The sequence below is a fragment of the Mycobacterium sp. ML4 genome, from assembly GCF_054515735.1.
The window spans coordinates 1-50,124 of record NZ_JBTNSY010000035.1; the positions used below are offsets into that span (position 1 = coordinate 1).

General features: G+C 64.9%; 73 protein-coding genes and 1 pseudogene. 6 read left to right on the forward strand and 68 right to left on the reverse strand.

Features of this window, described 5'->3' with window-relative positions:
- The first annotated feature begins 76 nt into the window (after positions 1-76).
- Together ACX9NE_RS26690 and ACX9NE_RS26695 are read left to right on the forward strand one after the other, a co-directional pair.
- Entirely contained in the window at positions 77-997 is a 921-nt protein-coding gene (locus ACX9NE_RS26690) for a tyrosine-type recombinase/integrase (protein WP_459370868.1), read from the forward strand.
- Positions 998-1,023: 26 nt separating this feature from the next.
- Positions 1,024-1,677, forward strand: a complete 654-nt coding sequence (locus tag ACX9NE_RS26695; RefSeq protein WP_459370869.1) for a DUF732 domain-containing protein — start codon at positions 1,024-1,026, stop codon at positions 1,675-1,677.
- 113 nt (positions 1,678-1,790) lie between these two features.
- Here the strand turns inward: ACX9NE_RS26695 and ACX9NE_RS26700 are convergent, their stop codons facing one another.
- From ACX9NE_RS26700 to ACX9NE_RS26715, 4 genes are read right to left on the reverse strand one after another with little or no spacing between them, the layout of a single operon-like run.
- The gene (locus ACX9NE_RS26700; RefSeq protein ID WP_459370870.1) at positions 1,791-2,078 is read right to left on the reverse strand and encodes a DUF7427 family protein; all 288 of its coding nucleotides are present in this window, start codon (positions 2,076-2,078) and stop codon (positions 1,791-1,793) included.
- Between the two features lie 6 nt (positions 2,079-2,084).
- Positions 2,085-2,453, reverse strand: a complete 369-nt coding sequence (locus ACX9NE_RS26705) for a hypothetical protein (RefSeq protein WP_459370871.1) — start codon at positions 2,451-2,453, stop codon at positions 2,085-2,087.
- Positions 2,450-2,884, reverse strand: a complete 435-nt coding sequence (locus tag ACX9NE_RS26710) for a hypothetical protein (protein WP_459370872.1) — start codon at positions 2,882-2,884, stop codon at positions 2,450-2,452. The genes ACX9NE_RS26705 and ACX9NE_RS26710 overlap by 4 nt, the downstream gene beginning before the upstream one ends.
- Positions 2,881-4,377 carry a glycoside hydrolase family 19 protein gene (locus ACX9NE_RS26715; protein WP_459370873.1) on the reverse strand — a complete coding sequence of 499 codons (1,497 nt, stop codon included), beginning with the start codon at positions 4,375-4,377 and terminating at the stop codon, positions 2,881-2,883. The genes ACX9NE_RS26710 and ACX9NE_RS26715 overlap by 4 nt, the downstream gene beginning before the upstream one ends.
- A 36-nt stretch (positions 4,378-4,413) precedes the next feature.
- Between ACX9NE_RS26715 and ACX9NE_RS26720 the strand changes: the two genes are divergently transcribed.
- Positions 4,414-4,950: an NUMOD4 motif-containing HNH endonuclease gene (locus ACX9NE_RS26720; protein ID WP_459370874.1), complete on the forward strand. Its 537-nt coding sequence runs from the start codon at positions 4,414-4,416 to the stop codon at positions 4,948-4,950.
- Here ACX9NE_RS26720 and ACX9NE_RS26725 read toward each other — a convergent pair.
- The 46 genes from ACX9NE_RS26725 to ACX9NE_RS26950 form a co-directional block, all read right to left on the reverse strand.
- Positions 4,947-5,075, reverse strand: a complete 129-nt coding sequence (locus tag ACX9NE_RS26725; RefSeq protein ID WP_459370875.1) for a hypothetical protein — start codon at positions 5,073-5,075, stop codon at positions 4,947-4,949. The genes ACX9NE_RS26720 and ACX9NE_RS26725 overlap by 4 nt on opposite strands.
- 195 nt (positions 5,076-5,270) lie before the next feature.
- Entirely contained in the window at positions 5,271-5,948 is a 678-nt protein-coding gene (locus ACX9NE_RS26730; RefSeq protein ID WP_459370876.1) for a hypothetical protein, read from the reverse strand.
- Between the two features lie 11 nt (positions 5,949-5,959).
- Positions 5,960-8,092 carry a DUF7257 domain-containing protein gene (locus ACX9NE_RS26735; protein ID WP_459370877.1) on the reverse strand — a complete coding sequence of 711 codons (2,133 nt, stop codon included), beginning with the start codon at positions 8,090-8,092 and terminating at the stop codon, positions 5,960-5,962.
- On the reverse strand, positions 8,092-8,940 hold the full coding sequence (locus tag ACX9NE_RS26740) for a hypothetical protein (RefSeq protein ID WP_459370878.1): 849 nt from the start codon (positions 8,938-8,940) through the stop codon (positions 8,092-8,094). Before ACX9NE_RS26740 ends, ACX9NE_RS26735 begins: the two co-directional genes overlap by 1 nt.
- A gap of 15 nt (positions 8,941-8,955) precedes the next feature.
- Positions 8,956-10,683, reverse strand: a complete 1,728-nt coding sequence (locus tag ACX9NE_RS26745) for a hypothetical protein (RefSeq protein WP_459370879.1) — start codon at positions 10,681-10,683, stop codon at positions 8,956-8,958.
- 59 nt (positions 10,684-10,742) lie between these two features.
- Positions 10,743-12,434 carry a DUF7257 domain-containing protein gene (locus tag ACX9NE_RS26750; RefSeq protein ID WP_459370880.1) on the reverse strand — a complete coding sequence of 564 codons (1,692 nt, stop codon included), beginning with the start codon at positions 12,432-12,434 and terminating at the stop codon, positions 10,743-10,745.
- Complete coding sequence (locus ACX9NE_RS26755) at positions 12,431-16,288, reverse strand: transglycosylase family protein (RefSeq protein ID WP_459370881.1); 3,858 nt, start codon at positions 16,286-16,288, stop codon at positions 12,431-12,433. Before ACX9NE_RS26755 ends, ACX9NE_RS26750 begins: the two co-directional genes overlap by 4 nt.
- 2 nt (positions 16,289-16,290) lie before the next feature.
- On the reverse strand, positions 16,291-16,659 hold the full coding sequence (locus tag ACX9NE_RS26760) for a hypothetical protein (RefSeq protein ID WP_459377744.1): 369 nt from the start codon (positions 16,657-16,659) through the stop codon (positions 16,291-16,293).
- Between the two features lie 49 nt (positions 16,660-16,708).
- A complete protein-coding gene (locus ACX9NE_RS26765) occupies positions 16,709-17,290 on the reverse strand; it encodes a hypothetical protein (RefSeq protein WP_459370883.1) in 582 nt (193 codons plus the stop codon).
- Positions 17,291-17,399: 109 nt separating this feature from the next.
- On the reverse strand, positions 17,400-18,458 hold the full coding sequence (locus ACX9NE_RS26770) for a hypothetical protein (protein ID WP_459370884.1): 1,059 nt from the start codon (positions 18,456-18,458) through the stop codon (positions 17,400-17,402).
- 109 nt (positions 18,459-18,567) lie between these two features.
- Positions 18,568-19,023 carry a hypothetical protein gene (locus tag ACX9NE_RS26775; RefSeq protein WP_459370885.1) on the reverse strand — a complete coding sequence of 152 codons (456 nt, stop codon included), beginning with the start codon at positions 19,021-19,023 and terminating at the stop codon, positions 18,568-18,570.
- Positions 19,020-19,325: a hypothetical protein gene (locus ACX9NE_RS26780; protein WP_459370886.1), complete on the reverse strand. Its 306-nt coding sequence runs from the start codon at positions 19,323-19,325 to the stop codon at positions 19,020-19,022. Before ACX9NE_RS26780 ends, ACX9NE_RS26775 begins: the two co-directional genes overlap by 4 nt.
- A complete protein-coding gene (locus tag ACX9NE_RS26785; protein ID WP_459370887.1) occupies positions 19,325-19,735 on the reverse strand; it encodes a hypothetical protein in 411 nt (136 codons plus the stop codon). The genes ACX9NE_RS26780 and ACX9NE_RS26785 overlap by 1 nt, the downstream gene beginning before the upstream one ends.
- The gene (locus ACX9NE_RS26790) at positions 19,735-20,103 is read right to left on the reverse strand and encodes a hypothetical protein (RefSeq protein ID WP_459370888.1); all 369 of its coding nucleotides are present in this window, start codon (positions 20,101-20,103) and stop codon (positions 19,735-19,737) included. The genes ACX9NE_RS26785 and ACX9NE_RS26790 overlap by 1 nt, the downstream gene beginning before the upstream one ends.
- Before the next feature lie 15 nt (positions 20,104-20,118).
- Positions 20,119-20,358, reverse strand: a complete 240-nt coding sequence (locus ACX9NE_RS26795) for a hypothetical protein (RefSeq protein ID WP_459370889.1) — start codon at positions 20,356-20,358, stop codon at positions 20,119-20,121.
- Complete coding sequence (locus ACX9NE_RS26800; RefSeq protein ID WP_459370890.1) at positions 20,358-20,684, reverse strand: hypothetical protein; 327 nt, start codon at positions 20,682-20,684, stop codon at positions 20,358-20,360. Before ACX9NE_RS26800 ends, ACX9NE_RS26795 begins: the two co-directional genes overlap by 1 nt.
- Positions 20,681-21,625, reverse strand: coding sequence for a phage major capsid protein (locus ACX9NE_RS26805; protein WP_459370891.1), 945 nt, complete (start codon positions 21,623-21,625; stop codon positions 20,681-20,683). The genes ACX9NE_RS26800 and ACX9NE_RS26805 overlap by 4 nt, the downstream gene beginning before the upstream one ends.
- 35 nt (positions 21,626-21,660) lie before the next feature.
- Entirely contained in the window at positions 21,661-22,029 is a 369-nt protein-coding gene (locus tag ACX9NE_RS26810; protein WP_459370892.1) for a capsid cement protein, read from the reverse strand.
- Positions 22,030-22,031: 2 nt separating this feature from the next.
- Positions 22,032-23,255, reverse strand: coding sequence for a head maturation protease, ClpP-related (locus ACX9NE_RS26815; protein WP_459370894.1), 1,224 nt, complete (start codon positions 23,253-23,255; stop codon positions 22,032-22,034).
- Positions 23,246-24,658, reverse strand: a complete 1,413-nt coding sequence (locus ACX9NE_RS26820; protein WP_459370895.1) for a phage portal protein family protein — start codon at positions 24,656-24,658, stop codon at positions 23,246-23,248. The genes ACX9NE_RS26815 and ACX9NE_RS26820 overlap by 10 nt, the downstream gene beginning before the upstream one ends.
- A 21-nt stretch (positions 24,659-24,679) precedes the next feature.
- Positions 24,680-26,008: a terminase gene (locus tag ACX9NE_RS26825; RefSeq protein ID WP_459370896.1), complete on the reverse strand. Its 1,329-nt coding sequence runs from the start codon at positions 26,006-26,008 to the stop codon at positions 24,680-24,682.
- Between the two features lie 304 nt (positions 26,009-26,312).
- Positions 26,313-26,603 carry a hypothetical protein gene (locus ACX9NE_RS26830; RefSeq protein ID WP_459370897.1) on the reverse strand — a complete coding sequence of 97 codons (291 nt, stop codon included), beginning with the start codon at positions 26,601-26,603 and terminating at the stop codon, positions 26,313-26,315.
- Between the two features lie 795 nt (positions 26,604-27,398).
- Positions 27,399-27,665 carry a hypothetical protein gene (locus tag ACX9NE_RS26835; protein WP_459370898.1) on the reverse strand — a complete coding sequence of 89 codons (267 nt, stop codon included), beginning with the start codon at positions 27,663-27,665 and terminating at the stop codon, positions 27,399-27,401.
- The gene (locus ACX9NE_RS26840; RefSeq protein ID WP_459370899.1) at positions 27,653-27,964 is read right to left on the reverse strand and encodes a phage tail assembly protein; all 312 of its coding nucleotides are present in this window, start codon (positions 27,962-27,964) and stop codon (positions 27,653-27,655) included. The genes ACX9NE_RS26835 and ACX9NE_RS26840 overlap by 13 nt, the downstream gene beginning before the upstream one ends.
- Positions 27,961-28,275: a hypothetical protein gene (locus ACX9NE_RS26845; protein WP_459370900.1), complete on the reverse strand. Its 315-nt coding sequence runs from the start codon at positions 28,273-28,275 to the stop codon at positions 27,961-27,963. The genes ACX9NE_RS26840 and ACX9NE_RS26845 overlap by 4 nt, the downstream gene beginning before the upstream one ends.
- Positions 28,275-28,865 (reverse strand): hypothetical protein, encoded by a 591-nt coding sequence (locus ACX9NE_RS26850; RefSeq protein WP_459370901.1) that lies wholly within the window; start codon positions 28,863-28,865, stop codon positions 28,275-28,277. The genes ACX9NE_RS26845 and ACX9NE_RS26850 overlap by 1 nt, the downstream gene beginning before the upstream one ends.
- Before the next feature lie 443 nt (positions 28,866-29,308).
- Positions 29,309-29,689 (reverse strand): hypothetical protein, encoded by a 381-nt coding sequence (locus ACX9NE_RS26855; protein WP_459370902.1) that lies wholly within the window; start codon positions 29,687-29,689, stop codon positions 29,309-29,311.
- Positions 29,690-29,729: 40 nt separating this feature from the next.
- A complete protein-coding gene (locus ACX9NE_RS26860; protein ID WP_459370903.1) occupies positions 29,730-30,572 on the reverse strand; it encodes a DNA-methyltransferase in 843 nt (280 codons plus the stop codon).
- Positions 30,573-30,788: 216 nt separating this feature from the next.
- Positions 30,789-31,829 (reverse strand): hypothetical protein, encoded by a 1,041-nt coding sequence (locus ACX9NE_RS26865; RefSeq protein WP_459370904.1) that lies wholly within the window; start codon positions 31,827-31,829, stop codon positions 30,789-30,791.
- Positions 31,830-31,866: 37 nt separating this feature from the next.
- Complete coding sequence (locus ACX9NE_RS26870) at positions 31,867-32,115, reverse strand: hypothetical protein (RefSeq protein ID WP_459370905.1); 249 nt, start codon at positions 32,113-32,115, stop codon at positions 31,867-31,869.
- A gap of 195 nt (positions 32,116-32,310) precedes the next feature.
- On the reverse strand, positions 32,311-32,934 hold the full coding sequence (locus ACX9NE_RS26875) for a hypothetical protein (RefSeq protein WP_459370906.1): 624 nt from the start codon (positions 32,932-32,934) through the stop codon (positions 32,311-32,313).
- Positions 32,935-33,121: 187 nt separating this feature from the next.
- The gene (locus tag ACX9NE_RS26880) at positions 33,122-33,388 is read right to left on the reverse strand and encodes a hypothetical protein (RefSeq protein WP_459370907.1); all 267 of its coding nucleotides are present in this window, start codon (positions 33,386-33,388) and stop codon (positions 33,122-33,124) included.
- 148 nt (positions 33,389-33,536) lie between these two features.
- Complete coding sequence (locus ACX9NE_RS26885; protein ID WP_459370908.1) at positions 33,537-33,869, reverse strand: hypothetical protein; 333 nt, start codon at positions 33,867-33,869, stop codon at positions 33,537-33,539.
- Positions 33,866-34,204, reverse strand: coding sequence for an FDXHR family putative zinc-binding protein (locus ACX9NE_RS26890; protein ID WP_459370909.1), 339 nt, complete (start codon positions 34,202-34,204; stop codon positions 33,866-33,868). The genes ACX9NE_RS26885 and ACX9NE_RS26890 overlap by 4 nt, the downstream gene beginning before the upstream one ends.
- Complete coding sequence (locus ACX9NE_RS26895) at positions 34,201-34,416, reverse strand: hypothetical protein (RefSeq protein ID WP_459370910.1); 216 nt, start codon at positions 34,414-34,416, stop codon at positions 34,201-34,203. The genes ACX9NE_RS26890 and ACX9NE_RS26895 overlap by 4 nt, the downstream gene beginning before the upstream one ends.
- Positions 34,417-34,643: 227 nt before the next feature.
- Positions 34,644-35,012 carry a hypothetical protein gene (locus ACX9NE_RS26900; RefSeq protein ID WP_459370911.1) on the reverse strand — a complete coding sequence of 123 codons (369 nt, stop codon included), beginning with the start codon at positions 35,010-35,012 and terminating at the stop codon, positions 34,644-34,646.
- Between the two features lie 160 nt (positions 35,013-35,172).
- Positions 35,173-35,853 carry a DNA-methyltransferase gene (locus ACX9NE_RS26905; protein WP_459370912.1) on the reverse strand — a complete coding sequence of 227 codons (681 nt, stop codon included), beginning with the start codon at positions 35,851-35,853 and terminating at the stop codon, positions 35,173-35,175.
- Complete coding sequence (locus ACX9NE_RS26910) at positions 35,846-36,202, reverse strand: DUF4326 domain-containing protein (RefSeq protein ID WP_459370913.1); 357 nt, start codon at positions 36,200-36,202, stop codon at positions 35,846-35,848. The genes ACX9NE_RS26905 and ACX9NE_RS26910 overlap by 8 nt, the downstream gene beginning before the upstream one ends.
- On the reverse strand, positions 36,195-36,830 hold the full coding sequence (locus ACX9NE_RS26915) for a hypothetical protein (protein ID WP_459370914.1): 636 nt from the start codon (positions 36,828-36,830) through the stop codon (positions 36,195-36,197). The genes ACX9NE_RS26910 and ACX9NE_RS26915 overlap by 8 nt, the downstream gene beginning before the upstream one ends.
- A complete protein-coding gene (locus ACX9NE_RS26920) occupies positions 36,823-37,020 on the reverse strand; it encodes a plasmid mobilization protein (RefSeq protein ID WP_459370915.1) in 198 nt (65 codons plus the stop codon). Before ACX9NE_RS26920 ends, ACX9NE_RS26915 begins: the two co-directional genes overlap by 8 nt.
- The gene (locus ACX9NE_RS26925; RefSeq protein WP_459370916.1) at positions 37,013-37,222 is read right to left on the reverse strand and encodes a hypothetical protein; all 210 of its coding nucleotides are present in this window, start codon (positions 37,220-37,222) and stop codon (positions 37,013-37,015) included. The genes ACX9NE_RS26920 and ACX9NE_RS26925 overlap by 8 nt, the downstream gene beginning before the upstream one ends.
- Positions 37,215-37,667, reverse strand: a complete 453-nt coding sequence (locus ACX9NE_RS26930) for a hypothetical protein (RefSeq protein WP_459370918.1) — start codon at positions 37,665-37,667, stop codon at positions 37,215-37,217. The genes ACX9NE_RS26925 and ACX9NE_RS26930 overlap by 8 nt, the downstream gene beginning before the upstream one ends.
- The gene (locus ACX9NE_RS26935) at positions 37,660-38,064 is read right to left on the reverse strand and encodes a hypothetical protein (protein WP_459370919.1); all 405 of its coding nucleotides are present in this window, start codon (positions 38,062-38,064) and stop codon (positions 37,660-37,662) included. Before ACX9NE_RS26935 ends, ACX9NE_RS26930 begins: the two co-directional genes overlap by 8 nt.
- Positions 38,057-38,434, reverse strand: coding sequence for a hypothetical protein (locus ACX9NE_RS26940; protein WP_459370920.1), 378 nt, complete (start codon positions 38,432-38,434; stop codon positions 38,057-38,059). The genes ACX9NE_RS26935 and ACX9NE_RS26940 overlap by 8 nt, the downstream gene beginning before the upstream one ends.
- Positions 38,427-38,903: a hypothetical protein gene (locus tag ACX9NE_RS26945; RefSeq protein ID WP_459370921.1), complete on the reverse strand. Its 477-nt coding sequence runs from the start codon at positions 38,901-38,903 to the stop codon at positions 38,427-38,429. The genes ACX9NE_RS26940 and ACX9NE_RS26945 overlap by 8 nt, the downstream gene beginning before the upstream one ends.
- Positions 38,896-39,048, reverse strand: a complete 153-nt coding sequence (locus ACX9NE_RS26950; RefSeq protein WP_459370922.1) for a coiled-coil domain-containing protein — start codon at positions 39,046-39,048, stop codon at positions 38,896-38,898. Before ACX9NE_RS26950 ends, ACX9NE_RS26945 begins: the two co-directional genes overlap by 8 nt.
- Positions 39,049-39,095: 47 nt before the next feature.
- Between ACX9NE_RS26950 and ACX9NE_RS26955 the strand changes: the two genes are divergently transcribed.
- Entirely contained in the window at positions 39,096-39,317 is a 222-nt protein-coding gene (locus tag ACX9NE_RS26955) for a hypothetical protein (protein ID WP_459370923.1), read from the forward strand.
- A 119-nt stretch (positions 39,318-39,436) separates the two neighbouring features.
- Here the strand turns inward: ACX9NE_RS26955 and ACX9NE_RS26960 are convergent, their stop codons facing one another.
- From ACX9NE_RS26960 to ACX9NE_RS27040, 17 genes are all read right to left on the reverse strand, one after another.
- Entirely contained in the window at positions 39,437-40,165 is a 729-nt protein-coding gene (locus ACX9NE_RS26960) for a DNA cytosine methyltransferase (RefSeq protein ID WP_459370924.1), read from the reverse strand.
- Positions 40,166-40,495: 330 nt separating this feature from the next.
- The gene (locus tag ACX9NE_RS26965; RefSeq protein WP_459370925.1) at positions 40,496-40,924 is read right to left on the reverse strand and encodes a hypothetical protein; all 429 of its coding nucleotides are present in this window, start codon (positions 40,922-40,924) and stop codon (positions 40,496-40,498) included.
- A 5-nt stretch (positions 40,925-40,929) separates the two neighbouring features.
- A complete protein-coding gene (locus ACX9NE_RS26970) occupies positions 40,930-41,151 on the reverse strand; it encodes a hypothetical protein (protein WP_459370926.1) in 222 nt (73 codons plus the stop codon).
- The gene (locus ACX9NE_RS26975; protein ID WP_459370927.1) at positions 41,151-41,534 is read right to left on the reverse strand and encodes a hypothetical protein; all 384 of its coding nucleotides are present in this window, start codon (positions 41,532-41,534) and stop codon (positions 41,151-41,153) included. The genes ACX9NE_RS26970 and ACX9NE_RS26975 overlap by 1 nt, the downstream gene beginning before the upstream one ends.
- Before the next feature lie 26 nt (positions 41,535-41,560).
- Entirely contained in the window at positions 41,561-42,649 is a 1,089-nt protein-coding gene (locus ACX9NE_RS26980) for a recombinase RecT (protein ID WP_459370928.1), read from the reverse strand.
- Complete coding sequence (locus ACX9NE_RS26985; RefSeq protein WP_459370929.1) at positions 42,646-43,533, reverse strand: PD-(D/E)XK nuclease-like domain-containing protein; 888 nt, start codon at positions 43,531-43,533, stop codon at positions 42,646-42,648. The genes ACX9NE_RS26980 and ACX9NE_RS26985 overlap by 4 nt, the downstream gene beginning before the upstream one ends.
- The gene (gene mip1 / locus ACX9NE_RS26990; RefSeq protein ID WP_459370930.1) at positions 43,526-43,663 is read right to left on the reverse strand and encodes a microaggregate invasion protein 1; all 138 of its coding nucleotides are present in this window, start codon (positions 43,661-43,663) and stop codon (positions 43,526-43,528) included. The genes ACX9NE_RS26985 and mip1 overlap by 8 nt, the downstream gene beginning before the upstream one ends.
- A 578-nt stretch (positions 43,664-44,241) precedes the next feature.
- Positions 44,242-45,072, reverse strand: a complete 831-nt coding sequence (locus ACX9NE_RS26995) for a DUF7666 domain-containing protein (protein WP_459377745.1) — start codon at positions 45,070-45,072, stop codon at positions 44,242-44,244.
- A gap of 117 nt (positions 45,073-45,189) precedes the next feature.
- A complete protein-coding gene (locus ACX9NE_RS27000) occupies positions 45,190-45,438 on the reverse strand; it encodes a DUF3310 domain-containing protein (RefSeq protein WP_459370855.1) in 249 nt (82 codons plus the stop codon).
- Positions 45,435-45,707 carry a hypothetical protein gene (locus ACX9NE_RS27005; RefSeq protein ID WP_459370856.1) on the reverse strand — a complete coding sequence of 91 codons (273 nt, stop codon included), beginning with the start codon at positions 45,705-45,707 and terminating at the stop codon, positions 45,435-45,437. The genes ACX9NE_RS27000 and ACX9NE_RS27005 overlap by 4 nt, the downstream gene beginning before the upstream one ends.
- A gap of 98 nt (positions 45,708-45,805) precedes the next feature.
- Positions 45,806-46,498, reverse strand: a complete 693-nt coding sequence (locus ACX9NE_RS27010; protein ID WP_459370857.1) for a hypothetical protein — start codon at positions 46,496-46,498, stop codon at positions 45,806-45,808.
- A 154-nt stretch (positions 46,499-46,652) separates the two neighbouring features.
- Entirely contained in the window at positions 46,653-46,832 is a 180-nt protein-coding gene (locus ACX9NE_RS27015) for a hypothetical protein (protein ID WP_459370858.1), read from the reverse strand.
- Entirely contained in the window at positions 46,829-47,056 is a 228-nt protein-coding gene (locus ACX9NE_RS27020; RefSeq protein ID WP_459370859.1) for a hypothetical protein, read from the reverse strand. The genes ACX9NE_RS27015 and ACX9NE_RS27020 overlap by 4 nt, the downstream gene beginning before the upstream one ends.
- On the reverse strand, positions 47,053-47,319 hold the full coding sequence (locus tag ACX9NE_RS27025; protein WP_459370860.1) for a glutaredoxin domain-containing protein: 267 nt from the start codon (positions 47,317-47,319) through the stop codon (positions 47,053-47,055). Before ACX9NE_RS27025 ends, ACX9NE_RS27020 begins: the two co-directional genes overlap by 4 nt.
- Positions 47,316-47,522: a hypothetical protein gene (locus ACX9NE_RS27030; RefSeq protein WP_459370862.1), complete on the reverse strand. Its 207-nt coding sequence runs from the start codon at positions 47,520-47,522 to the stop codon at positions 47,316-47,318. The genes ACX9NE_RS27025 and ACX9NE_RS27030 overlap by 4 nt, the downstream gene beginning before the upstream one ends.
- Positions 47,519-48,265: a hypothetical protein gene (locus ACX9NE_RS27035; RefSeq protein ID WP_459370863.1), complete on the reverse strand. Its 747-nt coding sequence runs from the start codon at positions 48,263-48,265 to the stop codon at positions 47,519-47,521. The genes ACX9NE_RS27030 and ACX9NE_RS27035 overlap by 4 nt, the downstream gene beginning before the upstream one ends.
- Positions 48,262-49,056 (reverse strand): phage antirepressor KilAC domain-containing protein, encoded by a 795-nt coding sequence (locus tag ACX9NE_RS27040; RefSeq protein ID WP_459370864.1) that lies wholly within the window; start codon positions 49,054-49,056, stop codon positions 48,262-48,264. The genes ACX9NE_RS27035 and ACX9NE_RS27040 overlap by 4 nt, the downstream gene beginning before the upstream one ends.
- A gap of 98 nt (positions 49,057-49,154) precedes the next feature.
- Between ACX9NE_RS27040 and ACX9NE_RS27045 the strand changes: the two genes are divergently transcribed.
- A complete protein-coding gene (locus ACX9NE_RS27045; RefSeq protein WP_459370865.1) occupies positions 49,155-49,481 on the forward strand; it encodes a hypothetical protein in 327 nt (108 codons plus the stop codon).
- Between the two features lie 47 nt (positions 49,482-49,528).
- Here the strand turns inward: ACX9NE_RS27045 and ACX9NE_RS27050 are convergent, their stop codons facing one another.
- Positions 49,529-49,750, reverse strand: a complete 222-nt coding sequence (locus ACX9NE_RS27050; RefSeq protein WP_459370866.1) for a helix-turn-helix transcriptional regulator — start codon at positions 49,748-49,750, stop codon at positions 49,529-49,531.
- Positions 49,751-49,874: 124 nt separating this feature from the next.
- On the opposite strand from ACX9NE_RS27050, the pseudogene ACX9NE_RS27055 reads away from it, so the two are divergent.
- Positions 49,875-50,124 (forward strand): annotated as a pseudogene (locus ACX9NE_RS27055) (hypothetical protein); the annotation flags it as partial.

Here is a 50,124-nt window from a genome sequence, read left to right on the forward strand (position 1 = left end):
AACCGGTAGGTGAGCTTACCGACATGCCGCACGCTGCGTGAAATTTCTATGAGCCAGCTAACCATATGGTCACAAAATGTCGAACATTCTGGCTTTTGCTAGATCGGTAGAGATGATGTTCGCTATGAGGAATCAGGTACCCCTACTGCCGAAGCAGTGGGAAGACGCTATCAACGGGTGGGCGGTCTGGCTTCGGGTGGCCGGTCGGCGCGAGGGGACGATCAAGTTGCGCCGAGACCACTTGCGCAGTATAGCCCGCCGGTCCCATACCAACGGTCCAAGCGAACTCACCATCAACATGATCATCGGTCTGTGCAGCGCCCAGCAATGGTCAAATGAGCACCGCAAAGGCGTGCGCGCCAGCCTGATCAGCTTCTACCAGTGGGCGATACTCAACGGCGTCTGTGAGTCGAACCCAGCGGAGCTACTGCCCTCCGTGCCGCCACCAACGCCCCGGCCACGGCCTGCGCCCGATGATGTTTGGGACGAGCTGCTCGCGGCAGCTGGCCCCCGCGAGAGGCTTATGGCCCGACTCGCCGGCGAGGCCGGAATGCGGCGAGCCGAGGTAGCCGTGTGTCACTCAAGTGATTTGCTGCATGATGGTAACGGCTGGTCTATTCTTGTCCACGGCAAAGGCGGCAGGCAGCGCGTCGTGCCGCTGATAGCCGACCTTGCCGCCGAGATCCGCAACTACTGCACCCGCCACGACTACCTGTTTCCCGGCCAGATCGACGGACATATCAGCCCCGGTTGGGTTGGGACGGTGATCTCCAACCTGATGCCGGATGGGTGGACCATGCACAAGCTGCGGCACAGATTCGCCACCCGGGGTTACGCGGGCACGCGCGATATCGTCGCCGTCAAAGAAGCGCTTGGCCACGCGTCAGTCGCCACGACACAGCGGTACACGGCAGTGTCGACCCAGGAGGTCCGCTCGGTGGCCGAGGCGGCGGCAAGCTACCGGAAACGCAAGCCAGAACTGATACCTTCCCACTAGTCGGCCAGCGGGTCTACCATGCCCACATGGCCGAGGTGGTCGACGAGACTGCGGCGGTAGAGGCTGTCGAGACCTCGGTGGTGCTGGATGATCTTGCGCCGACCCAGGCGGCCGAGCTGGCCTGGTCATCCGAACAGCCGGAGCTAGGCGACCTGACCCCCGTTCCGCCGGTGCCGCTTCCAGTGGAGCCGGCACCGTGGCGCGCGGTCTGCCGCAATGCCCTGGCCGTGTTCTCTGCCTGCGTGGCGGTCGCCGGGGCGGTGACGTTGGTGGATCGGCAGTGGTTCGCGGAGCTGACAGAAGTCGTGGTGGTTCCGACGGGGCCGACCGCCGCGCCCAGTTCGGTCACCGCAGCGCCCACGGAGGCCGTCGCCCAGCCAGAGACGTGGACGCTGCCGCCGGTCCCGCCTGCCGAGCACCTAGTGCCGCCAGTGCCCAGCGGACCCAGCGCGGACGCGAAGTACCTGGCCCAGGTACAGCAAGCGGGGGTAACAATCACGGACGTGCAATGGGCGATATCAAGCGGCCACTTGGTCTGCAAAGACATGGCGCGAGGTTCCAATTCTGAGAGCGAGGCCGCGTCTGTGATGCGAGATATCCCAGGAATGCCCCACTTCCAGGCTCTCATGATTGTATTCGCGGCAATCTCCTCGTACTGCCCCGAGTACCTCGGGCGGTAAAGGGGACACCGCACCTTCCCAGGAAACGCCAAAACCGCCCCCGCCTGACCTCGGAGCGGGGGAGGTCAGGCGGGGGCGGTGTAGGTTTACGGGGCGAATTTCTCACCCGTTTACTATTCGCGCAGGTCAGTGCGGGGTTGCCACGCCTGTCTAGTGCGGGGTAGACGCCGCGCCGCCCAGAACTTCTGCGCCAGCAGGTCGTAGCGGTAGGGCACGACGTCGGCCAGGTGCCCGATGACCACCGCGCCGGCGGCCAGGATGACCACGCGCCCGGCGACCGGCCAGCGCGCGGTGACCCGGCGGCACTCGTCGGTGATCAGCATCCCGTCGCGTAGGTGCTCGGCCTCGTAGGTGATCAGGTCTGCCAGCATGGCCAGGATCTGGCGCTGCGCGGTGTTCACCGGAGGTCACGCCCCGCGCCGTTCCAGGTGCTTGAGGCGTTGTTCCAGCGTGCGGGCTAGGTCGACGCGAGACTCACGCTCTTCGCGGATCTCCCCACGTATCCCGCCGATGTCCTTGCGAATGCCCGCGATATCCTCGCGCTGGTCAGAGAGCATCGACTTGACCTGCCCTACGGTCGCGGCGAGGTTCGAGCCGCCGTTGGTGACCTGTTCCTCGATCTTCGCCACCTTCGCCTGGGTGGCCGCGCTCTTGCGCCCCTCTGCCCAGACCTTGATGATCAGCGTCCCCCAGCCGCCGACGACACCGACGACGGCCAGGGCGACGGCGGGCCAGGTGTTGACGGCCTGGGAGACGGACTCGGCGAGGGCGATCATCGGGGGCCGCCGAGGCCCTGCGCTATCTCCATCGCCTGCTGCGCGAGCGGGCCGAGCGGTTGCCGCCACGCCTCTTGCGGAACTTGGTTGAGCACGTTCGTGATCGCGGGCACCGGCAACAGCGTGCCGAGGTCCCCGACAGCGGCCTTGACGCGCTCGATCGACTCGACAGCCTGCGTGGTCAGCTTCTCGTGGGCTTCGGCGGTCTTGGTCACCACGTCTTGCACGGAGGCGACCGCCTTGTCATTCGGGGCGGTCTTGCCGGACGGCGCCAGCAGCGCACCGGCACCCATCACCCCGGCGAGCAGCATGGAGACGAGCTGGCCGGTGCTCAGGGTGGCCCAGTCGCCGCTCTCTCCGGCACCTGCGGCCAGCGCGGGCCCGAGGAACGCCAGGACGAACCGCACGGGCATGGGGACGTTGAACTTCACTGGGGGGCTCCGTTCGCTGCGATGAAGGCTTTGAGCATGTCGGGGTTGTCGCGCTCGAGTTCGGTCATGAACTGGCGCGCTCGAGCAACGACGTACGGGTCGGTCGTAGCGCCGCGGCCGGTGGCGACGAGTGCGATGCGGGCCAGCTCGCGGAAGTCACCCAGCCGGGCTGCGTCCTCAACGTAGCGGGGGTGTTCCATGCCGTCGAGGTTGCGGACCTGCTCCCAGAGCTTCCACCGTGGCCCCTCGCCGGGAGTGGCGTAGATGGACTGCGACGGGTACTTGCGGTCCACGTAGGTCTCCCATAGTTCGCGGATCATGCGTTCGGCGTCTGCGGACAAATCGTCACCACCTATCAAGGTCAGGAGCTGCTCGCCCAAAGCGAGGGCGCGGTTGTATCTGTCGCGGCGGTCGGCCAGCCCGTTGGTGCCGCCGTTGATGCGGCGGGTGACGGTTTCCAGGTCGCGGCGGTCGGAGAGTGCGTTGATGTCTGGGCGGGCGACCACCCAGTACCATGCGGCGCCGAGGCCGGCGTACTCGTCGGCGGCTAACGCTGCAGGGTTGTCCACGAAGAACGACGCGTTGGGCACGAGGCCCTTGCTGGCCGCCCACTGCGAGAGGCGGGTGTAGTTGCTTCTGCCGGTGATCTGGATCCACGAGCGGCCTTTGAACCGGACGCCGTCGCCGGGCTGGGTGTTACCGAGGTCGGCGCGGCCCTCGTATGCGGCTCCACTGGCTATCTCCTCGGTGTAGTACAGCCCGCCGGACTCATGCCCGATCTGCGCGCACCACATGGCGATCCGGTCGACGGTGGTGCACTCGCAGGCTTTCAGCGACGCGGAGACGGCCGGGAGTAGCTGGCGGTAGCGGTCCAACGACAGGCGGGCGCCCATCGCGCGGGAGAGGGCGCCCGCCGCGCTCTCATCGCGCGGGAGAGGGCGTCCGCCGCCGGCATCGGGGTCGGACGGCGGGGCAGCGCCGCGGCGGAACGTGCTGTACCCGTCGGCGCGGACCTTGCGCTTGACGAAGTCGCCGGTCTTCGGGTTGTTCCAGGTGTTGCCGCCGAGTTGGAAGTGCATCCAGTCGCGGATGTCCCAGTTGCCGCCACAGAAGACCATGCCTTCGTAGAAGTCGATCAGCTCGCGCAGCTTGCGTGCTTTGTCGCCAGGGTAGGCAACGGACTCCGGGATGCCGAGGCGGAAGGTACGGCCGTCGGCTCCGTTCCAGTTGAGGTCCATGCCAGTGCCCGACAGGTGGTTTGAGTTGCCGACTTCGTTTGTGGGGGTCCAGCACGCCGAGTCGGCGTCGCGGAGTGGTTCTACGTAGGTGTTGAAGTCGGCGGCGAAAGCACGAAGGATCGCGAGTGGTTGACCTTGCTGGATTTGCAGCCGGACGTCGGTGCCGGGGACCGTAATCCATTGGCATGAGCCTTGATCGACCATTGGCCAGCCGTTTTCGGAGTGTGTGTTTCCGTAAGCGGTGCGAAAACCCATACGCTGTATACCCGATCTGGTAGTACCATTGTGTTTATGAAGTGGCGCCCGGTTGTCGGATTCGAGGGTCGGTATGAGGTGAGCGATACTGGCTTGATTCGGTCGCTGGACCGCATCATTGAGGCGCGAAACGGATCTCGTTGGAGGCCGCAAGAACCTGGGGTACCCGGTGTGCGACGGCTCAAGGGGCGTGTAATCAAACCGGGCCGCCACAAGGAGACTGGCCACCTGCATGTCGTCCTAGAGGGCCGCGTCGACCGCAAGGTCCATACCCTCGTACTTGAAGCTTTCGTTGGCCCATGTCCGCCCGGATTGATGGCCCGTCATGCCGATGACAATCCGGCGAACAACCACATCGGGAATCTCTCATGGGGAACTCGCAGTCAGAACAGCTACGACGCAGTGCGCAACGGGCGACACTGGCAAGTTAACAAGACTCACTGCAAGCATGGCCATCCGCTGTCTGGCGACAATTTGCGGCTTTCGCCAGATGGTCACCGACTATGTAAAGAGTGTGGGCGTCGGCGCGGCCGGGAGCACCTTGCCCGGAAAAGGCTCCGGCAGGCACGTTAGACCCCGAGTGCGTTTGCGATCTGCTTGACCAGCCAGTCGTCCACCTCGCCGGGGATCAACGTGGGGTGGTCACGCAGGTACCGGATGACCTGGACGAGCAGGAACTTCGCGAGCTTGGCTTTCATTTGTGCCCTTCTTTCATGTTGTCGCCCAACCATTTACAGACGGCGATGATCCCGGCCAGTGCGAGCGCGGCTGCTGCGGCGGTGGCCCACGGTGGGACGGTGATCATCGGCGTGCCAGTCGGGTGATGGCGTACAGGAGGCTGACGCCCGCATGTCTGCGCAGGGTGTGTCGCAGCGGGCGGCAGGTGCGGCAGGTCATAGCTGCGGGTCCAGCTCGGGCTCTGGCTCAGGCTCAGGTTCGGGCTCGGGCACGGTGAACGCCACCGGCTGCGAGGCGGCGGTGCGCCCATGCACATCGGTGACCGTGACGATGGCGGTGTGGTCACCGGGGACTTGATTACCAAGGGCCAGTGTGACGTTCAGCCCTTTGACCAGTGCCCCCTGCTGCTTGTCGACCTCAGTCTCGGGCGTTGGGGTGAGTCGCTGCTCCCCGTCCGGCCCCGTCAGGGCAACCGAGTAGGTGAACGGCGCGTTGAGCGAGGTAGGTGACTTGAACGTGACCGATACTGCGCCGTCACGGATTCTGGCGTCGGGCGCGGTCTTGGTGGCCTGCCAGCGCAGCTTCTCTTTGGCTTTGTCGGTGGCGCGGAACTTTGCGGTCGCGGTCGGACCGTCGACAACCGTGATGTCGTCGTCGGACACCAAGATCCAATAACCCTCGTGGGCAACGAGATCTGTGCCGTCACGTTTGGTGATGACGACCTGTGTGCCGTACGTGCCGTCTTCTCTCGGCACCCCAAGGGGTTTCAGGATGAAGTCCCCGGACTCCTGGCCGACGCGAAGTAGCGCCCAGATGTCGGACATGTTGTCGTCGGTGACCTCATAGGCGGTGAAGGTCTGTTCAACCGTGCGGGTAACGGTGATTGGTGGCAAAGGGGTGCTCCTTAGAGTGGTATGGCGGAAATGCGGCGGTCTTTCCAGCTCCCAGTTCCGGCATTAACTCGGTACTTCATCTTGAATGTTGTCGAGCCGGGGTTGAGGTTGGGCACAATAAAGGGGGAACCAATTCTGGCTTCCCACCCGGCACCCGGCGTGCTGTATTCAACGGCATATGAGTCTGACGCAGCTAAGGTTGTAGCTCCTGATATGGCGAAGCTCGTCCAGATCCCGGCGTTACCCGTGTTCTGCATATTGGAGTAGATGAATACTGCTACCATCCCGCTCGAACCGACGTTGACCGTCACGGTGTCGGTGGTGGTGGCGAGGTCGGCGTAGGTGGTGGATGTCGTTGTCTGCGAGGTGGAGACATACGCCGCTGCTGGTGGGCCGGGTTGGAACAGCTGGTCGGCTATCAATACGGAATCAACCCCGTAGTCCTGCACCGACCCATCGTTAAGTCCTAAAATCCCGATTGCCCCGTAGCGGTACGACGCCCCCACCTGATGCAGATTTAATGAATCAGTGAATGAACGGACCAACCTGTCGTTCTCGAAAAGGTAAATTGTGTACTTGTCCAGCAGATCGCCCGCCTTCAGCGTGTATCTCGCCCCCGGCTTAAAGGTGTACGAATAACTTGTTATTGCTGTCTGAACCCCCGCCAACACGGTCCGAAAATCAATAGCAGAGGTACCTATTGTGACCCGCAGGAACGTGGTGAATGCCGAATTTGCGCGAAGGTATGCATGGCGAGCAAATACCGGGTCGCCCGTCGAAGTCCAAGAAATCTCCTGATAGTCCGTTGTCATCGCAGTCGTGTACCTGGCGACAGCCAGAGAGGCGTACCCAGAGCCACCAGGAGAGAAGACGGCCCTGCCATCCTGAATAACTATTGAACCGGGGGAAGACGCGCCAGCGTAATTGTCAACCGTGAGGCTGAAATCGGCAGGAAGTGCCCCGTCTGGGTAGTCGGCGAAGTTGAACTTCGCACTCACTAATCCCGCCCTAGCGGCGTCCTGTTCTTGTATCGCCATGATGGCCGTCGCATTACCGACGACATTGGTCGTAACGCCAGCGAGCGCCACTCCCGCCTGTGCCTGGCTGACGCCAGCTGGGGGAGACATGCCCATGAGCCCGCCGAAGATGCCATTGATAAGGCCCGCGAATCCGGTATAGACCTGCGTGCCTATCGCGCCCACCGCCGCCGCCGCACCCGCAGCAGCATCCTCCACCGCCTGGCCAATGTCCGCAGCAGCCTCATTCGCCGCCAGGATTGCCGCACCCGCGTTGGCCGCGAGGGTTTCCCCCGCGTTGGTGATGATTGCGCTCACGTCCGTGACCGCGGCGTTCCAGTTCGTCGCCAGCGTGCCGAGTTGGGTGCCGCCGAGTGTGGCGGCTGTGTTGATCGCCCCGGTGATGCCTGAGCCCAGGATCTGACCGGCTGAGTTGATATTGGTGAACAACGTCCCGAGGGTGACCCCGCCGACCGTCAGGCCGGTGCCCAGTGCGCCCGTAATGCCCGAGGCGAGCAGTTGTCCGCTGCTGTTGATGTTGGTCACCAGCGTGGAAAGTGTGACGCCGCCGAGGGTTACCGATCCGTTCATGCCGCCGGTGAGTGCGGACGCCGCGAACTGGCCTGCCGAGTTGAGGTACTGCAGCAGCGTGGACAGCGCCGTGCCGCCGAAGGTGAGCGCGGTGTTCAGCGCGCCGGCCAGCGCCGAGGCGTCGAACTGGCCGATGTTCCCGCCCGTGGGCGTGAGGTTCTTGAGTAGCGAGGTGGAGAGGTTGCCGAATCCGGCGGCCGCGTTGTAGAGGCCGGTCACGCCGAGGTTGCCGAAATACCCTAGAACGCCGCCGATGTCGGGCACCGATAGTCCGGACAGCAGCGCGTCAAAGTTCGCCTTGGCCGCCGCGATGCTCTCGCCGATCTCCACCAGCGCCTGATACGGGTGGAAGCCGAATATCTCGATGGCGCCGAGCGCAACGGCCACCTGGCGCAGGAACTCGTTGACCAGGCCGGAGATGACCTGTTGCATCTGCTGCCAGGTGATCTGCAGCAGATCTGGCCCGGGGACGCGCGGGGGGGGGTTGTGCACCCCCACCGCGGGGACAGCAAGCGCCCAGTCGGGTGCCTCAGTCATCAGACCGGGATCGCCCAGACTTCATAGAGCATGGTCGAGTCGCTCGCGTTGTAGCTGTCCGAGCCCGACGCGCGCTCGGTGCGCAGATAGAAGTCCTTGGCGTTGCCGGCTGTCACCTTGTCGAAGGCGTCGTTGCTGTTCGCGGGCGAGGACGACACGATGGTCAGCCGGTCCTGGGCGCCACCGACACCGAAGCACCGCGCTACGACGTTGCCCGTGACGGCATCGCCCATGCGGCACAGTAAGTCCACGGAGACGTTGGGGCCGGACGAACCGGTGACGATCACCTGTGCTGCGACGATGACGCGGTAATCGTGCGTCTTGGCCGGGATGGAAACGGTTGCGACGGTGGCCTTTCCGGACGAATCTGCCACGCTCGTGAACGCCGTGGGCAGGTGGCGGGTCGCGATCTTCTGGTTTTGCAGCACGAAGGCGTCGACTGCGTCGTTGACCACGAGGATCTGGCCGGCCAGCGGAGTGTCGAAGTCGTTGGGGTCCAGCACCGTGTCGCCGTCGTCGCCCTTGGCGCCCTTGTGCAGCGCAGCAACAAGCCGGTACACGCCAGGGGTGTCATCGTCCGGCGGGGTGATCGTCGTCCACGACATCGAATCCGGCGTGGGGTCCTCGGGCTCAAGCGCGGTGAAGTCGATCGTCTCGTCAATCTCCGCGTGCTGACCGGGGTCACCCTTGACGAGCGGCCCGACGTTCGCAATGCCCCCATTCGGCGTGCCAATGAGGATCAGCACCTGGGCGTTGGGGTCCGACTCTTTCGCGACGCGAAACTTGCCGTCAACTTCCCAATATTCTTTTCCGCCAACAACAACGGTTGGCCACGGCTCAACAGGCAACTGCGTTCTCCCGTCTCATTGGCTGGGGGTGATGGTCACGACGTTCAGGGCCTCTTGCAGGCCGGTAATCAGGCGCTGCTGGCGAGCCAGGGGGGCTTCCTCGCCCTTGCCGTCACCGATCTGGAAAAACAGGTCGCGCTCGGTCGGGCTGATCTTCCAGAGCGCCATTTCGATGTAGTCGGTAAAGATCCGCTGCGGGCCCGTGGGCGAGCTGTAAATCACCGACATGAGGCCGCCGCGGGCGACGTCGCGGCCGAGCGCCACCACTGAGCCATGGCGTAGGACGAGCTGCGCCGATGTGAAGCCGCGGGTGTCCCAGATCGCATTGATGAAGGCGAAAATCGCTTCGATGTTGTACGGCGCCGAGTTGGTCGGCGTGAAGACCTCGATGCCCGGGTGGTACGGCCCCATTTCGTTTCTGCGGTCGTACAATTCGAGCATCTGGAAGGCCATCAGGCTGTCGTTGAGGAAGCCCGACAGTAGGTCGCCGGGAATGCCCGAGATCCCGATCAGGATCATGATTGAATCAATGATCCAGCTCAGAAATGCGTTGATTAGCGAGTTGAGCCAGCGCGGACTCTTTCCGCCGATGATGTGTTGCCAGCCCATCGGTGTGTGGTCAAAGATCTTGGCCGACAACACCGGAGTGCGTGGGTCGTCCTCGCCCGGACGAGGCAGCACCACGACTACGAGCGGGCGCACGAAGTTCAGCCCGAGCTGGGGGGCGACGTACACACCCTGCGGCGCCCATTGGTTCTGCGGGCCGAACAACGGGGCGAACAGGCCGGCGAGGCCCAGCGATCCGGCGAAGTCGACCGCCGTGCGCAGGACCGAGTCGAGGATGGTTTTGGTCGGACCCGTGACCTGACTGCGATCGGTAACGCGCACAACATAAGTCGGCTGCGTCAGGTTCGCCCACGGGTCCGGCTGCGGCATGCCCGGCCGCCACAGGTCAATCCGGACGTCGACGCCGTACGGCCGCGTGATGTCGGTGATAACCGCGCCGCACGACTGCATCCGGACCGTGCGGGCATACAGCGGGCTTGTGTCGAAGAACGGGTTGGTGCGCACCACATAGATGGGCGTTTTGAGCATCGTGAAAATGTTGCCGTTGGACTGCAGCAGCGTGCCGAACCATGCGCGCATATCCAGGTTGAGCGAGGTCAGGTTATTGACGAATTCCCATAGGCCAGACTGGATTCGGAGCGCGCACTCGGAGATCATGCTCTCGATCACCGTCACCAGCGGGCCGATGAAGATGGCGTGCGAGAACGGCTGGAATATCAGCGGCATCCACCAAACCGGCCAGATCTGCAGGTAATTCAGAATGTCCCAGATGCCGCGGCACTCCAAAGATGAAGTGTAAGCGCCCTTTTCGTACGCCCATTCGTGCTTCTTGAGATAGAACGCGAACGTCAGGCCGCCCACCTCGACCTCGAGGCCGACCAGGGTGTTGCGGCATCCCATGAAGTGCTCGACGAGATCAGAGCTGCCCTTGACCTTGAGCATCATCGTCGGGACGTTGTTGCGCGGGTCGGTGCCGAAGCCCTCCATGAGGTCGCCGCCGATCTGGCCGACCCGCTTCCAGAGCTTGTCGCTGACGTAATGCTCGAATTCGATGGGTATTTCGGAGTGGATGTACGACAACCGGTCGGCCGCGGCGGCGCGCTGCTCCAAGGTGCCGTACGACAACTCCTGATTCAGCCGCGCAATCTCGGCCGCGCGGTCCTCGCGGGCGCCCATCAGCCCATGCCCTTATGGCCGGCTCCGCGGGGTGCGGGCCGGCTGCTGCCGAGTGCCATTTAGAGCGGGTACCGCCGCAATGGGGTTCCTGACGCGACGATCATCGAGTCGGCGTTCCCCCCGTTGATCGCAACCGCGATGCTGTACGTCTGGGCAGGTTTCCCGGGCGATTTCGGCGGGATCGGGTTGGTGAACGATCCGGAAAGCAGGCTGTACGGGTGGCCCTGCGGCGGCATGATTCCGAACATGGACTTGATTTGCTCAAGAATCGGCGGCACGTTGCCCGCGGTGGCGAAATTGATGAAATCGTTGATCGCCTTCTGCCATTGGTTGAGCTCCTGCGGCGACGGCGGCACCGAGGTCATATCCACCACCGGCCGCAGTTCGCGATCGGTGCGCACCTGCATCACCTGGTTGTTCAGCAGTGGCCCGAACTGGACGAACTCGGTACTACCGGGACCGTTGGCGAAACTGAACGTTCCGGGCCCAAAGCAGGTGTAGCGCGGCGGCATTGGTTGGTCACCGATGTTGGTCAGCTTGATGTGGCCCGACTGGGAGACGGTGTTGTTGTCCCCAACGGTCCACAGGGCAACCGAGGCGGGCGTGGCCTGGGTGAGGATCGCCGCGCCCGCGTGCATGCCGAACCCAGCACCGCGGTAGCCGGCCCCGATGTGCGAGCCGTTGTTTGGCTCAACGGCTGTGATTACCGCAATGTCGTTGCGCAGCAACTTATACAGCCGGGGGTTGCCTTCGTAGCCCACGACCAGCGTCCACTTGTCACCAGGGCCGGGCGGCAGGATCAGGGGACGCTCACGAAGGGTGATTTCGAGGCCGTCAACCACCAGGGAGATGCGGCACCACCCGATGCCGATTTGAGCGCGGATGCCGTTCTGGCCGGTGTCGTCGTCCATCCGCGCCCAGATCTCATTCCAGGCGTTGTCGGGGAATGACCACTCAGGAAATGAACCCAGCACGATGCTGACAACCTGGTTGTCGCTGACGGTTTCGAACCCGACTCGCCGGCAGACCGCAGAGCGGCCGTTTGTCAAAACCGGGTCCTCGGGATCGTCCTGCCAGCGCGCCTGGCCGTCGGCGAAGATGAAGCCGCCGCCCGGTCCGGTGTGCACGACATCCCATCCGGCGCCCAGCCCCGGGCCTGCGAGGTAGTCGAACGGGTCGCCGTCGGAGTTGTAGAGGAACGTGAACGAGTCGATGCTGTCGTAGGAGCGCCAGAACGAGTTATCCGCCCGCCACACCTGCGTGAACGGCTGATTGCGCAGCAGCGCCAACAGGATCGAGTTCGGCGGGGACTTGTACCAGCGCACCGGCGCCCACCAGCGGCCCAGCTCTGGTGTGATGAACGACAGCTCCCCGGTCTTCATGTGCTCGTTGCTGGCAATCCACGCGCGCACCAGCTCGCGCAGCGCCTTGCGGTCATCGCCCATCAGCTCGAGTTCGGCGGTGACCTCGATCGGGTCGAACAGGTTGGCCACCGTCGTCACGCCGTGCTGGGTGGCGCCTTTTTGGTCGACGAACTGCCAGGGCGCGATCAGGCCCTTGAGCGACTTGAGCAGTGCCGCAGGCTGTTTGGGGTCGCAGTACGGCGCAGCCAGCCCGCCGAGCATACGGAAGTCGATCGAGCCGTCGTGGGCGTGGAAGTGCATCGACGGGATCTGCCCGTTGAGTAGGTGGTATTCGCCGTGTGGTGTGATGCCCGCCGGGTAGCGGACCACCTCGTCGAGATTGGTCATCGCGTGTACGACGCTTGCTGTGCCGAGGCAATGCTGTTGGCCATGGAGTTCTCGTTGTAGTTCGCGGCGTTGAACGTGTTGTTGTTCGTGATGCTGACGTTCTTGCTGTTGTCGGTGTTGCCCGCCGCCGCTGCTGCTGGGTCGGGGAGTCCGGCCGGGCGCCCGTCGAGGCCCTGGCCCTGGCCGACAACCTGCTCGGGCGTCGGTGAGCTGTCGTCGCCCTTGCCCGCGATGTTGGGCAGCATGGGGGTTGCGCCCGCGATGCCGCCCGCAATCTTGGTGAGCCAGCTGTTCGTCGCCAGATCTGATCCGGCCGGTAGGAACGTCTCGGCCAGGCCCTGGACGCCGATGCCGGCGGCTTGACTGCCGAACTGGATGCCGCGGTTGACGAGCTGCATCACAGCCTGCGCTGCTGCGGCCGCCGCTTGCCCGCCGCCGGGGGCGAACGCGTCACCGGCCATGCCCGCCGCGGAGATTGCGGAGTTGATCGCGCCCGACAAGAGGCCGCCCGGGCCGATTCCGCCGCCGCCCTTGCCCTGTGGCTGCCCTACCCCGCCGATACTGGTCGGGTTGGACGTCGAAGGCAGGCCCGGAAGACCCGGCCCGGGGCCACCACTTGGACCCGGGGCGCCGCCCCAGCCGTGGATGTCCGATGCGCCACCGCCGCCGCCGAGTCCGCTACCGACGCCGCCGCCCTGGCCGAAGCCGGCGGGCTGCACGCCGAAACCGCCGCCGCCGGGTAGGACGACGTCGCCGCCGCCGAACCCTGCGGGCATCATGCCGCCGGGGAGTGGGATCGACGTCGCCTGCCGGGTGTGCACGTGGTTCTGGTGGCCGCCGTAATCGCCTGCGTAGTAGCCCGTGCCGCTGACATCGCGACCGCCGGCAATGCCTATCCGCTGACCCGTTCCAGGGTTCTGCCAGATGACTTGTTCCATCCCGGGCACCGAAGACACGTACTCGGCGAATCGCTGCATGTTCTCGACAGAGCCCGACCAGTCGATGCCACGGTTGAGATGATTGGGGTTGGGCGCAAACCCCGCCTCTTGCCGGTCGCCTTCCTGATGGCCGCCGTAGGTGCTCGGCTTAACGCCGAACGCTGCGCCGAGCGCATTGACCCAGTCGGGGAACTGCACGCCCGATCCGCCGTAGCCGCCGCTGTTAGACCCGGCGGGCAGGCCGTAGGGAATGCCGCCGCCGCCAGTGCTGTAGCCCGCGCCGCCGAACATGGTCGCGAGTCCGCCGCCGGTGAGCCCCAGCGGGCCACCGCCGCCACCGCCGCCGAGTTGCTGCCAGTTCTGCGGCCATAGGGACTGCGGGCCGCCGCGGGCCTGAATTCCAGCCATGCCCGCTGCTATCTGCTGCTCACGCGTCGCCAGCGCGGGGTTGTCCGGTGCGCCGGCGGGCTTGTACGCCTTCCATGTCGGGAGGTCGAACTGCAGCCCGCCGAAGTAGCCATTGCCGGTGTTGGCGGCCCAGTTGCCGCCGGATTCCTTGGCGGCCAGCGCGTCCCAGTTGAGCGCGCCGCCGCCCGCCTTGGCCATCCCCTGCGCGATGCTGCCGGGGATCTGGTACTGCGGCCCGAACGCGCCCTGTCCGGCCAGCATGCCCATGAGGCCCGAGCCGGCCTCGCCCGGCTTGTAGCCCGCGACCATCTGCGACGCGGCGAGTTTGCCCAGCATCGGCGCCGCTGCCAGGTTGGCAATGAACTTCGTGATGTTCTCCGCGATGCCCGCCAGGCCCTTGGAGATGCCAAAGTCCTGATCGAGGGACGCGCCGATGTCGCCCAGTTCGGACAGCCAGGACTTGATCTGCTTGTTGTGCTTGCCGAAGATCGACGCGCGTTCCTCGTACAGCCGCATCTCGGACTGCTGCAGATCGCGGCCGGCGGTGACGACGTCGTTGCGGGCGTCGAGGACATCCTGCTCAGTGGCGGTGCCGTCGTGCTCCAATTGCTCAAGCCGCGCACGCTTCTCGGCCAGTTTGTGCTTGCTGTCAAGGTAGCTCGACTCGGCGCTGTAGAGCGATGCCGACATCGGCAGGTTGTCGAACCCGGGCGGCAGGGTCGTGTCGTAGGGGACGACGGGAGCCTTGGGGAGGTGTGTGCCGCCCTTTTCTCGCGGCGACAGGAATGGGTTGCTGTTGTCCCAGCCCGGCGTCCCCGGCGCCGGAGCGCCCGGGGTGCCTGGCGCGGTCGATTTCGGCATGCGCGGGTCATACGGGCCGGGGGCTGTCGGTCCGAACGGCGTTCCATCGGCCTTGAGTGGGCGGCCTTGTGAGTCGAAGAGTGGGACGCCCGACACGTTGCCGCGATAGAAGGGGCCCAGTTCGGACGGCATCGGGCCCTTGCCGTCGAGCCACTGCTGATAGCCCGGCGGCATCTGGTGGTTCTGGTCGAAGTACTTCTTGCCCGCGTCGAGCTTGGCCTGGCGGTCGTCGGCACCGGGGCCGATGTTGGGGCTCGGTGCAGAGCCGTGCAGGTTGAACAGGGCTGCGGCAGTGGCCAGCTCGGCCAGGATCGGGCCTAGCGCCGCGGTCATGCCGGCCGCGCCGGCGCTCGCCGACGCCGGCAGGGTCGTCGACAGTAGCGTCGAGATCGTCTGCAGGCTGGTGATCAGGGACGCGACGCCGTCAATGGCCTTCCATGTCCCGAAGGCGATGGCGACGGCCTTGATAGCGCCCTCGTGTTCGCCCAGGTATCGCAGGACTTCGCCCAATACGCGCCCCAGTTCCCGAGCGGTCTCGGCGGCGTTCTTGAAGAAATTGTGAATCTCCTGCTGGTGGGCGGTCACCCACGCGCCCATCTCGTCGAGGCGGTCCTTGATGCTCTTGAGCGCCTCGACCATGGTGTTGTTCTGGTCGGTGGGCTTGCCGAAGATCGCGGCCAGGAAGTTCGCGCCCGCGCGTGAAATTGACGACTGCACTTCGCTGATCGCGCCCTGGATCGTCTCGCCCATCGCCTTGGCCTGGCCGCCGGCGTGCTGCTCGATCGCGATCTGCAGGGCCTTGAGGCTGATCTGGCCCTTTTCCTGCATGCGCTCGTACTCGTCGCCGGTGAGCTTGAAGGTGTCCTTGAGCCACGCGGCGGCCGGGATGTTCTTCTCAGCGAGTTGCAGCACTTCCTCGCCCATGAGGCGGCCCTTGGCCTGGACCTGGCCAAATACCAGCGCGATTTCCTCGAAGCTGCGCCCGGAATAACCCGCGGCGTCAGCGATGTCGGTCAAGTACCGCTTGAGTTCGTCGCCCTGCTTGATGCCGGAACCGAGCGCCACCGTCACAGCGCCCATGGCCTTGTCGAGCCCGATCGGGGTGCCCAGGACGACGTCGTTGACCGTCTTCATGATCGCGGCGACGTCGAGACCCGTCTGGCCGGCGGCCTGCATCGTCTTGGACAGGTTCTGCAGCCGGTGCGTGGCCGCGTTGATCGTCTCGTAGCGCTCGAAGCCCTTGAACAGCGTGTACGCACCGGCGCCCATTAGCGCGCCCGCGGCCGTGGTGAACGCCATGCCGAGCGCGCGGCCGGCGAGGGCACCAGCCTTCGACGCCGCACCTTCGTAACCGGACATGGCTGAGGAGAATCCGCTCACGCCCGGCAGCGAGCGGGCGAGCTGGGCGCTGAACCCGGTGCCGAACCCCTGCGCGGCCCGCTGGCCGTGGCTGGTGAACTGCTTTTCGAGCTCGCTGGTGATTCGGTCGGCTGAGATCTTGTATTTCTCGACCGCGTCGTTGAGCGCTTTCGTGTACGCCTCGCCGGATACCGCCCCGGCTCGGGTCATTTCGTTCTTCAGGCGGGTCGCCGCAGCCGCAGCCGCGCGCTCGTCCAACTTGGCAACGATGTCGACACTCAGGGCCATGCTCAGGTCACCTCCTCTCGCTGGGTCCACATCGCGGACATGCCGCTACCCGGCTCGTTTTGAATTCGCTCGCGTTCGGCGCGGATGCGCTCTTGCTCGGCCTGGTTCTGTCGCGCAATCGACGGGGGTAGGAAGAATCCCGAGCCATATTGCGAGGCATCGGCATTCGGCACGTACGCCGCTCTCAACACCGCTGCCTCATTCGCGATTTGGCGCACCGCCTGCACCAGTTCCGTACCTTCGCCGCCGCGCATTGCCTTCGCCACGGCGCCGTTATCAGGCGCGAAGTCCATGTGGATCGTCCGGACCTTCTTGGCCGGGTTGTCAACAATCCGCGCGCCGAACAGCTCGAGCAGCTTGTAACTGCTCATGCGGCCCTGGTGCCAATCGGCTATGTCGAGGCCGAAGAACCGCTGCAGATCACTCGCTATCTGCCGCGGCCACAGGCGCCAAATCGCCTGTGCTGTCAGCACTTTTCGAGTCGCGCTTCTGGCGCTCCATCAGTCGCAGACCCTGCTCGCTCCAAATGCGCCGCACATCGCCCGCACCAGCCCGGCGGCCGTCGATCATCTTCGACCGCAGAAATTCGTACTGCTCGGGCCCGATGGCAGCCTGGACCTCTTGCACCTCCCACGGCGGGCTCAGTAAAACCCCGTCCTTGCGGTAGGGCTGTCGGTACGGTCCTTCTTTGGTCTCGGCGGGCAGCGTCATCTCGTTGCCGTCATCGTCCTTGATGGTGCGCTCGGGGAGTTCGATGACCTCACGGTCGTAGGACTCGGACTCGACGATCAGCCGGTCATATGCCGCAAGGCAATCGTCATCGAGCTGCCGCAAACTCGGCTGCGGGGGAATCTGCATCGACGATCCGTCGTCGAACCGCAAAGTGGTCCACGCGAAGATGCTGGCGTCGTACTCGGTGGCCTGGTCGGTCGCGATCCGGCCGGCGTTGGCGTTCGGGTCGTCGGCGGGAGCGGATTCGGAGGCAGGGGTCGGCTGTGTCATTGGTCGGCTGCTTTCTCTATTGTGTTGGGAAATAACAGATGTCGGCGTTGTTTTGGGGAACCCCGGCGGGCGCAGCCGACCCGAGCCCGCCGGGGTCGATCAGGGGGCGCTACGGCTGCGTGATCGAGACAACCGCCGACTTGCAGGTCTTGCCATCGGAGTCGGTCGCCGTGATCTGGTAGTAGCTCGTGGTGCCAGTGGTGAGGCCGCTCAGGGTGAACGTGAGCAGGCCGTTGGCCAGCACGGGCGTGGTGCCGCCCGTCGGCGCCGACGGGCTCGTCATGGCCGCCGATGCCGACTTGGCCGTGGCGTAGGTGTACGGCGAGGTGCCACCCAGCGGCGCCGGGATGACGATCGTCGCCGTGGTGGCCGTGGGGGCGTCACCCACCGGCGCGGTGCCAGTGAACGTCAGGCCCGGAATCTGGTTCTGGTCGTGAATCGTGCCCGCCGACCACCGGCCATCGAGCAGCGGAACACCGTTCGCGTCAACAAAATACGGGTCCACCTCCCGCGACAACGTGAACTTCGCCGCGTCGGCATCCTTCTTGTTGCCCTTCTCCGAGCCGAGGTCGGTCAGGACGCAGCGCGGGAACGGGAAGGCATTGCGGGCAACGAGGCCACCCTGCTTGTCCTCGTGGAACACGAACACCTGGCGGCGCAGCGGCAGGTCGTCGGTCGACTCACCGGCGAAGTAGGTTTCGCCGGTGGCGGCCCGCTCCAAGACGTTGACGAGCGGCAGGTTGAACCGCAGCGCGTCGACCACCAGATTCTGCTCAAGCGGGGTGAACATCAGCGTCTTGTCGCGCTTCTGCATGTCCACGCGCACCGGGTCGAGGGACTGCAGCCCTTCCAGCGGGTCGCTGTCGATCTTCGGGGCGCGCTCCACGCCGTCGGGGTGGATGTACCCGACCGGGTAGAAGCCGAGGTTGGGCTCGGTGTTGTACACCCATTGCCCGTCGGCGTTCTTCACGATGGCGTAGAAGTCATCGCGCCAGTTGCCGTCTTGAGCGAACGGAGCCGCGAAGGAGCTCCCCGGGCTGATGTTGGTCAGCGAGCCGCCGTAGTCGCGCACCGCAACCGACCACTGGGGGCCGCGACGGACCAACAGTGAGTTCAGGTAGGCAAGCCCGGCGGCTTTGAAGCTGACACCGCTAGCTGGTTGTGCCATGGTGTTCGTTTCCTTTCACGGGATGTGAAGCACCGCAGAGAAATACGGCGCCGTTAACCGCGCGGGCTTTATCCACGCGAGAACAATGGGGGGTTCTGAGCGCTGAGGCTCAGACGAGGGGTATTGCGAGCGCCCAGGTGGAAACCAACCTGGACACGGCCGCCGCAGCAGGGTCGGTAGCCATCACCGACGAGTACGGCGAGGGGTCGGGGCGCGGGCCTTCGATCATCTCGGCCCACAGGCAATTCGCGGTGCTGCCGTCGTCCATCTGGACGTCCGCCAGCGGGTCTTCGTCGAGGATCCGCATCCGAGCGTTCGCGCGGTCCATCGCCTCATGCACCGCGGTCTCCGAGTCGGCCACGGTGTGGATCCTGACCACCGGATAGTCGGTGAGGATCGTGCTTCCACCGGTGAACCGCGTCGGCATCCAGTACGGCAGTGGGCTGCCGGCCGACCACCTTTTCGAGCCGAACTGCAATGGTGAGTCGCCAATCGGCCGCAGCCACGCAATCGTGAAGAACACCGCGTTGGCCGCGCTTCGCGGGTGAAGCAGCGGCTCGGTCATAGGAGCTCTTGCTGCTTGAAGTGCGCTTCGGTCCGGGCCTTGATGTGGAATGGCTCGTTGTGAATGGAGCCGTCCTCGATCAGGTTGCTTTTGGGGTCGGAGAATTCGACCGAGACACCCGTGCGACCGCGGCGCCGCGCCCGGATGCCACGCTTGTAGTCGCCCTCGTCCTCAGGGGCGATGGATCGCGCGTAATCGACGACCTCATTGGCCAGTTCGAGCTTGCCCGCCAGCACCTCCGGCGCGGTTTCCAGATAGGCGTTGATCTCGGCCTGGGGGATGAAGTCACTGAGCTTGGCCATCAGCCCGCCTGGTGCTCACACTTGCACTCGACGTGATCCGATCGGCCGCGAATATCCTTCTGCAACACCGCATCACCGCGCATCACATAAGTGCGGCCGTCGTGGCGTAGCCGGAGATTCGCGGTCAGGTCGGCCACCGCCAGCGGCGCGGGGTTGCCGTCGTCGTCCACGGTGGGGATCTGGTCGCCGGCCACCGGCCCGATGACCACCGTCGTCTCCGAGGTGGAGACGGTCAGGCCCTGCGCCTCGTCCACGTCCTGCATTTCGACTGTGCAGCCATCCCACCAGACGACGCTTTCGCTTGTGACGGGCTCGCCTGCTGCGGTGACAACGGGTTGGCCGTCGCCGTCGAGCTGTTGCACGTCGGTCACGATGCCCACACGCTCGGCGCCAATGCGGAAGCGGCCCATCAGTAGTCGCACCTCTTGAAGCTGCCGCGCGGGGCCGCGCGCAGCGGGATGCCGAGTAGCTTTTTATGCCTGTCGGAAAGGTAGTCGGTGACCACCTTCATCGCCTGGTCAAACGTCCCGGCCTCGGTGCGGCGGCTGGTGGTGTTCTGGAAGTCCGAGAGCACCGCCAGGTCGCCGTAATTGGCTGCGTCGCGGACGATCTCGAAAACTACCTGCTTGGCCGCGTCGGTGTCGGCGTCCGGCTTGAGCGCCCGAATGCGGTCTGAGGCAACCTGAAGCAGTCGGGTGGCGGTCGTGGTTTCGCCCGCTGTGAGCGTGCCCTGATACTCAGCCTTGAAGGCGTCGACAGTCAGGAAGGGATCGGCCACGACCGCCGGCCCGTCTCAGCGTGCCCGGCCGCTGCGGCGGGGCGGTTCGGTGTCGCCTTCGGACTCTGGCTGGTCACCGACGACCTCGGCCAGCGCGGAGCCGTCTGCGACAGGCTCGGGCGCCGCGTGCGGAACGAGCAAGCCGGACTCCACGAAGTGCCCGGCCTCGCTCTCGTCGATCTCCACGCCGGCACGGGGCCGCGTGTAGTGCTTGCCCGCGACGATGCACGGCTGAACCACGTCGAACAGAGCCATCAGCCGAACCTCTCCACCAGCTCGGCCTTGGTCATCGCCTCGGCCTCGTCCTCGGAGATCCGCTCATCCTCGGGTGCGCCGTTGACGGCGTACTCCACCCACGACGCTTTCGGCGCGGCCTGCTTCGGCTTATCCACGGGCTCGGGGTCGTCGCCTGGGTCGGCGGCGGGCTGGGCACCGCCGACCTTGACGACCAGTCCGGAGTCGAGGAAATGCGCCGCCTGCTCGGGTGAGAGCCATTCAATGACCCCGCCCGCGTAGACGTGGTGCGTCTTGCCCTCGTGATCCTTGGCCAGCACCAGCGGCGCAATGACCTTGAAGCTCATGCGTTGACCCCGTTGATCAGCCAGCCCGCGCCCGGTTCGAGCACGATCGGGACCGTGGTGCGCCGGGCTCGGATCCGCCAACCGTCGGTGTCGCGGTCGCGAATCGACAGCACCTGCAGCCCGTTTTCGGCCTGCACATACTCGGGGGAGTTCAGCCGCTCGTCGGCGAACCCGCCCAACACCGTGGTGTCGACGACCAGCGCCTTACCCGACACGGGCGCGTTGGGGCTGGTGATCCACGTCAGGCCGCCGATCTGGCGCATCAGTGAGCCGTTGAGGCCCTGCACCACCGCGGTAGCCTGCACGCCGGGGAATTCCTTGGGCAGGATCTTCATCAGGTCGTCATCAGAGACGACGTTGGCGAACACCGCCGGCTCGACGAACACCGCGTTGGGCATGTAGCCCTGCTTCAGGTTGACAATGCTGGTGATCGCCCGCATCACATCGCGCAGGATCTTCGACGTACCGCCGCCGGTCTTCCACGAGGCGATCGCGTCGGTGTTCTGCGTGACCGCCGAGACAATCGCGGACAGCGCCACGGTGTCGATGGTCTTGATGTGGCTGTTCATCAGCTTGCGGAATTGCCGCTGAACCACGTTGTAGCGGAACCGGCTGATCGCCTCATCGGTGAGCAGCGCGTCATTGCCCCACTTGACCGTGTTGGCGGTCGACGCCGGGCCGGTGCTGATGGGGGTGACCGGGTACTCGCCGCCGGGCGGCACGGCCTTGGGATCGCGGTCGGCGTAAATCGACTCGTTCTGCTCGTAGCCGATCGATCCGGATTCCGTCCAGAACTGACCGGTCAGCAGCTTGTCGGAGACGAACTGCTCATTGGCGATGTCACGCAGAGCGCGCGCGACCCACGGGGTGTCCTTGAGGAAGCGGTTGATCGACAGGACATCGCCGGACAGCGACGGCGAGCCGGGGGGGTACTGAGGCATGGTGACCTACTCTCTTTCCAGTGGTTTCCCGGGCCTCAGCGGCCCAGCTTGATCAGAACCTTGGAGCTGGCTGCGGCCGACAGCGCAGTTCCGATGATTTCTTCCGGCTCGTCGGTGCCGTTGGCGAAGGCCGCGACAGCCCCGCCGGTAGCGCCGATGACCGGCTTGCCGGCCGCGATCGCGCCGGAGGCCGGCACCAGGTGCACGCCCTCGGTGTAGACGACGACCTGCGCGCCGCTGGCGGCGTCATGACCCGCCACACCCAGCCACGCCTCACTCGGCGCGGAAATTGGGGCCACGGTGTCGTTGCCCGACACGATCAGGACTTGACCTCCGGTCACTGTGGCCGAAGTGGTGCGGGGCAGGCGGTCTGCCGGGAAGTAGTGCGGGGTGTGCTCGGCCATGATCAGGCGTCCTTTCCGTAGGCGTGACCGGTGATCTGAGCGAAGACGCCGGCCTTTTCGACGTCCTCCGGCTGGTCCTCGCGGCTGACGCCATGGCCGGTCTCGAACACCGGGACAGCGCTGTTGGCCGGCAGGGTGTTGAGCAGCGCCAGGGTGCCCTCGCGGTTCTTAGCCAGCTCACCGCGCCACGTGTCGGCGCTGGCGGCGCTGATACGCCCAGTACCCAGCGCGTTCTTGATCGCAGCCTCGTCCTCGGCCTTGATGCGCTCAGCGCGGTCGGCTTCGAGTTGTGCCACGGCGGCGGCCATCTGGTCGTATTTGGCGGTGTTGACCATCGACATGCCGAACTTGGCCGCCACCTTGGCCGCCTCGTCGATGGTCGGCTCGACGGGTGGGGTCGGCTCGGACGTGAGTGCGTCGATTGCCGCCTCCACTGCTGCCTCATCGGCTTCGGCGTCGAGGCCGAGCTTCTGAAGCGCGCTCTCATTCAGGGATGCCACGATGGGCTCCTTTCCTTGGGTTGCCTCGGCCTCGACAGGCTGAGGGGTCTGTGCCCGCGCGGCGATCCGCGGCGCGGGGGCGGCCTGACGGCCGGGGTAGTGGAAGACGGCGAGGGCCTTCGCCCGCGCCTTGGTTTTCGCCGCTGCTGCGGCGTCACGCTGAGGTGATTCTTCGACGCGATCGGCCAGTCCGGCCTCAACCGCTTCATCGGCGGTGTACCAGGTCTCGGCAGCCATGACGGCCAGCCAGTCCTCGACGGTGCCGCCCGCCTTCTCGGCGTAGATACTGGCAATGTTGCGGTTGAGCCGTTCGAGGTTGTCGGCCATCTTGCGCATGTCCTCGAAGCCGCCGATAACCAGGCCGTGACCGTTGTGGATCATCATCTCGGCGTTGCGGTTCATCACCACTTCATCGCCGGCCATTGCGATGAACGAGGCGGCGCTGGCCGCCAGCCCGTCGACCACGACGGTCACCTTGCCCTGGCGGCCACGCAGGGCGTTAAGAATCGTGATGCCGTCATAGACGTAGCCGCCGGGTGAGTTGATCCGCACGACCACCTCGCGCTCGGCGTCGACCCGGGCCAGGTCTTTGACGAGCTGCTCGGGCGCAACCCCGAACCATGAATCGATCTCGTCGTATATCAGCAGTTCGGCGGGTCCGGTGTCAGACTCGGCGGCGTTGCGGATCTCATACCACCGACGACCGTGCTCGTGATCTAGTCCCATAGCGGTAGCGCTCCATCTGGATTCTTGCGTCGGTCCTTGGGGCTTCGGCCGCGGGCGCGGGCGCGGGCGGCTGCTGCCGCGCCAGATTGGGACGCGCCGGCCGCGCCGTCCTCCTCACCGCCCCGCTCGGTCTCGGGGTCGGGCGCCGGCAGGCCGGTGGCCGAGCGCAGGAACGCTTCGAGCCGCTCGTCAGGTGTCAGTAGTCCGGCGTTGACCAGCATCTGTAGCGCTGCGGCCGTGGCATCCTGGCGCGAGCCGATCTCGTCGAACACCAGCAGCGGGGCGGGCTCATCCGGCCCCCAGTTGCGGTCAACGATGTCCTCGACAACGTGGGCCTGGGCGACATTGCGGATATCCTCGGCCACCGTCTGCACCGACTGCACAAAGGTGTCGGCCTGGACGCTGGCCAGCGCGTAGGAGCCGCCCTTGCCTTCGAGGTTGAGGAAGTGCGCCAACGCGACCAACGCCATCTGGTGGTCGTGGTATTCGATCGCGCGGCGCGGGTCCATCGGCGTGCCGTTGGGCGACGCGATCACGAATTCCTCGTCTTCGGTCAGCGCCAGGCCGGCCGATTCGCCGCCGCCGTAGTTCGACGCGATCTCAAGTAACTCGGTCATGCGGTCTTCGTCGCCGGAATCCGCGGCGTTGCCCTTGATCACCGGGACGCCGATGCCGTGCCGACGGGCCGCGGCGGCCTCGATCCGCATCAGCTCGTCTTTCCAGCGCCAGTGCTTGTAGGCCGGGCGTAGCAAGCTGTTGCCGACCCACACGCCGGGGTCCATGTCGCGGGTGTAGACCACCAGGCGGTCCACCTCGATCGCCGGACCCATCTGTGTCGGTGCCATCACCACCATGCCGGGGCCGCCGAAGGTGCCCGCCGGCCACTGCTGAATTGAGATCAGCCCGCCGTCACGGTCCACATTCCAGTAGGCAATGGACGACTGCGGGCGCGGGGCCAGCTTGTGGAGGTGAAACCGGCCGTCGTCGGTCGGGCGGTACACCAACTCGAACACCGCGTGGCCGAACTGCTGGGCCGTGAGCGCCTGCTGCAGGTGCTGTGACCACGAGAAGCTGCCTTTGCGCCGCGGCGTGGGCCGATCCTCGTCATCACCCTCGATCGGTAGACCCATGCTGGTCGCGACGTGCTTGACGACCGTCTTCTTTGCCCCATTGGGCCGGATCCGCCACGGTGTACGCCGAATCGGCAACCCGAGTGCCCGCAAGACGGAGGAAATACGGGCGTCCTCGCGCACCATCCGCCCGTAGGTCCACACGGAGTTCGGCCAGGTGAGATCAAGGTTCTGCTCGTACAGGTCGAACGGCAGGCCCCAGCCAGCCAGAGTGCCGGGAACAGGGTTGACGTAACCCTTCTCGGTGCGCGGAGCAACGGTCTTGGGGGCCATACTGCTCCTTTCGCGAGGTGGTTAGAACGCGGCTTTCATCAGGTCGAGGTCGGTGCTGCGCGAGCGGCGCTGCGCGGCACTGCGCGGCGCGACAGTCTTCCGCTTGGCCGGTTTTCCGAACGTCAGCAGCGCGCCGTAAGCCAACGTGGCTGAGACCAGCGCTGCGCCGTACCCGCCCGCCTGTGTCTCATTCCAGACGAACCCGCCGGCCGGCATCTCTTTGCGCACCGCCGCGCTCACGCCGTCGTTGAGGGCGGGCTGGTCGCAGTGCGAGAACTTGCCCGCCCGCGCACCGTTGAGGAACGAGCCGCACCACTGCGACCACACCCCGCCGTCGACCATCTCCGGCTCGACACCGGCCTTGATCAGCTCCGCGCGGATTGCCGCCGCGTCGCTGCGCGACTTGATCGCCACCGCCGCCGGATTCCAGGCCGCGACGAGGTCGAACACCGCCCGGACCACCACCGGCGTCGGCGCGGTCAGGCTGCCGAGTTCCAGGTGCGCCCGGCCCGCCTCGGTGCGCCACGCCGCCGTCACGCGCCAGATGCCGCTCGAGCTGTCCAGCGCCAGACCCACGGCCGGGCTACCGGTCAGCACCGGCGCCCCGACGATCTCGGTGCGCATGCCCAGCCACTGCTCGGCCGGAATCTCCGAATCCTCTTCGCGCTCCGGCGGCGGGTAGTCGCCCCAGCCGCAATAGTCGGCGTCGAAAATCGCTCGCTTGACAACCGTCTTCGCCTTCTGCCGCTTGCTGCGGATCTCGCGTTCGTCCGTCGCGACCCCGAACGACGGCTGCGCCGTCATCCAGGTCTCCGGTTCATCGCGCGACATGTGCCGCGGTGCGCCGAACAGTTGGTAGAACAGGTCCGCCGCCCGCGCGTGGCCCAGCCGGTGCATGTCCGCGAGGCTCTGACACTTCGGGTGCTTCAAGAACACCGGCGGCGTCGAGAGGTAGATGGTCTGAGGGTTCTCCGAGGCCGACTGCGCGCCCGTCAGGTCGTTCTCAATGCCGGGGTCGATGTCGTACGCCTCGTCAAGGAACAGGATGTCCAACTCGGTGACGCCACGGCCGAACTCCTGAGAGCGCGGCGCGAACTCGGCCACCGCCGTCTCGATCGGCTTGCTGTTGCGGTCGCGCCGCGTCACCACCTCGATCACGCCGTGGTTCGCCCGGGTCGACGGCGGCCTGGCCAGTTTGCGCTTGAGATGCGGCACCCGGTTGATCACCTTGACGACGCGGTCGAACACGTCCTTGGCGGTCGACCAGCGCTGCGCGGTGTAGACGATCTTCAGCGGTCGCGACCGGCCGACGACCGGCACCACGAACAGGTAGAACAGGATCAGCAGCACGACGATCAGCGTCTTGCCCTGCTGACGGGTGGCCTCGATGCACACGTCGCGGTGAGTCCAGACGCGCTCGCCGTACTCGTTGGGCGGCTGCAGCGACACGATGCCGCGGATCGTCGACCACTGCCACGGCATGCAGCGCGTCTTGGTCCCGTGCGAGCGGGCCATGTTGTAGCCGAACTCCGCGCACCGGTCACCCTCAGACTCATCGCCCGGGTGCCGCGACTCAAACTCCGGCTCCTGCCGGCCGCGAAGCCGGGGCCACGCACCGACGAACTCCGGCCAGGGATGCTCGGCCGGCGCCGACTCAGACCGCGGTAGGGTCGTCGCCGTCATCGGGATCGCCGGGAATCGACGCGCGCTGGGAGTGAATCGTCACCATCAGCTTGCGCAGGTGCTCGGAAAGCTGGCGGTACTGAACGAGCGGATTCGTCACCACCACCTCCACCGTCTTCGCGGGCAGCTTCACCTCGAGCCACGCGGTTCGCTCGCCGTTGAGCACCGGTCGCAACCGCTCAAGGAAGTTGGCCACCTGCGCGGCCTCTTCGATCAGCAGCGTGATCGCGAACGGGTCATCATCCTTGGCCAGCTCAGCCACCAAACGGTCACCCGCCGAAGGTGTTGCGGCAGTGGACTTTCGCGCAACCATCTAACGCTGAAATCCGTTGTTTTGCAACGCATTTCGTCGCGAATGGCTGTGCGTTGCACCGTGTTTGCTGGCGCTAGTGCGCGTGCACGAAATCCGTTGTGCCGCAATGCGATTGGCGTGCGAAAAGCCATATGTTGCAACAACTTTCGCCCCGTGTGTGAAAAAGTCGCGACGTTCGTCGCGCGACTCGACACCCCCCCCGGTCTGATAATTCTGACAGAGCCTATCCCGTTGTGCACCAACGCATTTCGCGAGCCTGCCTTGCCCGAATGTTGTTGCATCGCATGGCAATACACACACCGCCGGATCGCACTGTGCTGCAACACATTTGGCACACACCATGGTCGGTAATGCCGTTGTGCCGCAATGCATATCGCTTACCATCATGCACTGAACGTTGTCGGCCATGGCATGTAGAGCTCTGTCATCGTCGGTGCTGCACTCTTGCCTGATGCAGCGAGGTGGTCGTTGCGCCCATCTGCACGTTGTCGGTTGCACTCACCATGCAGCAGTCGGTCGGGCAGTGGGATCGGCAACCCTCGTCGAATGGCCTCTGACCTGGTCATCTTCGAGTGGTCTGCCTGCAGCACTCCACTGATCGGATTGGTAGACGCCGGGTCGTAGTCCCAGTTCCTCGTCCGGTCCCGAAACATCGGCCGACCACACCAGTCGCACGGGCAGCCGTCGCGGTGGTTGTCCCGTAGGTTGTCCGCTGCTTGGCGGTGTCGCCAGCCGAGCCCGAGTTCAGTCTGCGTCTTGCGCTTGGCTGTTGCCATGGTAGTGGTGGATGCCCCCATTGCTTGCGATCAGGCATGGCTCGATGGCGGCTCGCACGTCCGGAGCCAGTGGCCACGCACTGTCGTCGACCAGCACCTCGGTCAGGGTGAGACCACGACCCGCTCCGCGCCGGATGCTGCGCGGCGACATGGCAATGACACCAGGCTGAACCATGCGGCGCGTAATCAGCGTGGCCCGTTGAATCGTGCTGGCGATGACGGCTACGCCCGCCACTTGCCCAGCACCTTCATGGTCAGCACCATGTCACCGTCGAGTTCGGCCACCAGCTGCTCGCCCTTGTCGGCCACCAGTCGCAGCACGTCGGCAGCGATGTGTGCCTGCCGGTTGGCCTGCTCGTCCACGCTGGCGTCCTGGCTGTCGAGGTCTGCGAGCTTGGCCATGACCGTGTCGCGCACCGTCTGCGGCAGGCGTAGCAGTGGGGTCAGTACCGCCTCGGTGCCGTCGCTGAGCCCGATCGGAACGTGCGGGTGTTTGGCGTCGACTTCCTGGCGCAGTTCGTCGAGTGTGCTCACTGGTCGGCTCCTGCCTCGAGCGCTGGTGTTGCCGGTGCCGGCGTGTCCACGGTCAGGGTGAAGCAACCCGGGCCCCGCAGTTGCATGTCCACCTCGAGCGGCTGCAGCTTCGGGTTTTCCAGTGTGCTCATGATCAGTTGCACCAGCATGGTCAGCATGAACAGTTTGGCCATCGGCGTCGGCGGGATGCTTGGGTCGAAGGCTGCTCGCACCGCCGACGGGAACACCTCGGGCCGCTCGGGTAGCTGCCAGTCTGCAATCTCGCCGTCGAAGCGGGTCTCATCGTCGACGGTCACGACCATGTGGGGCATCAGCTCACCTCCGGCGGCCGGTGCCCCAGCGCACAGTCCGGATGCAACTGCTGCAGCGCGGTGACGAGCTGGCGGCCGAACACCTTGGGCTTGTCGGTGTCGAGATCGGTCACGTTGAGGTTCACCAGCGGCGCTCCACAGTGGCAGTGGAAGTGCACCGGTCGTTTGCGTTCCGGCTCAGCCGCGGCGTCCACCGTGCGCAGCCGGTTCAGCTCGGCGGTGTCGACGACCACCTTGTTGCTCTGACTGAGCGTGTGCACGATCGCCTCGGCGGTCAGCCTGGCGATGTCGGCATGCGGCAGGCCGGCTTCTTGTGCGAAGTGCGCGGCCATCTCCGGCGGGATGTTCGACGTGCGGAACATCGGCAGTGGAAGCACGATGGCGCCGGTCTTCTCGTCGCCCGGGTGAGTCAATCCGCCGGCGAGCGCCTGGGCGATGATCTCGACGGCCGCCTGATCGGGCTGCGGAATGGGCACGAGTGCGGTCGACAAAGGTCGCTCCTGGGGGGTCGGCTGTTGGTAACGCAACGCGCCGCCCTGCTCGGCAGTGGCGGCGCGGGAACCGGATTCCGGGGACGGCAAACGTCCCATACGCGGTTCATCGGCAGGATAGCAGCTTTCTGACAGAATCGGCCATTGTGTCATGAACCGGCGCGCCGGTAGTGCCGCCGGCGGATTACCCATCATCACTCCTTCCTGTCAGGTCCACGACTGTGGGTCGTGCCAGATCATCTGGTGTATCTGCCATGCGATGAACAGGAGTAGCGCGAGCTTCGCCAACCCGATGAGCACTACCGATCCTCCGTTCTTGCGTTAAGTAGTGGTTTGCTGCACTTACAATTCGCAGGGACCGCCGCAGGCCACGCAATCGCCCTCATCGTCGTCCTCATGGACCGTTGGCGGGTGGCTGCGTGAGTTGACGGCAGCCACCGCGCTTAACCTGTTCGGCCCCAGGCCGCGCGGTGTGTGGACGACACCCGGCTTGCCACGGTGGCTGGGGTCGCGACAGCTGTCGAGGGGACATACGACAAGTCTCACTGGTCGTCCTCGTCACAGATGTCGTTCGGTTCGTAGCCGGGGCATTCGCATTCGCAGCCGTAGCTGTCGAGGCCAGAGCAGCCCGTGTCCGGGTGGGTTTCCCAGGCATGGTTGCAGGCGCAGTCGGCCATGTATGTGTCCGCTATTTCGCCGTCCTCGTCACGCAACACGATCAGTCCGCGACGGCGTTCGACTTCCGCGTCGACTCCACGCTTCTCGTGGAGCAGCCGGAAATACTCGGCGAGAGCATGCTTTTCGTCGTCCGTGAAGGGCTTGGTAGAGCAGAGCGTGATGCCCTCAATAGTCGTACTGTATTGAGTACCATCACCGCCGCCCACCAGGTCGTCGCGACCTGTCGTGCCGTGCCAATCGCTCATCGTTGCCTCTCCTGTATCTCGCCGGGTAGGTGGTCATATGTCAGGCTGGGCATTCCAGCGATCTTTGCTGCAACCGGCAACGGGCAAGCTCGACATACTCCGGCTTGATATCGATACCGACGTAGCGATGACCGAGGTTGAGCGCAGCCACCCCGGTCGCCCCTGCGCCGCCGAATGGGTCGAGCACTGCACCGCTCGGCTTGCATCCGGCAGTAATGCACTGCTCCGCAAGGGCGATCGGCATCGGTGCCGGATGGCCGGGACGTGCCCGTTCGACTGGAATTGACCACACCGCACCAAGATTCGCGGACTCCGGATCGAACCAGTAGTTGCGCGACTTGACCAAGAGGAACACCATCTCGCAATCGTTGTTCGGTCGGTCCTTCGCGGTTGGTTCAGGCAGGGCACCCACCTTGTGCCAGGTGATGGCGCTGCGGAGTCGCCATCCGTCTGCCGTCAACGCCTGGCTAACGCGCCACGGAATGCCGAGCAGCTCTTTAGGTTTGGCCCACGATTGCCCCGGCTTATCTAGCGGGCGAGCCCATCCGCGACGAGACCGATTCTTGCGGTCTACCGACCCTTTGCCAGGGTTGCCGCGACCGCTGTAGTACGAGTCTCCGAGGTTGAGCCAGAGTGTGCCGTCGTCGGCTAGGACGCGGCGGAGCTCGGCGAAGACTGCGCGCATGGTCTCGACATATTCGGTCGGGGACGCTTCCAGCCCATACTGGCCTTCGACGCCGTAATCCCGTAGCGAGTAGTACGGGGGGCTGGTGACGACACAGTCGACAGCACCGTCTGGCAATTCGCGGATCACCGATAGTGCGTCGCCCAGATACAGCGTCACCTGATCGTCGCTGTAATGCAGTTTGCTCGTCATCTCCATCTTTCGCCGATAATCATGCGGACGGTCAACTACCTGGTGGGTAGATGTCGATGTATTCGCCGGTTTCCGGGTCGATTCGCCAGGGCTGCCACGCGGGGTACTTCGCGCGGCAGGCCGTGCAGAGAATCAGGTCTCCGTACTGGGTGGTGGCGGGTACGCAGTTGTCGAGGTCATGGCAACCGTCGCACTGTGATTCGCAGGTTCTGTCGCAGGCGCTCACGCCTTCACCCCTGACTTTCGCGGCACCGGATTGCTCTGCGCCATCTTGCGCCGCACCCGCCGCACATCGCCCACGCGGTATTCGGGCTCATCCTCGGGACCATGCCGGAAGAACCCGCGACGGCCGTTCGGGCGCAGGTAGCGCACCGGCCGCAGATGCCCGTCGCGAATCCAGCGGTTGAACGTCTGCCAGCGGACCTCTTCGTCGAGCGCGCCCATGATCCCGGTGTTGTGCAGCTCGGGATTCGCCGCGCGCTGGTTGCCGATCATCTCATCGCGCGAAACGATCTGGTAGTCAATGGCATTGCGCCAACGGTTATAGAGCGCCTCAATATTGTGCGTGGTGCGGCACACCGGATTTGAGCAGGTGACCTCGATCGCTTCCCGGCGCGCATAGAGCATCAGCCCGCAGATTTTCCGGTCAATCTTCGTGTCGCACTGCCCACAGAATCGCGGTGCCGGAGGCCGGTCAATCACCTTCTCGATTTTCTTGACCAGCCCGTCAGCATCACGCTTCCACTGTCCGGCCGACTCGTCACACGCCAGCGAATGCACGTGCACCGCAAGCCAATTCGCGATCTCGGGCAACGTTGGCCGCCAATCATTCCCAGCACGTCGCCACCCAGGCAGCAGCGGTCCGGCCGTGTCGCGGTCGACCACCTTGAACGCCCGGCGGATCTCGACGCCGCGCGTTTCGAGCACGTCGCGCACGATGGTGGTCAGCGTGTTGCGAGCCTCGCGCAGTAGCCTGCTCGCCTGGCCCTGGCGCGTCAGCTTTTCTTTGTCGGCGGTGCTGTCGGCGGCATCGGGCTCGAAAGGATCGGGAAGTTCATCCCCGCGCTTGCGATGACCACCGCCGCCACCGAGGCACGTCTGGCGCGTCACCACGTCATTGAGCGCGTCGAGCAGGCCCGCGGTCGGGCGGCCGGCGACCATGGGGCCGAACGCGAGAGAGCGTAGGGCTGCGCGGAACTCGTCGATGCAGCGCGGGCAGATGAACAGGGTCGCCTCGGCGGTGCAGGACTGGCACTGGGTCACTGGCCCTCGCTTTCGTCAGTCGCACCAGCCGGCGGCGTCAGTCTGGGCATTTTGGGCAGCTCCATTCATGTCCCCACTGCGGGCCGTTCGGGTAGCTCGGGCAGCACTTCTCGGCGCGGCTAACGCGGCGCTCGGTCCCTTGTTGGATGGCGACCAGGCCAATGACGAGTTGCGCGAGGTCGCCCACGAACTTCACGGTTGGGTCATTAAGGTCGATGGCTGGGTTCGTGCGCCAGGTCGCATACTGCTCAATCAGCAGCTCTTGCAGCCGATCTAGGTCGCTCACTGCTTGTCGCCCCCGTTGAGATACCAATGCGGATTGAGCCGCCCAAACATGCGCGCCGCCAACGCTTGTGGCCCAAACAGGCTGCCGTAGATGTCATCGTCGGTGGGTAGCCAGCGGTGGAAGGTTTGATTGTCAGAGGTGGGGCGTCGTCGATTCTGCTGCGGGATGTCTTGCTTCCGGTCGCAATCTGGCAGCTCACACGTTCGCACGTTGGGCAATCCCTTCTGGCCAGTCGATCGAGTTGTGCATGGCTTCGATATGCCGTCTGCGCGGCGGAAAGTGAAGGGGTTCACCGAGATACCGCGCTCCGGCCTCGGCAAGGGTCAAGGCATCGCCAATATCGTCGTTGGTGATGTGCGCGGCCCACGGCGCCCATGTCTCCCGCACGGCCAGCATGACCTCGCGCTTGTGCTGCGCGCGTGTGATTTCCTTGCTGCTCTTGCCGCCCTTGCCGGTGGCCCACTTGCAGCGCGTGAGGTTGTTGACCACTACGGCCGGCGTCTTCCAGTGCTGCAGCTGCCGCATCAGCTCGACGAACAGCGCGTACCGGTCGTAGGCATCTCCGCCGGTGTCGAACGTCAGCGGCGCTTCGATCATCGCGAGGTCCGGCAGCACACCCGGCCCGACACGCTTGGCCAGCGTTGTCTCGATGAGCCGCACAATGTTCCATGTCTGGCGGGTGATCCGGCGCACGCGGTGCTCCCAGTCCTTGATGTCAGGGCTGGTGCCGATCGAGCGCAGGAGAATCGGGCGGCCGTCGCGGAGGATGGCGACGCCGCAACTAGTGAGCGACGGGTCGAGGCCCAGAATGATGCTCACGGCCAGACCCCCCAGCGGCGCACCATGACAGTGCCGCCGTGATTAGCTTCGATCAGCGCTCGCGTTCGCGTCGCAAGGTGTGCGTCACATGCCAGTTCGTGAGTCGGGGTGAAGCCTCGGTGTTCGAGCGTCCACACTGGCCGATACGGGCATTCGGGGCCGTCGTCGCAAAGGCCGTTGTCGTAGCTCACCGCACCACCTCCGGCCCAACGCAGCCCACCGCGACGTCGTACGAGCCGCACGCCTCGCACTTCCATCCCCAGTCGGTGTCCACCACCGCGCCGCGCAGGCACATCGGGCACTGCCGGTCTGCCGCCTTGATGAACTCGGCCACCGCGAACTCAAACGAGCTGCACGCGACACCGCAAGGGCCGTCAGAGAATCCCGCCGGATAGTCCATCGCCCACGGAAACACCGGCGCGTCGGTCTTGTGGATGCGGAAGCGGTCACTCATCGCGTCACCGGCCCCCGCAGCATCTCCCCGGCCCCGTGCTGCATGTTGTCCAGCCACGATTTCGGGTCACCCTCGAACGGCACGCGGCATGAGACGCCACACGGGGCCCAGCGGACTTTGTCGCAGTGATCGCAGACGCGCAGGTGTTTCAACGGCATGACTGGCCCAACCTTTCGACGGAACGGACGACATCGGACACCCGCGTGATGGGTGCCCGGCAGCTCTGGCATGGCGGGCTGCCCCACGGTGCGAGCCGGGCCAGGGCGTCGCGAACATGGACCTGTAACCGGCGCACGCATTCGGCGCAGCGGACCTCGACGTAGTTGCCGAACGGGTCAAGCCTCGCGTCGTTGCAGTGGTGCACGGCGTGGATGGACACGACGTAGCCCGCGCGATTGGTGCAGCCGCCGGGGTGGTGGGCGCAGGCGCAGCGGTAGTCGGTCCAGTCGAGGGCTTGCAGGGTGGCTGCTTCGGTGGTCATTTTCGTGGCCCTTCCCACGTGCCGGGCAGCGACCAGCCGGGCCAGGATCGGTCGGCGACGACGAACGCGGGTTCGCCCGATTCCGTCCGCAACGTCTCCGGGTCGCAGCACTCGAAGCCCTTGCGGTGGCGGTCGAACGCGCCCACCGACGTGAAGCTCTGGTGGCACCCGGAGCAGTGCGCAGCGGCCAATCCTGTCCACCACGCCCCGCAGCTGGCGCAGCAGACGTGGTTTTCCGTGCTTCTGTCGCGCGCTGAGCGATTTTCAGGGGTGGTCTGGATAGATGACACTGGGGAGGGGTCTTGCGTGGCTGAGAATCGTTCTACGGCGGTCATTTCTTCCCCTTCGCCAACATCTTCCGGATGTGCTCACGCTGGGCCCGGCCGACGTTCTCGTGGCGCTTGTGGTCGCAGATCACGCGCCGGGCCGGGAGTCGGTAACCGTCGTCGTCGCAGAGCGGGCAGCGGGCACGGGCGGCCGGGGCGAGGTGGGCGTTGCCGGTGTCGTCGAGGTCGGCCATTGAGGCGAATCGGTCGCGGTCAGGCATGGGAAACTCCGATCAGGCTCGCGCGCAGCGCGGCCGGTGTCGCGCTTTCACCCCTGAGTGGCGAAATTCGTGCTGCCCCCCTGCGCGCGTTCTCAAGCCGGGGATAGTCACTCAGGGTGAGTTGATGTTTGTAAGTCTGTCTGTCTGTATGTGCATTGCCTGGAGCATCGCTGAGCATCGCTGGGGCATATGCTCGATTGGATGCTTGGGAATGCTTGGGGCATGTGCTAACTGGCAGCTTCATCGCCGCGTCCCTTCTCTTGGTCCCACCGCTTGCGGGCAGCCCTACTGGCCTTGTCACTGCGCGCCTGGGCGGCAGCGTCGACGGGGTTGTGGCCCGCCCAGTCGTTGATCGCGAAGCCACTGGGCCTCGGCACCCATAGCCCGACATCCGTTGCGGCGTAGGCATCTTTCTTCGTGATCGCGTATCGGCGAAGTGCGCCCTCTGGGAAATAGCCGTCCGTCTCCGTCTTGCCGATATGACACATCATCGAGACGTGCGCGACGACCACGCGGTGTTGATTGGAGTCGACAAGCTCCATGATTTTCGGGTTCTCCGGAAAAGTCGTGTCGAGGCGAATCCATTGCAGCGCCACCTATTTCATCTCCTGTCGTCTCGTTAGTCCCGGCTCAAATGGCGTCACATGCGCCCGATGGCAGGTGTCACACACCGTGGCCGCCCTGCGCTGTACGGCTTCTCCCCGCACGTGACGCACAACCCCGCCCGGTACCGGCGTGCACGCTCCTCACGGGTGGTCATGCGCCGCTCCCGAAGTCCAGGCACATCTGGTCAAGACGCTTAGCGATGATTTCGCAGTAGCGTTCTTCGATTTCGACACCGATGGCGCGGCGGCCGAGGTTGCGGGCGGCGATGAGGGTGGAGCCGGAACCGGCGAAGGGGTCGGCGACGGTGCCGTTCGTCCATTCGATGAGCTGCTCGAGGATGGCCACATGCTTGGAATGGGGGTGTCCCCTGCCGCCCGCAACTGGGTTATAGCGCCGAGTCCCGCAGCGACTTTCAAGGATGGACGAGCGCGCCGCTGGGCGTTGAACATGTTGTCCGAGTAGGAATATCAGCTCGTAGTCGGTCCTGTACCCGAGTGTGGAACCGACCACGCCTGAGTCGACCGGTTTCTTCCAGATGAGTGTCTGGCGAATGCCTTTTGGTGCGGCAATGTGTGGCGATCCAAACGCGATAGCGGGCCGCTCTTTTCCCCAGAGCGTCAGTGTGGCGTCGCGCGTGGTGGTGTCATGATCGTTCTGAATGCCATCGTGTGGGCGACTGTTTCGACTCTGGTTCATGTTCGCGCCTTGCCGCCATCCGCGCCCATATGGCGGGTCTGTGACCAGCACATCAGCTTGCAGCCAGTCGGTGACGTCGAGGCAGTCGCCCAGGAACAGTGTGACCTGCTCGTCGGTGTAGTACGGCTCAGGCATTGGCCAACTCCAACAACACATCCGCGTGGCACGGCTGGTCGAGCCTGCACCAGCAGCAGAGGTCACGGCCGCGGAGCTCTTGCAGATCACCGGTTATCCGGAGTGGCCCGAACCACCACCAGATCGAGTCGGGCCCGTAGGTTAGGTCGCAGCGGAATGCTTCGACAGCCATCTGCCGCGGATCGAGGTCTGTATCAGTGGTACCGAGGGCTTCTTTCACGGCGTTGATCCGTTCGCGCATCATCGCGATGGTGTACGGGTTGCCCCACTTGCTCGGCCGGGCGACGACGATCGCGCCTTCGGGTTTCTGACCGCCTTTGGTGCGGCGCAGTTGGATTCGCTCAGGCACTGTCGCCTCCTGTGATGAGTCGCAGGTTCGGCTTTGGCAGGGTAGGCGGCTTCGCGCCTTCGAGTGGCGTGATGTAGGGGGCGGCCCATCGGTAGAGGTGGTCCCAGTCGGTGTCGAGGTAGCGCCGGAGGATGCCGCCGGCGTTGGGCGGCGGGGAGGGGCGCCCGTTTTCGACCCACTGCTTTAGGTTCTGTTGTATTTGCCAGTCGTCGCGGTGGTTTCGGTGGCGCGAGCAGAATGCGTACGGGGTTGCTTCGCCGGTGAGCGGATCACGGTCCTGGCCTCTAACGATGGCACGTTTTCCGCAGGGGCCTTCGCGCTGGATCATGGGAGCGAGGCAGCCGTCGTCTGGCGGTGGTGGGCAGTCGTAGCGCGGGATGTCCTTTTCGATGACTCGGCGTATCCACCAGTTGGGATCCGGCTTGTTGCTGAGGGCGGCTATTGAGCGGAAGATGCTGCGGTGTTTCACGCTTTTGCGGCCAGCGGCTCTGCGCTCGTGGATGACCGCTAGTGCGAGGACTGCGAACAGCTTTTGGTCGCCGTTGAGGTCGGGGTCGTTGCAGACGTCGAGGATCTGTTGGTGGGATCGCATAATAGCCTTGAGGTCTGTGCTTTGCGGCTCAGTCATTCCCCACCGCCGCCTTCTGCGCTTCCGCCAGTGCGCTAGCCCGAACCAACTCGGAGATGCTGACGCCGCGTTGGCTGGCCACCACCTGCAGTGCCGCCCGCTCGGTCGGTAGGAGCCGCACCGCGACGACTGTGGTTCGTTGTCTGCGTTCAGATCCGGTGCGTCGGCGTTCCTGTTTGTCGTCAGCCATTGTTCACCGCCTCTGGCCTGTACCTGATGTTGTAAGTGGCCTCGTCCATCCCGTATAACGGTGTGGTTTGGCTGATTTCGCAGGTGCAGCCGGTGTAGGTGCAGGCGTATGGCCCCTCGACGATGGCGGCGCCTGGGATTGCCCGGTGACTGGTGGCGAGGTGGTCGCACAAGGTGCACATGTAGGCGTAGGGCTTAGCCATTGTTCGCCGCCTCCCATGCTCCGACCTCCGCGCGTTCCACGTGCGCCCGGCAGCCCCACTCGCAGAGCTGCTTGGCCATCGCGGCCGGACCGCTGTGTTGCATGAATCGGCGTGTTGGCGCGATAGGCACGGCGATGACGTCGTAGCCAGGCGCTCCTGGGTAACCGGTTGCGTAGTCGGGCGTTTCGCCGTCGTCACCAACACGGCGGGTGTACTTGGGTTGGTCGAGATATGCGGGGCAGTCGTAGCTCGCTGGGTACGCCAGATACTTGGTCAAGTTCTCGGGAAGCCACGAGGGGCAGGAGCATTCAGGATCGGCGTGCTTATTGGTTGCGCAGGCCGCGATTAACTCCCACCAATCCAGTGGCTGGTCGGCGAACGGTTTCCCGTCTGGCGTGGGCCAGTGGTCGACGACGACGCGGTACACGTAGCGGCGCTCAGGCATCAGTAACCGCCTCTGCCGCATCCGCAGCCGCCAACAAAGCAGCAGCGAGGAAGCGGGCCTCGTTGACGTCTATCGGCTCAAGCGCCTCTCCGTCGTAGGCGATTTGAACTTCATTCGGATAACCCCATTGCGTTATGTAGTAGGGGCTTCCGTTCTGCCACCCGAGTCGGTGCGCTGATTCGTCGTCCTGATCGTCCTCGCGGGTGCTGGTGGGTTCTGGTAATGCGATGGTGGTGACACCAGGCGCGGCAAGGATGGCGTCGGTGGCGCGCTCGGCCACTTCGTCAACGCCGTGGAGCTTGAATGACCACTCTCCGTCTGTGTCGATGAAGCGGTGCGCCACGAGGTCTGGTGTGTCGCGTAGCGCTTCGATCATCAGCGCGCGGATGTCAGACATCAGCGACCTCCGCTCGCTCAATCAACGCAAGTAGGTCCAGCCAGTACCGTTCTTTGTCGTGACGGGTGGTGTGTGCCACGATCCGCGCGAAGTGCTCGACGCGCGTCAGTCCGGCCCGCAGGGTTTCCAGTTGCGCCCGTGTGGTTTTCAGCTCAGCAACCAACTCAGGGACAAGAGAACGAGCAGCAGCGATGAACGCGGCGTCGGCCGCCTGGTAGTACAGATGGGTAGTGCAGACGGCTTCCCGCGTCGACTGGGCGTCGTGCGGGATAACGCAGTTGCCCTGCTCGCCTGAGTATTCGGAAACCCACGGCCCGTCTGTGACGCCTTCCAGCGCGGCTTCGGCGCGGGCGATGATGTCGTCACTCATCGCTGTTGTCCTTCCGTACCCACGGAGACACCAGACGGGAAACTGGGTATCGCAAGTTGGGGGCAGCGGGGTATAGGCCGTTGAGTGCGTCGATGATTCGCTGAGCTTCTTCCAGCGACTCACCCGCGTGGAGCCCCTCGCATTCCTTACCCGGAGCCCACGAGTATCCCCATTCCTCGGTGGTGAGTTCGAGTGCGTCGATAGCGGCTTGGGCCATTGCGCGGAAGTACCGCTTGTTGACAAGGTCGTGCCACGTCCGCCCGTCGCTCTCGCGTGGGTAGCCAGCCCGCCAGATCGCTTGCGCTACCACGTCAACCCGGTCACTCACTGACGCCTCCCTGTGGGCATTCATTCCGTAGTGGTCGGCGATCTGGATGGTGATCACCTGGTAGTCGGTGTCAGACTCCGGATTCCACATCACTGCCAGGGGTTCGACAGGAGTCCACTTACCGCCGATCAGCTCACTCACTGATGCCTCCGTTGTTCCATGCCAACTCCGTAACCAACTCCCGGTTCGCCGCTTCAAGCTCCATGACCCGCAGGTGAAGCTCCGCGTTCTCATCACGTAGACGCTCCAACTCGGCAGCCTCAGGGGAAATGTCAGTGACAGTCATGCCGAAACCCCCTTGCGTGTAGGTACACGTGTAGGTACACTACGGATATGGGAATCGAGTTTCTTATCAGCAGCGCGGCATACAACTCCGAGCACTTCGACCGCATCTACGATCGCCACGCAAAAAACCTTGGCCGCCGTCCCGCGTTCAGTGTCCATCGGCCAAACCGCCCAGCCGGCGTCGGCGGCCCGATGATTGTCCGCACCACCGAGGCTGACGCGGAACTGGTCCGCGCGATCGTTAACGACATGGAATCCGCCGTTGCCTAGGGGAACCACGCTGCGGAATGTCCGCATCGACGACGAACTCTGGTCGGCCGCGAAAGACAAAGCGGCGCTCGAAGGCCGCGACGTGTCGACCGTGGTACGCGAACTGCTGTCGAGGTGGGTCACGCGGCCACCTCGTTCGCGGCGATGATCTGGCGGCCGATGTGCTCAGATACCTGTGGAACTACGGCGTTTCCGAGGGCTTGGATGTCATCACGCACCAGCCGACGGGGAATCCCATAAGCCACTCGATCCAACGCGGGTTCGGGCGCCCAGTCCCGCCGTACAAGCGGCGCAACTGATTGCAGATCGACTCGCCCTCGCGTTTGGTGTAGCCCTTGTAATCCCGAGCCACAGGGGTACGCCACAACGAACAGGCGTCGGCGTCGGTGTGGGGCACCCACCGAGCACGCTGATACAACATCCCACTCCGCATCGAACCCGAGGCTGGAAAGGTCGCCGAGAACGATCGAAATTGCTTCAGCGTCCCTAAGCAGCGCTGCCACGTTTTCGATGAGGACGTATCGAGGTCGAACAGCGTCAATAACGTCCCGCATCCACGGCCATCCCCACCGCTCATCAGCGAGGCCGTTACGGCGCCCTGCGAGGGAGAATGGCTGGCAGGGGAATCCCCCACAGATGATGTCGACATCAGGCCGTGTCTCGCTTTCCCACCACTCAACCGCGGTGCGTACATCGTCGTGCCGGGGAACGTCAGGCCAGTGCTTGGCGAGGACTTGCCGGCAGAACGGGTTGATTTCGACTTGCCCGACGACGGTCATCCCGGCGCGTTCGAGGCCGAGTTCGAGGCCGCCTATTCCGGCAAACAGGGAGAGGACGTTGAGGGTCATGGCAGCCCCGCTATTGCTTTCTCAAGCACCGTCTCCACGTCAGCCTGAACCCGGCCCGGTTTGCTTTCCCAGTAAGACAAGAGCCCCAACGGTTGCTCAAGAACAGCTTGGAGAACCTGCTCCGTATCAGTCATGCCGCACCGTCCGTCAGGCTCTCAAAGCACGCGCGGCACAGTGGTGTTACTGGCTCGCCCCCGACAACTGCGCACATCGCGTGCAACGGAAGTAGAGGGTTTGCGCACTCAACACAGTTCACCGGGGCTGGCTCGTGTGGGATTTGGTCTAACCAGATTCCGTCGCCCATGCGCTGTTTCGCACCCTCTGTCATGGCTACTTCCCGTTGTGACTGAACTCGGGGTCGAACTCGTCAAGCCCGCTGTCCGGCGCGATGTCCTCCAGCTCGTCTCCGTCGTCGGGGATGTTGCCGTCCTCGTCGAACATCGCCGGATCATCGTTGGGCGGCGGGGTGTCCTCGGGCTCAGGCTTATACGGCTCGGTGGTGACCTTGGCTGCGACGAAAGTCATTACGCGGTAATGCTCTATCCCGCCATCGGCCAGCAGTGTGCGGCCGTCGTTCTTGCACCGCATCGTCACTTCCATCTTGACGAACTCGCCCATCTCTGGCGGCCTGTCCATGACAAGCATGTCCTTGCCGGACATGCGGATGGTGGCCGGCGCTGGGCCAAGCAGGTCGTCCGGAATCGACGCGAGCGCATTCGTGGTCGGGATGTCGGCGGGCATGTCCTTGATGATTGGCACGGTGTTCAGATCCCTTCGGTTGGTTGGTTGTTGACGACGGCGTTTCTGACATAGACATTCCCGACCATGGGCTGGCACTGCGCCAGCCGCGCGTGAATGTCGGCGATGGCGAGCTTGGCCTTGGCGTATGGCAGGTTCAGCTCGTGCGGACGCAGTTCGCCGAGTTCGGCAACGAGCCGGTCGGCAATGACGTAATGCTCGGCGGGGATGCGGGGTTCGGCGGTCATTACTCCGTCTCCAATGCGGCGCATGATCCCGACAGCTCGGCGTTCTCGTACGCGGCTGCAGCGACCTTGCGGGCCAGTGAGCGCGCTTCTTCCACCACCATCTCGTCGGTCCACTCCCGATCTGAAGGCAGTGACTCGCCGCCGTATCTGGGCGACCCAGGCCAGAAGTCGCCGCAGTGCAGGCAGTCGAATCCAATCCAGCCACTCGGCCCACCGCCGTAGGTCAGGCCACCGTGGACCTCAACGTCGATCTCGTCGTAGTCCAAACCATGCCAGTGGTGGCCGGCGGGGATCTTCACGTAGCCGTTGACCGCCCCGAAGAGCGGTGCTTGGCAGGTGACCCACTGGATGCCGTGCTCAACTCCGTGGTCGACGAGGGTCATTCGGGGGGAGGGTAGTTCGATGGCACTCACTGCCCAGCTCCGAACGCCTCGATGATCTGCTTGGCCTGCTCGTAGGTGAGCGCGGTGTCTGCACTGACGTTGATGCTGAACGCGTCCGCGAGGTAGCCGTACCAGTCGGCGTCGGCGTCGTACTTCTCGGCCTGGCGGATCTGCTTAAGCTGCGTGATCTGCTGGCGGCTGGCCATCTTCACGTCAGCAGGCGGCGCGGCGGCTGGCTCCGGCGGTAGGGGGATTTCGCCGGCGGCCGGCTCCGGTGGCAACACGTCGCCCTCGATGTAGTCGCCGCCGTCGTCGGACTCATGCTCCGCGCCGAGTCCCGTACCGGCCGGGAGCGGCATCCCTTGCGAGCGGTACAGCTGCGAGCCGTCGTTCTCATCCGAGCGCAACGCCATATCCAGGCGCGTGGTCTTCGGTGCCAGCTTGAGCACCTGCTTGAGTGCGGTCTTGCGCTCCATCCACCGCTGCGGGTCAGCGATGTTGCCCGACGGGCCCACTTTGCCGTTGCGCAGCCGTCCGATCTGCTTGGGTGTGAACACGTCCCAGATCGCCGCCGCGCCCTTGGCTTTAGCGATCGCATAGTAGGCGATGACCTCGCCCCGCTCGTCGATGTCACCGGGAAACGGGGTGTGCTCAAGCACCGGGTTCAGGCCCTTGCTGTAGCGGAACTCGTCGCGCTCGTAGACCACTTGAGTGTCGATGAACTCGGCGCGCGGGTGCTGCCAGAACAGCTTTACGATGCCCTGATAGCCGATGACCAGCTGGCACTCCACGACGCGGCGGGCGTTGTCGCGGTAGGGGATCAAGTACGCCTCGGCCATAATGCCGGGCTCAAGCCCGAGTGCGGAAGCGGTCAGCAGAGCGCCGGCGATGGACTCAAACGTGCACTCTTCGAGGGAGTGCTTGGCGGTGCCCGCCATCTTCGCGTTGCGGCTCTTGCGAATCTCCGTCGAGACGATGCGGGCCAGCCGGTCGGCGTCCATCCCCTTCGGCAGCGCGCGGGCAATCTCCGGGGTCAGCACCTTGAGCAGTTGCGCCACGGTCTTCGGCTGATCGGACTGCTTGGCGACCTGCTTGTATTCGGCTGCGGCGGTCATAGGTGGTCGGCTCCTTCAAGTAGGTCGGTCAGGGTGGGTTTCTTGAATGCCCATGGGGGCACGGAGATGGTGTTGATGCCAACGGGATGGCCGGGCCACTGGCCGGTTTCCATGCATCGCTGATAGGTGGCGATTGCCTGCTGCATCTGCTGGTGAGCCAGGCGGAATGCCTCGGCGTCGGGCTCACACACAGCCACGTCGTAGGGCGGTTCCTTCTCCTGCACGACGAACAGGTAGGCGGGTGATTCGTTGAGCAGTGCCGCTGCTCCTGTCACCGCGAAGGCGAAGGCCAGGAAGTATCCGAGGTCGTAGGCTTTGCGCTCGAAAACGTCCGGGTGCGCACACGCGGCGGTCTTGTACTCGACCACCGTCAGGCGGCCGTCGTCGTGCGTCTTCCAGTCCAGCCGCTGGCGCAACTTCTGGCCCGACTGCTCATCGGTCCAGAGCAGCCACTGCTCGGCGTCGCCCTTGGCCAGCAGCGGGCCGGCCGTCTCGTGCTGGTGGACCTTCTGTGCCATGGCAACGGCCTTGTGGTAGTCGTCCACGTGGATCGGCGTCAGCCCCTCCGCGCGGGCCCGGGTCTCGGCCTCTTTCCAGCCCGCCGTTGCGCGCGGGTTGTCAGACGGGCTGCCGTCCTTCTTGAGTCCGTGGATGGCCGGGTCCAGCACCAGGAATTGATCGCCTTCGTTGAGCACCAGCTTGTGCGCGACGGTTCCGAAGTCCCACACACGTTTCGGTCCCGGCGGGTTCTTGCGGTACTCGTCGAACTTGCTGGGCGTCGAGGGCGGTAATAGTCGCTTGGCGCCGTTCGGTGACAGCCGCGTCGGGTCGGGGAAGTAGCCGAGCGACGCCGGGTAGATGCCGTCAGCGAGAGGCTCACTCATAGCGCGCATCCTCCCGGTCACCCACGAGCCCCTGTGACATCCGCACGTCGACTTCCGTTGCTGCAAGCTCCATCTCGCTCATGCCGTGGACAGCGCGGCCCCATTCGGCGTGTTCGTGTTCGTAACTCAAGATGCAACCTTCCTACGACGCGGACGGCGGCCGATTCCGGCCAAGTGGTACGGCTCCCCGGTCATTGGGCAGGGATCCCTGAGCGCGGAGTCGAAGTGTCCGGCGATGTGTCCGCAGCCAGTTGGGTAGACTTTGCCCCAGCAGACGGGGCAGTACCGGGGTAGTTTCACGACGCGCCCACCTCTTCGAGCGACCGAGAAACCCACACCTTGCCGGTTTCTACAAACTCTTCGTAGGTGAACACGCGCTCGTGTCCGTTGCAGCGAATTAACCACTGTGCCCGAAGGTCTGGCCCAATTGGGAGTAGTTCACAAGAGATCTCTTGGCCCTTGCCGGTTGGGTACGAGAACTCAATCGATTTCTTGATGGCGACAACCGCGCCCTGGCTGGCCCGCGCGCTCACGAGTTACCCCCGTGCGAATGGCAGTGCATCCACCGTTCAACGGCGTCGGAGCTGGAAACCCAACGGTGGCAACCGCAGTTGTGGCACAGCGCGAGATGGAGCGTGGTGTCGGTGGACTGGGCGGTCGCGGGGAGGGTGCGCTGTTGGTGGTTCATGCCAATCTCGATGTCGGGCGTCATGCGGGTACCTCGTTTCCGTCGATATCCACCTCGACACACGGCACCACAACACGTTTCGCCTTCACCTTGTCATCCAAGGTGACCATCTCATCAAGGCGCACTCCGCATTTCACAAACCTGGTCGCATCCGGTTTGTAGGTGAGCGACTCGAACGGGTGTGCGCAGAAGTGCAACCCCTGCCCACAGGTCCGCGTGACAGACCAGTCCGGCGCATCAGGTGTGGTACCAGGCTGGTACGAGGTTCCGTAGTCGGACTTCCAGTCGTCGCCTACCGCCTTGAAGAGGTAGGCGATTCCGTCGATAACGTTGACACCGCGGTAGTCGCACCATTGCGGGGGATCGTTGAGGTCAATGCTGGTGAGGTCTATGACGTGGCCGCAGCCATCGAGAGTTACCCGCTGCGAGTGCAGGTGTATGGCAACATATTTCGCGGCTGTCACCGTCGCCGAGTCGTAGGCTGTCACCGTCGCCGAGTCGGTGGCTGTCACCGTCGCCGAGTCGTAGGCTGTCACCGTCGCCGAGTCGGTGGCTGTCACCGTCGCCGAGCCGTAGGCTCTCACCGTCGCCGAGTCGGTGGCTGTCACCGTCGCCGAGCCGTAGGCTCTCACCGTCGCCGAGCCGGTGGCTGTCACCGTCGCCGAGTCGTAGGCTGTCACCGTCGCCGAGTCGGTGGCTGTCACCGTCGCCGAGTCGGTGGCTGTCACCGTCGCCGAGTCGGTGGCGGATATCTCAAGCCAAACGCCGCGCTCCGAACGAATATCGATATCAGTCGCACCGGACGCCAGTGCAGCATCCAGCTCATCCTGTGTGGTAACGACGGTGATCATAAGGGCACCTTCTCTGGCTCGCGGGGCTTCACGGGGGCTGGTGCCGGGGTAGGGGCGGGCCGGCGGACGGGCGGCGTAGCCGGAATGACCTCAATGCGGCGGGGGTTGGGGCCTACCTCACCCATTGGAATCTCCTACCTTGTTGTCCAGCCAGTCGCGCAGATACCAAATGGCCTTCTCGATGTCCTGGCGGTCATTTTCCTTGCCGCCGAACGCAACTCGCCAGATGTACTTCATGGCGGTTGCCAGGCGAAAATCAGTGATCCACCGGATCACCTCGATACATTCCACGACGCGGGTACGTGTGGGTAGCTCCACTGTCGGCCCACGCATGTAGTGCGGCGGGTGGTTCACCATGTCGCTCATGCCCGCGCCTCAATCTCTGCGCGCCACAACGCGATATCCACTTCGGCCTCGTCGAAGTCGAGCGCAAACAGTCCCGCGTTGATCGCCAACATCTGCTCAGCGATCGGGTAATACGGGTCGAGCGCCAGCACGGCCATTGTGACGGCCAAGTGCCACGGGTTGCCGTGTTCCAGTGCGGCGAAGATGCGGTCGGCGGTGGCCTCAAGGGTTGCGACGGGTGAGTATCGCCGGGCGAGGGTGGCGGTCCAGCCGGGGATGGTGGCGCTCACGACGCACCTGCCCGCAGTCGGATATCGTTGGTACTACTCATCAGAGCCCTTTCTCTGTTGGGTTGGCCCTCGGTCGCGCGGACACGGCCGGGGGCTTCTTACTTGCGGCGTTCGATTTCTTCAGGCCACGGCCACGACACCCGCTCCGAGCCGGGGTCGTCGTTACCCAGTGCGTCGGCCGCGCTCCGTAGGTCGTTGGCGTAGCCGAGCGCAAACGGTGAATCGGCGGTGAGCAGGATGTCGGCAACCTGCCGCATCTCGGCCGCGCACCAGTTCGGAAAGCCCGGGTGCCCCGCGCCAGCGCCCGTGTCCGGCGCGGGGCTCTCCGGAGCGGCATCGGGCGTGAAGGTGGCGCCCGGCGCTGCGGAGGTCAGATGGTTCTGGATAGCGGCCAGGCGCGCGTCCACGGATGCGAGCCACGCGATGAAGGCGGGTTCGTCGGCGGCGGACGGCGGTCGAGCCACGGACAGCTTCGGGCGCGGCCCCATCTCGGACGTCTGGCCACCGGAGCGGAATATCGACTCAACGCCGAGCTGCTCCGTCAGCGCTTCGGCGCCGATGTCGGCAATGCTGCTGCAGGTATCGCACGACAGCCCGCCGTCGGGGTCGCACAGGCACTCATCCGCCTCGCCCAGCCCGCAGTCCGCGCCCGGCAGTTCGGCGTGCGCCCGCGCCAGCCGCTCGGCGTACGGGTCGGCGTCGTCCGGCACCGGCGCGGCGAACCGGCGCAGCGCGGGCAGGATGTCGCTGGCCAGGTAGTGCGCGGCGCGCAGGGTGGAGAAGAGGTTCATTCGGCACCGCCGTTGATTGAGAGCAGCGTTCTCTCGCACCCACACGGGGCGGTGCGCATCTGTGAGCTACCGGCAGGGACGCGGGCTATACATCCGTTGGTGTGCAGCCACAGCGGGTGGCCGCAGCGGCACGGGGTGTTGAGGGGGTCGCCTTTCACTCGGCACCGCCCACCGCGTCGTGCACGTGCTCGGACCAATCAGTGACAATCGGCTGAAACGGTTTCGGCTCAATGTCACTCGCGCGCACGCCAACGATGTCGGCACCGATCGCGGCGAAGTACGCCGCGAGACTGTTGGTCACCACCGCGAAGCAGTCATCGGTCCCGGCGGTCATGGCGACACCAGCCCGTCGAGCAGCTCCGGCTGGTACCCGCACCACGGCTCGTGGCCCTCGGGCACGACGATCGGCATGGACGTCAGTCCCTGCGACTGCGCCCACTGGGCTTTGAAACCGTCCAGTGGCAGTTCGGTGAACTCGATGCCGAGCTTGGCCAGGTGTGAGCGGGTGCGCACCGAGGGGCCGTGCTTGCCGGGGTTCGCGTACAGGGTGACGTTCATGCCGCCACCGCCAGCGCGTCGATGCGGTCCGGACGGTACCCCGCCCAGCGCTGCTCGCCGGTCGGAGTCGCGGCCACCACAACCGGAATGCCGGTGTAACCCATGTAGGCCAGCGCCTCGCGCGTGAGCGGGTCGGCGTCGATGTCAACCTCGGTGAACGCGATGCCCTTGGCGGTGAGCCGGCGCTTGGTGGCCTCGCACTGGTAGCACTTCTCGGTGGTGGCCAGGGTGCGCGTGTAGACCGTTACGGCGGGAGCGCTCATCGCAGCCCCTCCCGCTCCCGCGTACGTCGCTCGTGTTCGTGCTCAAGGTGGTGAGCCCAGATCGCCCCGCCGAGCGCCAGGGCGACGACGACGGCCGCGACAGTGGCGGGCCCGTCCATGCCGAGGACGAAGGTCACGACGAAGCACAGCGTGGCCAGGGTGGCGACGATGACGCAGCGGAAGTGGACGGCGGCGCGGGTCACTGGGCACCGCCCTTGGGGTGGCCCGGCCCGGCGGGATCGCCGCCGGTGACCGGGCCGTCTCCTACGCTCAGGGCGTCAGCAGTACCGAGCGAAGGAGAAGAATCGTGCCCCTCAGAGACGCGCTCAACCTCAGCAGCGGCAAGACCAGCGACCCGGCCCCTATCGCCGATGAGCTGGTAACCAACATCGCCGCCATCCTCAGCGCCGAGGGAACTGAGCCCGACACCTACGACATGGGCGCTGTCTTCACTGGCGTTATCTACGCCCTGCGTGCCCTGGAACTGCGCATTGTGCACGTCGGTGAGGCGCTGGCCATGGTGATCGGCGGTGATCCCGAGAGCCGCCCGTAGCCGCCGGGCGAATACCAGCTGCTTGGCGGCGTCGAACTCAGCGGCCAGGGCCAGCCATCGCTCTCGCCGGGGCATCGGTGCGGACAGGCACTCTTCGGCCTGGGCGACCAGGGCCTTCGCCTCGGCTTTGCGCCTGCGGTCTGATTCCGCCAGCTTCACCAGCGTGTTGGTCGTGACCGGATTGGCTGGCACGTCGCAGTTGTGTTCGGCCGCCCACTGGGCGTTCTGCACCGCGAACTCCTGCTGCAGATCCTCGAACCGGTCGATCAACGGGCTACGCGCGGCGTGCCGCCACTGCAACTCGGCGATGGCCGCGCGGACCTCGCACGCGGCGCTCTCGTCTTGGATCAACTCGCGGACCTGGGCCTGTAGCTGGGTGAGGTCGGCGGTCATGACGCGCTCCGGTCGTCACCAACACCCATCGGCAGCGGGTCGATCGTCGGCAGCCCCAACTTGCGGCGGATGAAGTCGATGCCGCTGGGCTGGACGTAGGTGGTGTACGAGCAGCCCACCTCCCCGTTGCTGCGCTCGAACTCGTGCGGGATCACCTCGAAGTGGTGCGCGTACTGCTGGTACGGGGTGTTGCGCCGCGAGCCCGACGCGATGAACACGTGCCGGTTGCGCAACTCGCGGAAGAGTTTGTTCTGTGAGGTGCCGAGCATCTGGGCGACCGCGCCGACCGCGTACTTGCCGGTGGCGTCAAGGAAGCTGTCGTAAGCCTCAGCCTTCGGCGCCAGCACCTTGTTCTCGGCCTCCAGTGCCAGGCGCTCGTTCTCGGCGTTGAGCGCCATCGTCAGAATCTCGGCGCGGGTGAGGCTGGCCGGGTCGAAGGTGGGGCTTTCGCCGCGCCGCAGCCGGGAGAACTCGCGCACGAGGCGCTTCTTGAAGTCCTTCACGACCTCGTTGTTGCGCATGTAGGTCAGCAGCAGGGTCGCGTGCTCCTCGTTGAGGACTGCGACCTCGCGCCGTTGCACGCCGCCCGCGGTGTCAAAGGGTGCGATTTCAAATCCGACCCCTCCGAACTCCTCGAAATCAGCCAGGTTGTCCCGGATCAATCGGAGGACAGAGGCGTGCTCATTGCGGGTGCCGTTGGCGATGCGCATGGATGTCGTCGTCGGCACGCCGTTGGCGACCTGGACGATGGGACTGGCGTGTTCCAACGCTTCAAAGCCGTCGGCGCTCACCGGGCACCACCTTCAGGGTGTGCCGCGCCGGTATCACCCGACGCGGCCCCCTCGACTCCTACGCTCGGAGTGCTACCTACCTGCGAAGGAGAAGAATCGTGGACATCGAACGCTTCCGCGAGCTGGTCATGGGCAACATCGACCCCGGCCGGTTCCCCGTCTCGGCCAGGCTTGTCGAGAGTGCGCGGCGGCTGCTGCTCAGCGGCGACGGTATCGACACCACCGAGCTTCTGGCCGACGCCGTAGCGGCGCTCGTCGAACTCGAAGCGCGAAGCGTCAGCTTTGAGCCCTTCGCGAAGCGCTTTGAGGTCCTCGCGGATGCGGTCGAGACTCTGTCGACCCGAGTTGATCAGCAGCTTGACGCGATGGAGTTGCTCACTGATGCTGTCGCGCGGCTCGACACTGAAAAACGACCGGGCGGCTAGCTCCTCGCGTATCAACTCCCGCACGCGCTGCTCGGTGAGGTCGGCGGTCATGCGCTGGCCCTTGACGTGTCCTCGACCAGCTTCGAGACCGGAATGCCGAGCATTTCCGCGATCTGCTGCAGCTCGTCGATGCGGAACGGCACGTGGCCCAAGAGTCTGCGGGAGACGGCCTGTCGGGTGATCTTCAAGAGCTGCGCGACGTCGCCCTGATTCTTGTTGTGTCGAGCGAGTTCGGCCCTGATGTTGCCGAGGTGCGTTTGTTCACTCACGCGGTGAACAATGTCACGCCAAGCGTGATTCCGTCAACAGATTGTCACGCTCGGCGTGTCGTTTTTGTTAACACGTGTGAACTATTAGGCTGACATGTTGCGATATGCACGATAAGCGGTCATTATGGACGACATGACCAGTAGTGTTGCTGACCACGAATCGCTCACGGAGGCCGTCGCCAGACGCCTTCGCGGCCAGCTCGCGGAACGCAGAATCACACAGAAGCGGTTCCAAGAGTTGACCGGATGGGGCCGCATGTACGTCTACCGAAGGCTTACCGGTGAGACCGCGTTTGACACTTCGGAGCTACAGCACATCGAAGAGGCTGCGGGCATTCCGCTGGCGCGCCTTTTGGCCGATCCCGGAGCCGACA

Coding starts and splice junctions, on each gene's coding strand:
- ACX9NE_RS26855 (WP_459370902.1), bottom strand. CDS start 29,689: ATGAGCGATTGGCACGGCACGACAGGTCGCGACGACCTGGTGGGCGGC.
- ACX9NE_RS26890 (WP_459370909.1), bottom strand. CDS start 34,204: ATGACCGCCGTAGAACGATTCTCAGCCACGCAAGACCCCTCCCCAGTG.
- ACX9NE_RS26880 (WP_459370907.1), bottom strand. CDS start 33,388: ATGAGTGACCGCTTCCGCATCCACAAGACCGACGCGCCGGTGTTTCCG.
- ACX9NE_RS27025 (WP_459370860.1), bottom strand. CDS start 47,319: ATGAGCGCTCCCGCCGTAACGGTCTACACGCGCACCCTGGCCACCACC.
- ACX9NE_RS26820 (WP_459370895.1), bottom strand. CDS start 24,658: ATGGCCCCCAAGACCGTTGCTCCGCGCACCGAGAAGGGTTACGTCAAC.
- ACX9NE_RS26745 (WP_459370879.1), bottom strand. CDS start 10,683: ATGGGCGCCCGCGAGGACCGCGCGGCCGAGATTGCGCGGCTGAATCAG.
- ACX9NE_RS26760 (WP_459377744.1), bottom strand. CDS start 16,659: ATGAGCAGTTACAAGCTGCTCGAGCTGTTCGGCGCGCGGATTGTTGAC.
- ACX9NE_RS26940 (WP_459370920.1), bottom strand. CDS start 38,434: ATGAGTGACGACATCATCGCCCGCGCCGAAGCCGCGCTGGAAGGCGTC.
- ACX9NE_RS26895 (WP_459370910.1), bottom strand. CDS start 34,416: ATGCCTGACCGCGACCGATTCGCCTCAATGGCCGACCTCGACGACACC.
- ACX9NE_RS26775 (WP_459370885.1), bottom strand. CDS start 19,023: ATGACCGAGCCGCTGCTTCACCCGCGAAGCGCGGCCAACGCGGTGTTC.
- ACX9NE_RS26915 (WP_459370914.1), bottom strand. CDS start 36,830: ATGACTGAGCCGCAAAGCACAGACCTCAAGGCTATTATGCGATCCCAC.
- ACX9NE_RS26905 (WP_459370912.1), bottom strand. CDS start 35,853: ATGCCTGAGCCGTACTACACCGACGAGCAGGTCACACTGTTCCTGGGC.
- ACX9NE_RS26705 (WP_459370871.1), bottom strand. CDS start 2,453: ATGATCGCCCTCGCCGAGTCCGTCTCCCAGGCCGTCAACACCTGGCCC.
- ACX9NE_RS26800 (WP_459370890.1), bottom strand. CDS start 20,684: ATGAGCTTCAAGGTCATTGCGCCGCTGGTGCTGGCCAAGGATCACGAG.
- ACX9NE_RS26715 (WP_459370873.1), bottom strand. CDS start 4,377: ATGGGTTTTCGCACCGCTTACGGAAACACACACTCCGAAAACGGCTGG.
- ACX9NE_RS26770 (WP_459370884.1), bottom strand. CDS start 18,458: ATGGCACAACCAGCTAGCGGTGTCAGCTTCAAAGCCGCCGGGCTTGCC.
- ACX9NE_RS26885 (WP_459370908.1), bottom strand. CDS start 33,869: ATGACCACCGAAGCAGCCACCCTGCAAGCCCTCGACTGGACCGACTAC.
- ACX9NE_RS26750 (WP_459370880.1), bottom strand. CDS start 12,434: ATGACCAATCTCGACGAGGTGGTCCGCTACCCGGCGGGCATCACACCA.
- ACX9NE_RS26815 (WP_459370894.1), bottom strand. CDS start 23,255: ATGGGACTAGATCACGAGCACGGTCGTCGGTGGTATGAGATCCGCAAC.
- ACX9NE_RS26755 (WP_459370881.1), bottom strand. CDS start 16,288: ATGGCCCTGAGTGTCGACATCGTTGCCAAGTTGGACGAGCGCGCGGCT.
- ACX9NE_RS26765 (WP_459370883.1), bottom strand. CDS start 17,290: ATGACACAGCCGACCCCTGCCTCCGAATCCGCTCCCGCCGACGACCCG.
- ACX9NE_RS26810 (WP_459370892.1), bottom strand. CDS start 22,029: ATGGCCGAGCACACCCCGCACTACTTCCCGGCAGACCGCCTGCCCCGC.
- ACX9NE_RS26795 (WP_459370889.1), bottom strand. CDS start 20,358: ATGGCTCTGTTCGACGTGGTTCAGCCGTGCATCGTCGCGGGCAAGCAC.
- ACX9NE_RS26970 (WP_459370926.1), bottom strand. CDS start 41,151: ATGACCGCCGAACCCCGCATCCCCGCCGAGCATTACGTCATTGCCGAC.
- ACX9NE_RS27035 (WP_459370863.1), bottom strand. CDS start 48,265: ATGACCGCCGACCTCACCCAGCTACAGGCCCAGGTCCGCGAGTTGATC.
- ACX9NE_RS26960 (WP_459370924.1), bottom strand. CDS start 40,165: ATGACCCTCAACGTCCTCTCCCTGTTTGCCGGAATAGGCGGCCTCGAA.
- ACX9NE_RS26995 (WP_459377745.1), bottom strand. CDS start 45,072: ATGATCACCGTCGTTACCACACAGGATGAGCTGGATGCTGCACTGGCG.
- ACX9NE_RS26695 (WP_459370869.1), top strand. CDS start 1,024: ATGGCCGAGGTGGTCGACGAGACTGCGGCGGTAGAGGCTGTCGAGACC.
- ACX9NE_RS27020 (WP_459370859.1), bottom strand. CDS start 47,056: ATGAACGTCACCCTGTACGCGAACCCCGGCAAGCACGGCCCCTCGGTG.
- ACX9NE_RS26805 (WP_459370891.1), bottom strand. CDS start 21,625: ATGCCTCAGTACCCCCCCGGCTCGCCGTCGCTGTCCGGCGATGTCCTG.
- ACX9NE_RS26935 (WP_459370919.1), bottom strand. CDS start 38,064: ATGTCTGACATCCGCGCGCTGATGATCGAAGCGCTACGCGACACACCA.
- ACX9NE_RS26690 (WP_459370868.1), top strand. CDS start 77: ATGTCGAACATTCTGGCTTTTGCTAGATCGGTAGAGATGATGTTCGCT.
- ACX9NE_RS26955 (WP_459370923.1), top strand. CDS start 39,096: ATGGGAATCGAGTTTCTTATCAGCAGCGCGGCATACAACTCCGAGCAC.
- ACX9NE_RS26985 (WP_459370929.1), bottom strand. CDS start 43,533: ATGAGTGAGCCTCTCGCTGACGGCATCTACCCGGCGTCGCTCGGCTAC.
- ACX9NE_RS26950 (WP_459370922.1), bottom strand. CDS start 39,048: ATGACTGTCACTGACATTTCCCCTGAGGCTGCCGAGTTGGAGCGTCTA.
- ACX9NE_RS27000 (WP_459370855.1), bottom strand. CDS start 45,438: ATGAGCGACATGGTGAACCACCCGCCGCACTACATGCGTGGGCCGACA.
- ACX9NE_RS26720 (WP_459370874.1), top strand. CDS start 4,414: ATGAAGTGGCGCCCGGTTGTCGGATTCGAGGGTCGGTATGAGGTGAGC.
- ACX9NE_RS26920 (WP_459370915.1), bottom strand. CDS start 37,020: ATGGCTGACGACAAACAGGAACGCCGACGCACCGGATCTGAACGCAGA.
- ACX9NE_RS26735 (WP_459370877.1), bottom strand. CDS start 8,092: ATGACTGAGGCACCCGACTGGGCGCTTGCTGTCCCCGCGGTGGGGGTG.
- ACX9NE_RS26780 (WP_459370886.1), bottom strand. CDS start 19,325: ATGGCCAAGCTCAGTGACTTCATCCCCCAGGCCGAGATCAACGCCTAT.
- ACX9NE_RS26975 (WP_459370927.1), bottom strand. CDS start 41,534: ATGACCCTCGTCGACCACGGAGTTGAGCACGGCATCCAGTGGGTCACC.
- ACX9NE_RS26925 (WP_459370916.1), bottom strand. CDS start 37,222: ATGGCTAAGCCCTACGCCTACATGTGCACCTTGTGCGACCACCTCGCC.
- ACX9NE_RS27015 (WP_459370858.1), bottom strand. CDS start 46,832: ATGACCGCCGGGACCGATGACTGCTTCGCGGTGGTGACCAACAGTCTC.
- ACX9NE_RS26725 (WP_459370875.1), bottom strand. CDS start 5,075: ATGAAAGCCAAGCTCGCGAAGTTCCTGCTCGTCCAGGTCATCCGGTAC.
- ACX9NE_RS26860 (WP_459370903.1), bottom strand. CDS start 30,572: ATGGAGATGACGAGCAAACTGCATTACAGCGACGATCAGGTGACGCTG.
- ACX9NE_RS26980 (WP_459370928.1), bottom strand. CDS start 42,649: ATGACCGCCGCAGCCGAATACAAGCAGGTCGCCAAGCAGTCCGATCAG.
- ACX9NE_RS26850 (WP_459370901.1), bottom strand. CDS start 28,865: ATGGGACGTTTGCCGTCCCCGGAATCCGGTTCCCGCGCCGCCACTGCC.
- ACX9NE_RS27010 (WP_459370857.1), bottom strand. CDS start 46,498: ATGAACCTCTTCTCCACCCTGCGCGCCGCGCACTACCTGGCCAGCGAC.
- ACX9NE_RS26785 (WP_459370887.1), bottom strand. CDS start 19,735: ATGGGCCGCTTCCGCATTGGCGCCGAGCGTGTGGGCATCGTGACCGAC.
- ACX9NE_RS26930 (WP_459370918.1), bottom strand. CDS start 37,667: ATGCCTGAGCGCCGCTACGTGTACCGCGTCGTCGTCGACCACTGGCCC.
- ACX9NE_RS26845 (WP_459370900.1), bottom strand. CDS start 28,275: ATGCCCCACATGGTCGTGACCGTCGACGATGAGACCCGCTTCGACGGC.